The 45,002-nt window shown below is 62.4% G+C and carries 40 protein-coding genes and 3 tRNA genes; 28 read left to right on the top strand and 15 right to left on the bottom strand.

Translation table 11 applies throughout. From position 1 onward, the window contains the following. The 5 genes from RDN59_RS03340 to RDN59_RS03320 form a co-directional block, all read left to right on the top strand. A partial coding sequence (locus RDN59_RS03340; RefSeq protein WP_308606592.1) for a polyketide synthase occupies positions 1 to 5,964 on the top strand: 5,964 nt, incomplete at its 5' end. Between the two features lie 97 nt (positions 5,965 to 6,061). Beyond that, positions 6,062 to 7,057, top strand: coding sequence for a substrate-binding domain-containing protein (locus tag RDN59_RS03335; protein ID WP_308606591.1), 996 nt, complete (start codon positions 6,062 to 6,064; stop codon positions 7,055 to 7,057). Further along, positions 7,054 to 8,112: an ABC transporter permease gene (locus RDN59_RS03330; protein ID WP_308606590.1), complete on the top strand. Its 1,059-nt coding sequence runs from the start codon at positions 7,054 to 7,056 to the stop codon at positions 8,110 to 8,112. The genes RDN59_RS03335 and RDN59_RS03330 overlap by 4 nt, the downstream gene beginning before the upstream one ends. A gap of 2 nt (positions 8,113 to 8,114) precedes the next feature. Continuing rightward, positions 8,115 to 8,867: an ATP-binding cassette domain-containing protein gene (locus tag RDN59_RS03325; RefSeq protein ID WP_046647351.1), complete on the top strand. Its 753-nt coding sequence runs from the start codon at positions 8,115 to 8,117 to the stop codon at positions 8,865 to 8,867. A gap of 31 nt (positions 8,868 to 8,898) precedes the next feature. Beyond that, positions 8,899 to 9,330, top strand: coding sequence for a holo-ACP synthase (locus tag RDN59_RS03320; protein ID WP_308606589.1), 432 nt, complete (start codon positions 8,899 to 8,901; stop codon positions 9,328 to 9,330). Positions 9,331 to 9,343: 13 nt separating this feature from the next. Here the strand turns inward: RDN59_RS03320 and RDN59_RS03315 are convergent, their stop codons facing one another. Together RDN59_RS03315 and bcp are read right to left on the bottom strand one after the other, a co-directional pair. Continuing rightward, positions 9,344 to 9,982, bottom strand: a complete 639-nt coding sequence (locus RDN59_RS03315) for a TetR family transcriptional regulator (protein WP_308606588.1) — start codon at positions 9,980 to 9,982, stop codon at positions 9,344 to 9,346. 3 nt (positions 9,983 to 9,985) lie between these two features. Continuing rightward, positions 9,986 to 10,456: a thioredoxin-dependent thiol peroxidase gene (gene bcp, locus RDN59_RS03310; RefSeq protein WP_070509732.1), complete on the bottom strand. Its 471-nt coding sequence runs from the start codon at positions 10,454 to 10,456 to the stop codon at positions 9,986 to 9,988. 200 nt (positions 10,457 to 10,656) lie between these two features. Between bcp and RDN59_RS03305 the strand changes: the two genes are divergently transcribed. Beyond that, a complete protein-coding gene (locus tag RDN59_RS03305) occupies positions 10,657 to 10,935 on the top strand; it encodes a DUF3618 domain-containing protein (RefSeq protein ID WP_308606587.1) in 279 nt (92 codons plus the stop codon). Positions 10,936 to 11,037: 102 nt separating this feature from the next. Then, entirely contained in the window at positions 11,038 to 11,583 is a 546-nt protein-coding gene (locus RDN59_RS03300; RefSeq protein WP_308606586.1) for a 2'-5' RNA ligase, read from the top strand. 47 nt (positions 11,584 to 11,630) lie between these two features. Here RDN59_RS03300 and RDN59_RS03295 read toward each other — a convergent pair. Continuing rightward, positions 11,631 to 11,703: transfer RNA gene (locus RDN59_RS03295), tRNA-Lys, on the bottom strand. 287 nt (positions 11,704 to 11,990) lie between these two features. Between RDN59_RS03295 and RDN59_RS03290 the strand changes: the two genes are divergently transcribed. The 4 genes from RDN59_RS03290 (at position 11,991) to sucD (ending at position 16,183) form a co-directional block, all read left to right on the top strand. Continuing rightward, a complete protein-coding gene (locus RDN59_RS03290; RefSeq protein WP_308606585.1) occupies positions 11,991 to 13,220 on the top strand; it encodes an Ig-like domain-containing protein in 1,230 nt (409 codons plus the stop codon). Between the two features lie 55 nt (positions 13,221 to 13,275). Further along, entirely contained in the window at positions 13,276 to 13,920 is a 645-nt protein-coding gene (locus RDN59_RS03285) for a hypothetical protein (protein WP_308606584.1), read from the top strand. Positions 13,921 to 14,123: 203 nt separating this feature from the next. Further along, positions 14,124 to 15,296 carry an ADP-forming succinate--CoA ligase subunit beta gene (sucC, locus tag RDN59_RS03280; RefSeq protein WP_308606593.1) on the top strand — a complete coding sequence of 391 codons (1,173 nt, stop codon included), beginning with the start codon at positions 14,124 to 14,126 and terminating at the stop codon, positions 15,294 to 15,296. Between the two features lie 8 nt (positions 15,297 to 15,304). After that, positions 15,305 to 16,183, top strand: a complete 879-nt coding sequence (gene sucD, locus RDN59_RS03275) for a succinate--CoA ligase subunit alpha (RefSeq protein WP_308606583.1) — start codon at positions 15,305 to 15,307, stop codon at positions 16,181 to 16,183. A gap of 46 nt (positions 16,184 to 16,229) precedes the next feature. Here sucD and RDN59_RS03270 read toward each other — a convergent pair whose 3' ends face one another. The 4 genes from RDN59_RS03270 to orn form a co-directional block, all read right to left on the bottom strand. After that, on the bottom strand, positions 16,230 to 16,775 hold the full coding sequence (locus RDN59_RS03270; protein ID WP_308606582.1) for a DNA-3-methyladenine glycosylase: 546 nt from the start codon (positions 16,773 to 16,775) through the stop codon (positions 16,230 to 16,232). Positions 16,776 to 16,802: 27 nt separating this feature from the next. Then, positions 16,803 to 17,663: a siderophore-interacting protein gene (locus RDN59_RS03265; RefSeq protein WP_308606581.1), complete on the bottom strand. Its 861-nt coding sequence runs from the start codon at positions 17,661 to 17,663 to the stop codon at positions 16,803 to 16,805. Positions 17,664 to 17,885: 222 nt separating this feature from the next. After that, positions 17,886 to 17,958, bottom strand: a tRNA-His gene (locus RDN59_RS03260). A 49-nt stretch (positions 17,959 to 18,007) separates the two neighbouring features. Then, entirely contained in the window at positions 18,008 to 18,640 is a 633-nt protein-coding gene (orn, locus tag RDN59_RS03255; protein ID WP_308606580.1) for an oligoribonuclease, read from the bottom strand. 260 nt (positions 18,641 to 18,900) lie between these two features. Here orn and RDN59_RS03250 point away from each other — a divergent pair, with 260 nt between their 5' ends. Continuing rightward, positions 18,901 to 20,445 carry an alanine/glycine:cation symporter family protein gene (locus RDN59_RS03250; protein WP_308606579.1) on the top strand — a complete coding sequence of 515 codons (1,545 nt, stop codon included), beginning with the start codon at positions 18,901 to 18,903 and terminating at the stop codon, positions 20,443 to 20,445. 46 nt (positions 20,446 to 20,491) lie between these two features. Here RDN59_RS03250 and cmrA read toward each other — a convergent pair whose 3' ends face one another. Next, entirely contained in the window at positions 20,492 to 21,304 is an 813-nt protein-coding gene (gene cmrA / locus RDN59_RS03245) for a mycolate reductase (RefSeq protein WP_308606578.1), read from the bottom strand. Between the two features lie 129 nt (positions 21,305 to 21,433). Between cmrA and RDN59_RS03240 the strand changes: the two genes are divergently transcribed. Next, positions 21,434 to 21,619, top strand: coding sequence for a PspC domain-containing protein (locus RDN59_RS03240; RefSeq protein WP_308606577.1), 186 nt, complete (start codon positions 21,434 to 21,436; stop codon positions 21,617 to 21,619). Here RDN59_RS03240 and RDN59_RS03235 read toward each other — a convergent pair whose 3' ends face one another. The 3 genes from RDN59_RS03235 to RDN59_RS03225 all read right to left on the bottom strand — a co-directional run bounded on the left by RDN59_RS03235 (position 21,620) and on the right by RDN59_RS03225 (position 23,374). Next, positions 21,620 to 22,252: a hypothetical protein gene (locus RDN59_RS03235; protein WP_308606576.1), complete on the bottom strand. Its 633-nt coding sequence runs from the start codon at positions 22,250 to 22,252 to the stop codon at positions 21,620 to 21,622. 76 nt (positions 22,253 to 22,328) lie between these two features. Further along, positions 22,329 to 22,402: transfer RNA gene (locus RDN59_RS03230), tRNA-Arg, on the bottom strand. A 39-nt stretch (positions 22,403 to 22,441) separates the two neighbouring features. Next, positions 22,442 to 23,374: a LysR family transcriptional regulator gene (locus tag RDN59_RS03225; RefSeq protein WP_046647331.1), complete on the bottom strand. Its 933-nt coding sequence runs from the start codon at positions 23,372 to 23,374 to the stop codon at positions 22,442 to 22,444. Between the two features lie 76 nt (positions 23,375 to 23,450). Here RDN59_RS03225 and RDN59_RS03220 point away from each other — a divergent pair, with 76 nt between their 5' ends. The 5 genes from RDN59_RS03220 (at position 23,451) to RDN59_RS03200 (ending at position 29,242) form a co-directional block, all read left to right on the top strand. Then, complete coding sequence (locus tag RDN59_RS03220) at positions 23,451 to 25,523, top strand: cytochrome c oxidase assembly protein (protein ID WP_308606575.1); 2,073 nt, start codon at positions 23,451 to 23,453, stop codon at positions 25,521 to 25,523. A 208-nt stretch (positions 25,524 to 25,731) separates the two neighbouring features. Next, positions 25,732 to 26,322 (top strand): single-stranded DNA-binding protein, encoded by a 591-nt coding sequence (locus RDN59_RS03215; RefSeq protein ID WP_308606574.1) that lies wholly within the window; start codon positions 25,732 to 25,734, stop codon positions 26,320 to 26,322. 80 nt (positions 26,323 to 26,402) lie between these two features. Then, positions 26,403 to 28,073: an energy-dependent translational throttle protein EttA gene (gene ettA / locus RDN59_RS03210; protein WP_070516054.1), complete on the top strand. Its 1,671-nt coding sequence runs from the start codon at positions 26,403 to 26,405 to the stop codon at positions 28,071 to 28,073. Positions 28,074 to 28,122: 49 nt separating this feature from the next. After that, complete coding sequence (locus RDN59_RS03205; RefSeq protein WP_308606571.1) at positions 28,123 to 28,596, top strand: thioesterase family protein; 474 nt, start codon at positions 28,123 to 28,125, stop codon at positions 28,594 to 28,596. After that, the gene (locus tag RDN59_RS03200; protein WP_308606570.1) at positions 28,586 to 29,242 is read left to right on the top strand and encodes a hypothetical protein; all 657 of its coding nucleotides are present in this window, start codon (positions 28,586 to 28,588) and stop codon (positions 29,240 to 29,242) included. The genes RDN59_RS03205 and RDN59_RS03200 overlap by 11 nt, the downstream gene beginning before the upstream one ends. Here RDN59_RS03200 and chrA read toward each other — a convergent pair. Then, positions 29,239 to 30,405: a chromate efflux transporter gene (gene chrA / locus RDN59_RS03195; RefSeq protein WP_308606569.1), complete on the bottom strand. Its 1,167-nt coding sequence runs from the start codon at positions 30,403 to 30,405 to the stop codon at positions 29,239 to 29,241. The two genes, RDN59_RS03200 and chrA, sit on opposite strands and share 4 nt — an antisense overlap. A gap of 128 nt (positions 30,406 to 30,533) precedes the next feature. Between chrA and ald the strand changes: the two genes are divergently transcribed. Further along, entirely contained in the window at positions 30,534 to 31,616 is a 1,083-nt protein-coding gene (gene ald, locus RDN59_RS03190; protein ID WP_308606568.1) for an alanine dehydrogenase, read from the top strand. On the opposite strand, the gene RDN59_RS03185 is transcribed toward ald, so the two are convergent. Further along, complete coding sequence (locus RDN59_RS03185; protein ID WP_216380499.1) at positions 31,613 to 32,002, bottom strand: globin; 390 nt, start codon at positions 32,000 to 32,002, stop codon at positions 31,613 to 31,615. The genes ald and RDN59_RS03185 overlap by 4 nt on opposite strands. Positions 32,003 to 32,004: 2 nt before the next feature. Next, on the bottom strand, positions 32,005 to 33,006 hold the full coding sequence (locus RDN59_RS03180) for a mechanosensitive ion channel family protein (RefSeq protein WP_308606567.1): 1,002 nt from the start codon (positions 33,004 to 33,006) through the stop codon (positions 32,005 to 32,007). A 115-nt stretch (positions 33,007 to 33,121) separates the two neighbouring features. On the opposite strand from RDN59_RS03180, the gene RDN59_RS03175 reads away from it, so the two are divergent. Beyond that, complete coding sequence (locus RDN59_RS03175) at positions 33,122 to 34,282, top strand: cystathionine gamma-synthase (protein WP_308606566.1); 1,161 nt, start codon at positions 33,122 to 33,124, stop codon at positions 34,280 to 34,282. A gap of 13 nt (positions 34,283 to 34,295) precedes the next feature. Here RDN59_RS03175 and RDN59_RS03170 read toward each other — a convergent pair whose 3' ends face one another. Continuing rightward, complete coding sequence (locus RDN59_RS03170; protein ID WP_308606565.1) at positions 34,296 to 36,176, bottom strand: FAD/NAD(P)-binding protein; 1,881 nt, start codon at positions 36,174 to 36,176, stop codon at positions 34,296 to 34,298. A gap of 113 nt (positions 36,177 to 36,289) precedes the next feature. On the opposite strand from RDN59_RS03170, the gene RDN59_RS03165 reads away from it, so the two are divergent. The 8 genes from RDN59_RS03165 to RDN59_RS03130 form a co-directional block, all read left to right on the top strand. Further along, complete coding sequence (locus tag RDN59_RS03165; RefSeq protein WP_308606564.1) at positions 36,290 to 37,948, top strand: TIGR04028 family ABC transporter substrate-binding protein; 1,659 nt, start codon at positions 36,290 to 36,292, stop codon at positions 37,946 to 37,948. Then, complete coding sequence (locus RDN59_RS03160) at positions 37,949 to 38,959, top strand: ABC transporter permease (protein ID WP_308606563.1); 1,011 nt, start codon at positions 37,949 to 37,951, stop codon at positions 38,957 to 38,959. Then, entirely contained in the window at positions 38,956 to 39,810 is an 855-nt protein-coding gene (locus RDN59_RS03155; RefSeq protein WP_308606562.1) for an ABC transporter permease, read from the top strand. Before RDN59_RS03160 ends, RDN59_RS03155 begins: the two co-directional genes overlap by 4 nt. A 1-nt stretch (position 39,811) precedes the next feature. Continuing rightward, positions 39,812 to 41,446, top strand: coding sequence for an ABC transporter ATP-binding protein (locus RDN59_RS03150; RefSeq protein ID WP_308606561.1), 1,635 nt, complete (start codon positions 39,812 to 39,814; stop codon positions 41,444 to 41,446). Between the two features lie 30 nt (positions 41,447 to 41,476). Further along, positions 41,477 to 42,664: an alkylhydroperoxidase domain protein gene (locus RDN59_RS03145; RefSeq protein WP_308606560.1), complete on the top strand. Its 1,188-nt coding sequence runs from the start codon at positions 41,477 to 41,479 to the stop codon at positions 42,662 to 42,664. Between the two features lie 17 nt (positions 42,665 to 42,681). Next, a complete protein-coding gene (locus RDN59_RS03140; RefSeq protein WP_308606559.1) occupies positions 42,682 to 43,356 on the top strand; it encodes an SDR family oxidoreductase in 675 nt (224 codons plus the stop codon). A 56-nt stretch (positions 43,357 to 43,412) separates the two neighbouring features. After that, positions 43,413 to 44,159, top strand: coding sequence for a GntR family transcriptional regulator (locus tag RDN59_RS03135; RefSeq protein WP_308606558.1), 747 nt, complete (start codon positions 43,413 to 43,415; stop codon positions 44,157 to 44,159). 268 nt (positions 44,160 to 44,427) lie between these two features. Then, positions 44,428 to 45,002 (top strand): LGFP repeat-containing protein (locus RDN59_RS03130; protein WP_374044575.1); only part of this gene is annotated, 575 nt, incomplete at its 3' end.

The raw sequence follows: 45,002 nt of genomic DNA, 5'->3' as shown, positions 1-45,002 counted from the left end.
GAAGGCTTCCTTGACCTCGTCCACCTCGAGCACTCGCTGAGCCTCACGCCAGACACCTGGGAGCTGCTTCGCAGCAGCGCCGCCCCAGGCTCCGAGCCCTTGGCACTGAGCTACACCGCCGAGCTGGAGGAGGTACGCGATACGCCCTCGGGACGCCTCGTCGACGTGAGCGTTGCGGTCAACGTCGCCGTGCGCGGAGAAGAACATGAATTCGCGCAGTTGCACGAGCGTTTCCTTATCACCGGGCGGCGTGGTGACGCCCCGCTCGAGCTCGCGCGCACCGCAACTTATGGTGCACAAGAAAACGGGGCAGAGACAGCAGAGTCATTGGTCCGTGAGACTCCGCGCTCCTTCCGCCACCGCACCAGCATGGTGGCACCGGAATCCTTGCTGCCCTTCGCCGTGGTAACGGGGGATAGGAACCCCATCCACCTGTCCGCGAACGCAGCGGCATTGGCGGGGCATCGTGAAGGCCCCATCGTCCACGGCATGTGGACCTCGGCGCTGGCGCAGGCGACCGCGGCTTTTGACGGCGCCCGCGTCCTCGAGTGGTCCGCTACCTGGCTTGCACCCGTGCTGCCAGGCAGTGAGGTGGAGTTCGAGGTGGAACGGGTGGGCGTCGACAAGCGCGGCGGCTACGGCGAGGTCCGCAGCGTGACCGCCACCAGCCAGGGCGTGCCGGTGCTGCAAGCGCGAGCGACGATGAGCAGCCCCACCACCTTCTATGCCTTCCCCGGCCAGGGCATCCAATCCCCGGGGATGGGGATGAAGGACTATGCGGAATCCGCAGCGGCGCGCGCGGTGTGGGAGCGCGCGGACAAGCACACGCGGCAGAGCTTGGGCTTTTCCATCCTGGAGATCGTCCGCCACAACCCCGACACCGTGGTGGTGGATGGTGAGACCTTCACCCACCCAGACGGCGTGCTCTACCTGACGCAGTTCACGCAGGTGGCCATGGCGACGCTCGGCTGCGCACAGATTGCAGCGCTTAAAGAATCCGGGGTCCTTGAAAGTTGTGCCTTCTTCGCTGGCCACTCGGTGGGCGAGTACAACGCCCTGGCCGCCTATGCCGAGGTCCTGTCCTTGGAGGCGGTCCTGGACATCGTTTATGTCCGCGGGCTGACCATGCACCATCTGGTCGAGCGCGATTCCGCGGGCCAGTCCCTCTATGGTTTGGCGGCGCTGCGCCCGCACAAGATGGGGATGAGCGCGACCGAAGCCTTCGCCCATGTCGCTCGTGTGGCCGCGGAGACGGGCGAGTTCCTTGAAGTGGTCAACCACAATATTGCCGGGCGTCAATACGCGGTCGCCGGCACGAAGGCGGGCCTGGATGCGCTGAGCCGCGACGCCGAGCGCCGCGCTCCTGGGCAGCGTGCCGTCATCCCCATCCCGGGGATTGATGTGCCCTTCCACTCCTCCCGCTTAGTGGGCGGCGTGGCGGATTTCCGCACGCACCTCGACGCACTCATCCCTGAAGAGATCAACCTCGATGCGCTGGTGGGGCGCTATATCCCTAACCTCGTGGCGCGGCCCTTCGCACTGAGCCGCGAGTTCGTGGAGGCCATCGCAGAAGTGGTGGACTCGGAGCCCATCGAGGAGATCCTCGTGGACTTCGATGGTGCCATGGCATGCCCGGCGCGCCTGGGCCGCACCCTGCTCATCGAGCTTTTGGCCTGGCAGTTTGCCTCCCCGGTGCGCTGGATAGAGACCCAGGACCTGATCCTCGGGCAGCTCGGCGTGGAGCGTTTCATTGAGGTCGGCGTTGGCAGCGCGCCGACGCTGACCAACATGCTGGGCCAAACCCTGCGCCTGCCCCAGTACGCGGGCAGCACCGACATCGAGGTGCTCAACTATGAGCGCGACCGCGGGCGGGTCTTTGCCGACGACGCCGAGACGGCACCCGAGCCAGCAGCGCAGGTGGCTGGACAGCCGGAGACCGCCGAAGCGGAACCGGAAGTATCTGAGCCGCAGCAGTTAACGCACACCACACACCATGAAGAAACCGTGCACGCCCCGCGCGAGGAGGCGCCGGCTGTGGTGGCGGACCGCCCACTCAGCGTGCACCAGGCCCTGGAGATGCTTATTGCGTTGTGGACCAAGGTCCGGCCTGACCAGATGGCGGCGACCGATTCTATCGAAACCCTCGTGGAAGGCGTGTCCTCCCGCCGCAACCAGTTGCTCGTTGACCTCGGCGTGGAGTTCGGCATCAGCGCTATCGAGAATGCCGCGGATGCTGCCATCCCGCAGCTGGCGGAGAGCGTGGCTCAGCGCGCGCCGGGCTATGCAACCTTCGGGGAGGTCCTCAGAGAGCAGGTCGCGCAGACTCTCAACCGGCTCACGGGACCGGCGGGCAAGAAGCCGAGCTACGTGGCCGAGCGCGTGAGCAGTACCTGGGGATTGGGCCCGGGCTGGGTCGATCGCGCGATCGTGCAGCTGGTCCTGGGCACGCGCGAGGGCTCCTCGCTGCGCGGCGGGAACCTGGCCAGTTTGCCCATGACCGGCGCGGCCTCGGTTGCTGAGCTCGATGAACTGATCGACGCCGCGGTGCGCGCCGCCGGCGAGTGCGAAGGAGTCTCGCTGCAAAAGGCCGTATCGGCAACGCCACACGAGACCGTGGACCCGGAGGCGGTGCGCGCCTATACCGAGCGCCTTGAATCGGCGCTGGAGGACTCCGCCCGCGCCGCACTCGCCGCCCTCGGCCGTGAGGAGACCCCGATTGAGCAGGGGGACAGCGCAGCACACACGGAGCTGGAGCAACTCGTTGCCACGGAGCTGGGGCCGGACTGGCGGCAGCGCGTCGCCCCCGCTTTTGATGCGCGCAAGGCAGTGCTTCTCGACGACCGCTGGGCCAGCGCCCGCGAGGGCATCGCCCGCGCGGCCGCCGCCGGAGAAGCTGAGCCCGAGCTAGACGTGTTGGGCACCGGCGAGGAGGTTGCGCTCCTGGCTGAGCACTTCGGCTACGAAGATCTGGCCCGCGATGCCCGCACCCCGGCCGACGGGTTGCTCTTCGCTGATCAGGTGGCGGTGGTGACGGGTGGCTCACCGGGTTCGATTGCCGCCGAGCTCATTGGCGAGTTGCTCGCGGAGGGCGCAACCGTGATTGCGACGACCTCCCAGCTAAGCCACGAGCGCCTAGAGTTTTATAAGGAGCTCTACCGCAGGCGGGCTGTCGGCGCGGCAGCGCTGTGGGTCGTTCCGGCAAACCTCAATTCCTTCGCGGACGTGGATGCGCTCGTGGAATGGATTGCGGCGGAGCGCACCGCCACCGTAGGTGGCGAGTCCGTGCAACTGAAGCCGGCCTACGTGCCGGATCTCCTCTTGCCCTTCGCCGCGCCGCGTGTGGCGGGTACCCTCCAGGATGCCGGTGCGGGGGCGGAGTCCCAGATGCGCGTGCTGCTGTGGTCGGTAGAAAAGCTCATTGCGGCGCTTTCCGCCGTGGGCGCGGATACACACGTGGGCCATCGACTGCACGTGGTGCTTCCAGGCTCGCCCAACCGTGGACGCTTCGGCGGCGATGGTGCTTATGGCGAGGCCAAGGCTGGCCTCGATGCCTTGGTTAACCGTTGGTCTTCTGAGCAATCCAGCTGGGGTGCGCGGACCTCGCTGGTGCACGCCCACATTGGGTGGGTGCGTGGCACCGGCCTGATGGGCGGCAACGATCCATTAGTTGAGCAGGTGGAGGCCCGTGGCGTGCGGACCTTCTCAGCGAAGGAGATGGCGGTGCAGCTTCTCGACGCCACCGCTTCCCCCGACATCCGCGCCCAGGCAGCGTCCTCACCGCTGAGAGTTGACCTCACCGGTGGGCTGACCGAGATTGAGCTGGACCTTGCTGCACTTGCCAGCGCGGCGCGTGCCGACAACGCCGGGACCGGTTTTGGTGACACCCCCGATGCTGCTGACCATCCCGCAAGGGGCACTCTTGGAGCGCAAGCTCCGCGCACGGTAAAGGCCCTGCCGAACGTGCTGAGGCCTAAGGAGTGGACCAGCCCCGATTTCAGCGGGGCGACGCAGTCCCTGGAAGACATGGTGGTCATCGTCGGTGCCGGCGAGCTGGGCCCGCTGGGCTCCTCGCGTACCCGCTATGAGGTGGAGGTCGGCGGAGAGCTCTCCGCCGCCGGAGTGTTGGAGCTGGCGTGGAGCCGCGGACTCGTCAGTTGGGATGAGCACACGGCCGGCTGGCTGACAGCCGAAGGTGAGGAGTTAGCGGAGGAAGACGTCTACGAGCGTTTCCACGACGAGGTCCTCGCCGGAATTGGTGTGCGCCGCTTCCACGATGACTTCGGCCCGCACCTGCCCATGGTGGATAACCTCGCGCCCGAGCTGACCACCATCTACTTGGAGAAGCCGCTGAGCTTCACCGTGGGGGATGAAGCGACGGCGCGCAGTTTCGTCGACAGCTGCGAGGGTGCCACGTTGCGGCGCGTTACTGATCCGACCGGTGAGATCGAATGGCAGGTCACCCGGCCCGCCGGCTCCGCGGTGCGGGTACCGCGGCGCGTGGCTATGACGCGTTTTGTGGGCGGCCAGATTCCAGAGGGCTTCGACCCGCAGGTCTACGGCATCACCGCGGACATGGTGGATAACCTCGACCGCCTAGCCCTCTGGAACCTGGTGTGCACGGTGGAAGCTTTCCTGTCGGCGGGCTTTAGTCCGGCCGAGCTCTTAGCCCACGTCCACCCGGCGCGGGTGAGCTCCACCCAGGGCACCGGCATGGCAGGCCAGGAGGCGCTGCGTTCGCTGTACGTCGACAAACTTCTCGGCCAGCCGCGCCCCAATGACATCCTCCAGGAAGCGCTGCCCAACGTTATTGCCGCGCACGTGATGCAGTCCTATGTCGGCGGCTATGGCCAGATGGTGCACCCGGTGGCCGCCTGTGCCACGGCGGCGGTGTCGGTGGAGGAGGGCGTCGACAAGCTGCGCCTGTCAAAGGCCGATTTCGTGGTGGCCGGAGGCGTTGATGCCCTATCCATCGAGGGAATTACCGGCTTTGGTGACATGGCGGCCACGGCCGATAGCGCGGAGTTGGAAGCGAAGGGGATTGAGCATCGCTTCTTCTCCCGCGCCAACGACCGCCGCCGCGGCGGCTTCGTGGAGTCCGAAGGCGGCGGGACTATCCTGCTTGCGCGGGGAACCTTCGCGGCGGAGATGGGGTTGCCGGTTCTCGGCGTGGTGGGCTTTGCTGAGTCCTTCGCCGACGGCGCGCACACCTCCATCCCCGCGCCGGGCTTGGGCGCACTCTCCGCGGCGCGGGGTGGGCAGGACTCTCGCCTGGCCCGCTCGCTGGCGGCCCTCGGCGTGGGCGCGGACGATATTGCGGTGGTGTCCAAGCACGATACGTCCACCAACGCCAACGACCCCAACGAATCGGACCTGCACGAGCGCATCGCCGCCGCACTCGGCCGCAGCCCCGGCAACCCGCTGTATGTGGTTTCGCAAAAGAGCCTGACCGGGCACGCCAAGGGCGGTGCCGCCGCCTTCCAGCTGGTGGGGCTGTCCCAGGTGCTGCGCAGCGGAATTCTCCCGCCTAATCGTTCGCTTGATTGCGTCGATCCCGTGCTGCGCCGTCACTCGCACCTGCTGTGGCTGCGCCAGCCGTTGGACCTTCGCCGCACCCCGCCGAAGGCGGGCCTGGTGACCTCCCTGGGCTTCGGGCATGTTTCCGCCCTCATCGCGCTGATCCACCCGGGTGCTTTCTTTGCCGCATTGGCCCGGGAGCAGGGCGAGGGCGTGGCCGAAGCCTGGCGGGCAGCCGCTACCGATCGCGAGCGGCGTGGTCTGCGGCGCCTAGAAGATGCCATGCGAGGTGGAGCAGCGCTGTACGAGAGGCCGGTGAACCGCAACCTTGGCTCGGGCCCAGCCACCGAGGTGACCGAAAGAGAGGCCGCGGTGCTGCTGAGCGAATCCGCGCTGCTGCGTGACGGCATCCTCGAACCGGAGGGAGGAGACACAACGCAACGGGGGTAGCTTCCGTTGGCGTATCCCCAGCGTGCAGCCTCTGGAACGATAAAGAAGCAGGTCAGACGGGTTGGAGAAGTCCCTCAATCTGGGGCACCATGCAAGGGTGAATAAAGCTAAGAAGCCCCTATTAGGCCTTATTTCGGTGGTCGCCGCCACTCTGCTTGCCGCTTGCTCCGCCACCGGTGGTGCGCCCCGCCCCGAAGCGGACGGCGAGCTAGCCGGTGGCGTCGACACCGAACGCCTTGTCGTCGCCATGATTTCCCACGGCGCGCCGGGTGATACGTACTGGGATCTCGTGCGCAAGGGCGCGGAGGATGCCGCCCGCAAGGACAACATCGAGCTGCGCTACTCCTCCGACCCGGAAGCACCCAACCAAGCTAACTTGGTGCAATCCGCCATCGACTCCGGCGTGGACGGCATCGCCGTGACCATGCCCAACTCTGGGGCGATTGGCCCTGTGGCCAAGAAAGCTGCGGATTCCGGCATCCCCACCGTGGGGCTTAACGCCGGCATGGATGATTACCAGAAGTACGGCATGAGCGCCTTCTTCGGCCAGGAGGAAAAGGTGGCCGGCACCAAGGCCGGTGAGCGCCTCAAGGACGATGGCGCCAAGCACGTTCTGTGCGTCATCCACGAGCAAGGCAACTCTTCTCAGGAGTCGCGCTGCGCCGGCGTGAAGGACGGGCTGGACAACGGCAAGGTGGAGATCCTCTACGTCAACGGCAAGGATCTGACCGCCGCGCAGTCCACCATTAACGCAAAGCTGAGCCAGGATCCTTCCATCGATTGGATCATGGCGCTGCAGGCCTCCGTGGCGATGCGCTCCGCCGACGCGGTTGCCGATGCCTCCTCCCAGGCCAAGATCTCCACTTTCGACACCAACGCCGAGCTTGTCGACGCCATCGCGGACAACCGCATCCAGTGGGCCGTCGACCAGCAGCCCTACATGCAGGGCTACCTCGCCGTCGACTCGCTGTGGTTGGCACACCGCAACGGTTCCACGATGGGTGGCGGCCGCCCCGTGTACACCGGCCCCTCCTTCGTGGATTCCACCAACGTGGACATCATCTCCGAATCCGCTAAGGCAGGTCTGCGATGAGCGAAACCGCCACTGCATCAGACGAGGCTCTATCTAGCCCCACCGATACGCGCCTGACCCGCCGCAGCGGTTTCGCGCGGCTCATCCGCCGCCCAGAGTTGGCCAGCCTGCTCGGCGCTGTGGTCATCTTCGTCCTCTTCATGATTGTGGCGCCCGCCTTCCGCTCGGTGGAGGCCCTCTCCACGGTGCTCTACGCCAGTTCCACGCTGGGTATCGTGGCCCTGGCGGTGGGCCTGCTCATGATTGGTAACGAGTTTGATTTGTCCTCGGGCGTGGCGGTGACCTCCGCGGCGCTCGTGGCCACCATGCTCAACTACAACTTCCACCTCAACTCGTGGGTGGGCGTGGGCCTCTCCTTGTTGACCGCGCTGGCCATCGGTGCGCTCAATGGATTCCTTGTGGTGCGCACCAAGATTGACTCCTTCCTCATCACCCTGGCGGCCTTCCTTATGCTGCAGGGTCTCAACCTGGCGATTACCAAGCTGGTCACCGGCCAGGTAGCCACCCCCACCATTTCGGACATGGAAGGCTTCGGCTCTGCTCGCATCATTTTTGCCGGCACCATTCACATCGGCAGCTTGAGCATCCGCGCTACCGTCATCTGGTGGCTCCTCTTCGTCGCCATCGCCTCATGGGTGCTGTACAAGACGCGCTGGGGAAATTGGATCTTCGCCGTTGGTGGCGACGATGAAGCCGCCCGCGCCGTCGGCGTTCCCGTGCGTCGCGTCAAGGTGGCGTTGTTCATGCTCGTCGGATTTGCAGCGTGGTTCGTGGGCATGCACACCCTTTTTGCCTTTGATTCCATCCAGGCCGGCCAAGGCATTGGTAACGAGTTCCTCTACATCATCGCTGCGGTCATTGGAGGCTGCTCCATGACCGGCGGGCGCGGTACCGCGGTGGGCACCGCCATCGGCGCGCTTATTTTCGGCATGACCAACCAGGGCATCGTGTACGCTGGCTGGAACCCTGACTGGTTCAAGTTCTTCCTCGGCGCGATGCTGCTCTTTGCCGTGCTCACGAACACCTCGGTGGCCAACTTTACGAGGAAGCGATAACCATGATTGAGCTGCACGATATTTCCCAAACCTTCGGCAACTTCCACGCCCTGCGCGGTATCAACCTCAGCGTCAAGGAAGGCGCAGTGACCTGCGTTCTGGGAGACAACGGTGCGGGTAAGTCCACGCTGATCAAGATCCTCGCCGGCCTCAACCAGCCCACCGGCGGCACCATCACCGTCGATGGGGAAGAGGTGAACTTCGCCAGCCCGCGCGATTCCCTCGATGCTGGTATAGCTACCGTGTACCAGGATTTGGCGCTGGTGCCTTCGCTGTCGGTGTGGCGCAACTTTTTCTTGGGGCAGGAGCTCACCGGGGCGCTGGGGAGCTTGCGTGAAGAAGAAATGAAGCGGATTACGCATGACCAGCTGGCCGAGATGGGCATTGAGCTTGGCGACGTCTCCGTGGAACTCTCCGCTCTCTCCGGCGGCCAGCGCCAGGTGGTCGCCATTGCTCGCGCCATCTACTTCGGCGCGCGCTACATCATCTTGGACGAGCCGACCGCCGCGCTCGGCGTGAAGCAATCGGGCATGGTGCTGCGCTTTATCGACGCCGCCCGCGAACGCGGCATGGGTGTGGTGTTCATTACGCACAACCCGCAACACGCCTACCTCGTGGGAGATCACTTCATCGTGCTCACGGTGGGGCAGATGTCGCTGGATGCCTCCAAGGAGGAGGTCACGTTGCCGGAGCTGACCCAATGGATGGCCGGCGGCGATGAGCTGGAGGAGCTCAAACAAGAGCTAGCGCGTTAGAACGCGCTGTGGGGCAGCTAAGCTGGCCCGTATGACAGTGAGCGGCGTGAGCGTGGGCACCGACCTAGTACACATCCCTTCCTTTGCCCAGCAGCTGGAGCTTCCCGGAACGCGCTTTGCGCGGGTCTTTAGCGCTTCCGAGCTGCGCGTGGCGCAGGCCCGTGGACTGAGAGGTGCTGCCCGCGCGCAGCACCTCGCGGGGCGCTGGGCAGCGAAGGAGGCCTTCATCAAGGCGTGGTCCCAAGCACTCTACGGGCGCCCGCCGGTCATGACAGAGGAGGCCGTGGACTGGGCCGAGATTGAGGTCCGCCCCGATGCGTGGGGCCGCGTAGCACTGGAACTGCGGGGCGAGATTGCCTGTCTCACGCGGGAATCCCTGGGGGATTTTTCTACGGCGTTGTCGATCAGCCACGATGGTGACTACGCCACCGCCATCGTGTATCTTTCGCGGCACACGCCATAACTCACGCCATGACCTAGGCGCTGGTCGCGATGGCGAAGAGGTAGGCGATGAGCATGCGCTTAATTTCTTCCACCACGCCATCGAAGCTTTCCTCCGAGCGCATAGTGCTGTAATTCAGCAGCGAGACCACGGTGTGGACGAGGAAGGCCGCAATCTCCACGCGGGCGGTCTCATCCATGCCTTGGGCAAGTGGTTCGATGATCTCGGCGATGGGTTTGAGGAGAGACAGCTCCGTGTCAGCGGCCGTGGCGCGGGTGGCCGGCGTGGACTGTACGGCATGCCACACCGCGCGGCGCGAGCGGTCCTCGCGCCAGACGCGCGCCATACGGTCAATGAACTCCTCGAGAAAGTCCGGCCACTGCAGGGCCGGCACGCGCTGGGAGAATCGCTCAACCTCCGCCAGCATTTCGGCGGTGTCCTGGCGGTCGAGCTCGCAGATCAGCACGTACTTGTTGGCAAAATACTGATACAGCGTGCCAATCGGTACCTCCGCGCGGCGCGAGACCTCGTCGAAAGTAAAAGACTCGAAGCCATGGTCCACGAGCGTTTGACGCGCGCAGGACAAAATCCGGTCATACTTGGCCCGGCTGCGTGCCTGCGCTGGGCGACGCCTCGGGACCAGAATCTCCGGTGACTTCGAGCTGGATTCCACGGTTTAGTTGAGCCCCTTGAGCACGCGGGCGACGTGGCCGGTGGCCTTGACGTTGTACATGGCTTGGCCAATGGTGCCGTCTTCTTCGACGAGGAAGGTAGAGCGGATAACTCCTTGCACTACCTTGCCGTAATTCTTCTTCTCACCGAAAGCGCCGTACGCAGTCATGACTTCCTTGTCGGGGTCTGACAGCAGCGGGAAGTTCAGCTCATGGTCCTCCCGGAACTTAGCCAGGGCCTCGGGCTTGTCAGGGGAGATGCCCACCACGGCGATGTTCATGCCATTGAGTTGCTCTAGGCTATCGCGGAAGTCGCAGGCTTCCTTCGTGCAGCCAGGGGTATTGGCGCGCGGGTAGAAGTAGACCACCACGCGCTGGCCGGCATAGTCGCTGAGGCTTACGGTGTTGCCGGCATCATCGCTGAGGGAAAAAGCTGGGGCTTTGTCACCCACGGACAGTCGTTGTGCTTCAGTCATGGTTTCTACCTTACCGTGCTGCGGGACAGTGCCTTCCCACACAACTCTGCGTCCCCACGGTGTCCCGTAGGTGAATCCAACCTCGGGTGGACATGCGGGGGTGTCGCGAGTCAATGTAGAATGTCCACGTTAGAACCTCAACGGTTGGAAAGACACTAACCGCAACAACACCGAACGAAGCCAAAATTCAGGAGATTCACGTGGCACGCAACATTGATGATATCCAGCGCGACATCGAGCGCACCCGCCGTCAGCTGGCTAGCACCTTGGATGAGCTGGCTGATCGCAGCAGGCCGCAGAACCTCGTCGAGGACGCCAAGGGTGCGGCCACCCAGAAGCTGCAGGAGCGCAACGTACAGATGGCACTCGCCGGCGTGGGCGCTGCTGTCGTAGGCCTCATCGCTTTCTCCGTGTTCCGCTCCAAGCGCCGCAAGTCTGACATCAAGGAACTGCAGCGTCTGCTTGCTGAGCGTCGCTAAGCGCGCACTACACAGCGAGGTCCCGCCAGGAGATTGAAACCTGGGCGGGACCTTTTTATTTGGGATCTTAAAAGGCAACCGGCGGTTGGTTAGACTCAGGGCGTGAGTCGAAATTCCCCTGAGAACCTCTTGTTGTACTTGCGGCCGGAGGATGAGGCCGTAGTGCGCGGGGTGTTTACGGCGTTGGCGGAGGAAGGCTTTCCCGTCCAGCACCAGCGCCCGCACATCACAGTGACCTTCGCGCCGACAATGGACCCAGGCGTGGTGGAACTGGCGCGCGAGCTGCTGCCACCACTGATGCCGGCGGTCTTCCACCGCGTAGGCACGGTGGTGTTCGGCAGGAAAAGTAAACAGACCGTAGCGTGGCTTTTGGAAACCACGGATGACCTGGAGATCGCTGCGCGCCAGGTTAGCGCCGCAAACCCAGAAGGCCGCGGGCCGCGGTGGACCCCGCACCTGACCATGGGGTTGCGTCTGCCTAGAGCGCTCGTGCCTGACTATATGCGCGCACTCGATGAAATCGCCGGGCCGGAGCATAAAGAGTTTAGGGCTGACCATGCCGCGTGGTGGAGGCCTAAGACGCAGCGCCTCGACATCTTTGGCGGGTCTGTGCCGTCGGTCGCGAGCGCGAATCCGCCGAGCGATTAAGAAACAGGAAACCCTCACTCCGGATAACCCGGGTGGGGGTGATGTTGTGCGCCATCAGGGAATCGAACCCCGAACCCACTGATTAAGAGTCAGTTGCTCTGCCAATTGAGCTAATGGCGCTGGTGTTTACCTAGCTGGCTCTGATTTCCTCAGTGCCTGCCGTGCAACGAGATGTAACTTTAACACCCTCTTCCTGAAAAGGTAAAATCGCCAGGTGAATAAAGGTTTTTGGACTCCTTAGGTAGCGGCTATTTTTCTCTTCCTTGAAAGCGTGGGGTGCGGGAGTGGGAAAGGCCGGTAACGAAACGGTTAAGGGCGGTGGCGCTAACTAGTTGGAAGGCCGTGCGGGCGGTTAGGCTTAGTGCACTCTTGTCCTTGTTTGTTCTTTTTATGAGCTAGGGGTTTATGTGCACTCTCTATTCCCTTCTGCACGTCCCGCAGTGCTTCTCTCGAGTCTCATTGCGACTGCCTCCCTTCTGACCGCCTGCACCATTGGCGGGGCCGAGACTTCCAGCCCAGCCGATAGTCACTCTGAGGCAGATTCCCAAGCGAGTGCTTCGGCGGAGGCGTCGGCCTCGGCAGCCGCTAAAGCGAAGCAGCTGAAGTTTTCCGTCAAGGACGGTGCTAGCAATGTTGATCCATCCGAACCGGTGGAGGTGAGTTCCCCGGCTGGCCTGAAGTCGGTGACGATGACCAACGAGGCTGGCATTGAAGTGGAAGATGAGCTGTCCTCAGACTCGACCACGTGGAAGAGTGCTGAGGTACTGGGCTATAACCGCACCTACACCATCGATGCCACAGACAAGGATGGCACCCACAAGACCATCACCTTCACCACCCCGCAGGCCGCGGCGGTGTCTGAGGTGGCGTTGAGCCCGCTGCCGGACTCCGAAGTAGGGGTGGGCCAGGTTATCGGCGTGCGTTTCGGCAACTATGTCACCGACCGCAAGGCAGCCGAGAAGGCCATCACGGTCAAGACCGAGCCCGCCGTTGAGGGGGCGTTCTACTGGGTAAATAACCAGGAGGTGCGCTGGCGACCGCAGAACTACTGGGAGCCGGGCACGAAAGTGACTGTCGACGTCGACCTCTACGGCCGCAACCTTGGCGGTGGTGTCTACGGCGGCGAGGATGCCTCAACCAACTTTACTATCGGTGATCGCGTCATCACGCTGATCGATAACAACACGAAGATGATGTCGGTGTTCAAGAATGGGGAGGTGCTGCGCCGGATTCCGGTGTCGATGGGTAGGGATGGCCAGTGGGACACCCCGAATGGCGCCTATATTATCGGTGACCAGTACCCGTCCCTCACCATGGACTCGACTACCTTTGGCCTGGCTCTCGACGCCGGCGGTTACAAGACCGACGTTCAGTGGGCGACCCAGATGTCCTACTCCGGAATATATGTCCACGCAGCGCCCTGGGCTGTGGGTGCGATGGGCAGTTACAACCAGTCCCACGGCTGTATCAATGTAACTACTGAGGCTGCTCAGTGGTTCCAAAACACGGTCAAGCGCGGCGATATTGTGAGGGTTTCCAACACCGGCGGTGGCGTGCTAAGCCCGCTCGACGGCCTGGGAGATTGGAACATGGACTGGGAGACATGGTCTGCGGGGAACGCTACCGCTAACCAGTAGCCCGGCTGATTGCCGGGGTAGCCTTACGGAAAAACTACCAAGGAAAGGGCCCCGGATGAACTGGTATAAGCGAGCTGCGATAGTGCTACTAGCGCCGTTGGCGTTGGTGGCATGCTCCTCGGTAGGCGGTAGCACGCATGAGGAAAGCGAAAGTGCAAGCCCGCTCGTATCAAGCGTCAGCGCTGCCGCTCTGGCTGAGGAAGGTACGTGCGCCACTGAATTCGATGTCCCGGCGCTGTTGGAGGCGATGCCGGAGGAATTCGCTGGCTTGGCGCACGATCCCACCTATGACGCGGGTGAGCCCGATGGCTGGGGGCGCTTCTATCAGGCGAATGGGCTGCAATTTATGGTCAATGCCAACTATCTAGATGAGAGAGAAACCGATCCCTGCCCGCAGGACAATGAGCAGGCGGCTCGGGATGTGCGCTCGTTTATCGCCGAGGACTATCAGCGTCAGGAGCGAGAGAACGGCGAAGAGGTCAAACCTTTTGAGGACCTCGACTTCACTGAGGGCGGTCGCTACTTTGCCTGCGCAAAGCATCCGGAGGCGGACCTGCGGCAGTTCTTTTGTGTTACCACCGTGGGGAATGCGGAGGTGATTAACTACATGTTCCGGCACTCGATGGGTGATGCTAAGGACGTGGAAGACATGAAGGGCGCTTCGAAGGAGTTGGCCGCGATTATTGACAGCATTGCTTAGGGTCACCGCCGAGGGTGCCCCCGAAAGTGAAGTCAGTTAATTCATTATTGGCATACTGTGGCCCCGCAACGGGCGGCGTTGTGTCATGCCTGCGCACTTTGTGAAGCACTGCGCAGGTACGAATGTTAAGTGGTTTGCATCACGTCTTCGTTTTGGTGAATCTTGTGGAGAACTAGTTATTCACTGCAAAGATGGAGGCAGAAGTGGATCTCTACGAGTACCAAGCTCGAGACCTCTTTGAAGCTCATGGGGTTCCCACCCTTAAGGGCATTGTTGCGACCTCGGCCGTGCAGGCTGAGGAAGCATCCACGAAGCTGGGCACGCCGGTGGTTGTGGTCAAGGCACAAATCAAAACCGGTGGGCGCGGCAAAGCCGGGGGAGTCAAGCTAGCACACAGCCCTGCGGAAGCCGCGGAGAAGGCCAACGAGATCCTAGGCCTGAAAATCAAAGGCCATACCGTGCGCAAGGTGATGGTGGCAGAAGGCGCAGACATCGCTGAGGAATACTACTTCTCGATCCTTCTCGACCGCACCAAGCGCCGTTACCTGGCCATGCTCTCCAAAGAAGGTGGCGTGGAGATTGAAAAGCTGGCCGAGGAGCGCCCAGATGCCCTGATTAAGCGCAGCTTCTCCCCGCTCGACGGCATGACGGATACCCTCGCTAGGGACATGGCATATGAGGCGGGGTTTGATGAGGGGGACGTCGCCAAGCTCGTGCCCGTGTTCAAGAAGCTTTACACGGTCTATACCGAGGAAGACGCCACGCTGGTGGAAGTTAATCCGCTAGTCAAGACGTCAAGCGGCGAAATTATTGCGCTCGATGGCAAGGTCACGCTGGATGATAACGCGCAGTTCCGCCACCCCGAGCACCGCGACCTGCAAGACCACGGTGCGACCGACCCGCTGGAGCTCAAGGCACAGAAGATGGGGTTGAACTATGTCAAGCTCGATGGTTCGGTGGGTGTCATCGGCAACGGCGCTGGCTTGGTGATGTCAACGCTCGACGTCGTGGCCTACGCCGGCGAAGACCTTGCATCGCAGCCAAAGCCCGCGAACTTCCTGGATATCGGCGGTGGTGCCAATGCGGAAGTGATGGCTAACGGGCTTGAGGTGATTCTCAGTGACCCGCAAGTGAAATCTGTCTTCGTCAACGTCTTCGGCGGCATTACCGCGTGCGACGAGGTTGCCAAGGGCATCGTGCAGGCGTACAAGATTTTGGATTCTGAAGGCATTGAGCCCAAGCCGCTCGTGGTGCGCCTCGACGGCAACAATGCCGAGCTGGGACGCTCGATTCTTAATGACGCACGCCTGCCCAAACTGGAGCAGGTTGAAACCATGGATGCTGCTGCCCGCAGGGCTGCTGAGCTGGCGAACTAGGAGTAGATATGTCGATTTTTCTCAACAAAGACTCGCGGATCATTGTGCAGGGCATGACGGGCTCGGAAGGCATGAAGCACACGCGCCGCATGCTGGCGTCCGGCTCCAACATCGTAGGTGGCGTCAACCCGCGCAAGGCCGGCGAACGCGTGGATATTGAGGGGCGCGAGATCCCTGTGTTTGGCAGCGTGCGCGAGGCTATGCAGGCGACAGACGCCAACGTCACCGTCATCTTCGTGCCAGCAAAGTTCACCAAGAATGCGGCGGAGGAGGCGATCCGCGCTGGCATTGAGCTCGTCGTGATCATCACCGAGGGAATCCCAGTGAAGGACACGGCGGAGCTCTATGCGCTGGGACGAGAGTCCAAGACGCGCATCATCGGCCCCAATTGCCCGGGGCTGTACACACCGGGTGAATCTAATGCGGGCATTATCCCGGCGGAGACCGCTCCAAACCCGGGAAAGATTGGCTTGGTGTCGAAGTCGGGCACGTTGACGTACCAAATGATGTACGAACTCTCAGACATTGGCTTCAGCACGTGCGTGGGAATCGGTGGTGACCCGATCATCGGCACGACGCATATTTCTGCGATCGAGGCATTCCAGAATGACCCGGACACCGAGGCAATCATCATGATCGGTGAGATTGGCGGCGACGCAGAAGAGCACGCTGCGGCTTATATCAAGGACCATGTGACGAAGCCGGTCATTGCCTACATTGCTGGATTTACCGCACCAGAGGGTAAGACGATGGGCCACGCCGGTGCCATCGTCTCGGGCGGTTCCGGTACGGCAGAAGGAAAGAAGGCAGCACTGGAGGCCGCCGGTGTAAAGGTAGGAAAGACCCCGTCCCAAGCAGCAGAGTTGGTGCGAGCAGCCTTGGCATAGGTGGGTGAGGCATGGGGTGGTTCGCCCCATGCCCCTCACATAAGAACTAGCGGGGGAGACCGCGGCGTCGCGACACCGTCTTGTCAAAGGGGATCCAAAAGCGCAAGGCTGCGTCTTGGTTCTTGGAGATTCCAATGCGTGGGCCGCGGACCCACTCCGGCTCCATTTCGCGCTCGCTGAGGAGTACGGGCGTGCCGTTGTCCTCGATGCTGAAGCCAAGGGCCTTGCCCACATTGCCAGGGCCGCGGGCGAGGTTATAAAAATCGGTGTCGCCCCGGCGTTGGTAGGCGAGGTCTAAGCCGTCGATTACTTCGCCGGCCCGCAGCAGGCAGCCCTCGCCGGTACCTTCGGGTGCGCAAACGATATTGCCGTTTCGGTGGATGCCATAGGACACATAGACGTAGAGGTGGCCGGGTGGACCGAACATGGCGGCGTTGCGTGGAGTACGTCCGTTAAAGGTGTGCGAGGCCTCATCGCCTGAGCCGAGGTAGGCCTCCACCTCTGTGATGCGAATGGAGACGCCGTTGTGCGTCAGCACCATTCCCAGCAGTTGGGGAGCGACAATGTCTGCGGAGGCGGTGAAATCGATCATTGCCGCAGTCTAACGTGCGAGCGAGGTTTAGGCTTTGGCCTTGTCTTCTTCGGCTTCAATCTCTGCGTTGAATTCGCGCTTGGAGGCCTGCCACTGGTCCTCAGTCATGCCGATGCGCCAGTAGCCAGAGATAGAAACGTCTTCCTTGGGAATTCCAGATTCCACGAAAAGGAAGCGACGCAGCTCTTTGATCATTTCGGCGACACCGTGGATGAACCAGCTGGTTTTCTTCCCCGTGGGGATACCAGCTTCGCGCACCACGCGGGATAGCTCAGTACCAGGGGTGGCGCCATTGCGGACTACCCAGACGACCTCCACGCCCTCGCGGGTAGGGAGTTCAAACGTGCGGTCTTCGGCCGCGATCTCGATGTATGCAGTTGCAGTCGCGTCTTCGGGGAGGCGCTTCAAGCCGGCACCGATGGCCGGTGCCGCGGATTCATCGCCAGCGAACACAAAGTGCTCATATTCTGCGGTGGGTCCCCACGCACCACCTGGGCCGAGGAAACCGATCTTCTCTCCGACTTCGGCGACCCGTGCCCACGGGCCAGCCAGGCCAGAATCACCGTGGGTGACAAAGTCAACGTCGAAGTCCCCGGTTTCCGGGTTCAGGTTGATCAGGGTATAGGTGCGGAGAATCGGTTGTTTATCACGCGGCTGCTCTTCACGAATCTGCTGGACATCAAACGGCCAAGAGTAGTCAGTGCATTGTGGTACGAACAACAGCTTGATGTAGTGATCCGTAAACTCCAGCTCTTTGCCCACAAAAGCCGGGGAGTTCATGCTCAACCGAACCAAATCCGGAGAGACCTGGTGACGACCAGTCACGGTTGCTTCATGCGCCTTGCGGGGCTTGCGCTTCGGCGCCACTTCTTTAGTTTGGGCAGCCATTGTTATCACTGTCCTTCGGAATACTTGAGTTGCTGTGCGGATATAAGCCTACACATTATGTAATTAGGTAAGGCTAAAGTATCTAAGTCTAGGGTTGGTTGCGGGCTTTGCAGTGCAGGCCGCCGTGCGCGGCGTGGGGGGTGGGGAGTGGCTCTGAGTCCGAGGATTGGCGCAAAAAGTTAACCCCGCATCCTGCTCAAGCACAATGCGGGGTTTGTTCGGGGTGGCTGACGGGGCTCGAACCCGCGACACCCAGGATCACAACCTGGTGCTCTACCAGCTGAACTACAGCCACCATCGTTGCCCGAAAGCAACGAGATACAGGTTAACCCACGTCGTCGGTTTTACAAAAACGCCTGGTAATCGGTGGTTGTAGCGGCCTTCAGTTCCTCGGCTTCCGTGGAGGAGGGGCCGTCGTCGGTGCGGAAAACGCTGCGGCGGTAAAAATCGAGCTCGCGGATGGACTCGATAATGTCCTGCAGTGCCCGGTGTGCCATTCCCTTATCCGGCTGGTTGTAATAAGCCCGCGGGTGCCAGCGGCGGGCGAGCTCCTTAATGGTGGAAACATCAATCATTCGGTAGTGCAGCGCGGCATCCAGACGTGGCATGTAGGCGCGGATGAAGGCGCGGTCCGTGGCGATGGAATTTCCCGCCAAGGGTGCAGGGTGGTTCGGATCGCAGTGCTTCTCGATGAGTTTTAGTACTGCCTCCTCTGCTTCTTCGATCGTGAGCGTGGATTCCCGAATTTCCTTGTCCAGCCCGGAGTTTGCGTGCATTGTGGTGACGAAGTCGTCCATCTCCGCGAGCTGTTCCTCGGTGGCGTGCACGACGAGGTCGATGCCTTCGTCAAGGATGTTCAGCTCGGCGTCGGTTATCACGGCGGCAACTTCCACGATGACGTGGCGCTGTGGTTCCAGTCCGGTCATTTCCAGATCGATCCAGACAAGGCGGTCATTCTTAGCGGGGATATCACTCATGGGTTCCACCATAGTTTCTCCTTGGTAGCGGTTCGGTAGGTGCTGGGGTGGGGGTAAGTGGGGGTAGAGCGAAGGCTCGGGCGGTAAAAAGCTTCTTGAACGATGTGAACTGGGGTTTTGTGGCGATTGCCCGGGTTGCGAGAGGGAGCATTCTCAACTTTTTTATGATTTCGCTCACGAAAGCCTCAGTCGATGGGACATTATTAGGACAGCCTTTAACGTGATGGCACTCACATATAGCGAAGGACGGTAACCTGCCGATGTCAACCTTTCTCGATACCCTCAATGCTCTAATCTGGTCACCAGCACTGGTCTTCCTGTGTCTCGGCGCGGGAATCTATTTCACTTTGGCGACCAAGTTCCTGCAGGTACGCTGCATTCCGGACATGATTAAGCAGCTGAAGGATGGTGAGAGCTCTGATTCGGGTGTCTCGTCCTTCCAGTCGCTCATGATTTCCTTGGCCGGCCGTGTCGGTGTGGGCAACATCTCCGGCGTTGCTACGGCTATTGCGTTCGGCGGCCCAGGCGCTGTGTTCTGGATGTGGGCGGTGGCGCTGCTGGGTTCCGCAACGTCGTTCGTGGAATGTACCTTGGCGCAGGTCTACAAGGAGAAGGACCAGGACACCGGTGAGTACCGCGGCGGCCCGGCCTACTACATCGAGAAGGCCTACAAGCACACCAAGGCTGGCCCGTTCATGGTGGTCTACGGCATCGTCTTCGCCATTGCGATGATCCTGGCTACCAGCTACTTCCTGCCGGGAATTCAGGCCAACGGTGTGGCCGCCGCCGTGAAGAATGCGTGGGGCATCGAAGTTGGTTGGTCTGCGCTGGTTCTGGGCGGAATTCTGGCCATCATCATTATCGGTGGCGTCAAGCGCATCGCTAACTTCGCGTCCCTCGTGGTTCCGTTCATGGCGGCTGCCTACATTCTCTTTGCCATCATCATTCTGATCATGAACTTCAACCAGATCCCTGAGGTCTTCGGCATGATCTTTAAGTCCGCCTTCGGCGCCGAGCAGGCCTTCTCTGGCCTGTTGGGTTCGGCCATCATGTGGGGCGTGAAGCGAGGCATCTACTCTAACGAGGCAGGCCAGGGTACCGGTCCGCAGTCTGCTGCGGCCGCGGAGGTGTCCCACCCAGCTAAGCAGGGTTTCGTCCAGGCTTTCGCGGTGTACATCGATACCCTCTTCGTATGCTCCGCGACCGCCTTCATCATCATCTCTACCGACATGTACAAGGTCTTCGAGGGCGAATCTGAGGACGGTCCCGTGCGTTATGCCGGTTCTATCCCGGATGGTGTTGAGGTGGGTCCGGGCTTTGTCCAGCACGGCCTAGACACCCTGTTGGCAGGTTTCGGACCGAGCTTCATTGCCATCGCCATCGCGTTCTTTGCCTTCACCACCGTCTTGGCCTACTACTACATGGCAGAGGTCAACCTGACCTACTTCAACCGGTGGATCAGCAACAAGACCACCCGTCGCGCACTGGTTTGGCTCCTGCGCATTCTCCTCGTGGTGTCCGTGGTTATCGGTGCTATGACAACTCCAGGCGCTGCCTGGGCGCTGGGTGATATCGGTGTTGGCGCAACGGCCTGGCTCAACATCATTGCCATCCTTTTCCTGCAGGTCCCGGCTCTCAAGTGCCTCAAGGACTACAGCGCACAGAAGGCTGCTGGCAAGGATCCGCAGTTCGACCCAGAGGCGCTGGGCATCCAGAACGCCGATTTCTGGGTAGAACGCAAGTTTGCCCGGGAGGAGGCCGCACAGAAGGCCATCGCGCAGGACTCCCCGCTCCAAGGTAAGTAAAGCAAAGCCCGCGCTCCTTGAAACGGAGCGCGGGCTTTGGCGTGTTTTAGGCCATCTTGGAATAGAAGCTGCCGATGATCGGCGCAACGATTGGGGTCGGCACAATCTTGCCCAACGCGTTCATCACCTTGGAGAGCGGGCCGGGAACCACACGCCGCTGGTTGCGGGCCATGGCCTCGAGGGTTTCTTCGGAGCAGGACTCGTAGGTGGTCCACAAGAAGTCCGGGACGACCTTATCCACGATGGACTGCTCCTCCTCGGGGATAACGGCATCGCGCACCGGGCCAGGGGCCAGCAGGGTGCAGGTCACGCCCGAGCCCTTGAGCTCATAGTGCAGGGCCTCAGTAAAGGCATTGACACCTGCCTTGGTGAAAACATAGGTGGCGTTGTTCGGAATGGAGACGTTGCCTGCAGCCGAGCCCACGTTACAAATAGCGCCGCTGCGCCGCGGCAGCATCTGCTCCAGCGCAGCACGCGTCAGGCGGTGAACGGCCTTGCCGTTGAGATCGAACTGCCTGGTTTCATAATCCCAGTCCTGATCCATGAACTTGCCAAAGCTGGCGATGCCCGCCGAGTTGACGATGATGGAGACTTCCTTGCCCGCCATGAACTCGATAACGCGGTCAACGTCCGCCGCCTCGGAGAGATCCGCAGCCAGCGCAATGGCATCAACCTCGTGACGGGAGCGTAGGTCCGCAGCGATGGATTCGAGGACTTCTTCGCGGCGAGCAACGAGAATGACGTTGTAGCCGCGAGCAGCCAAATCTTTGGCCATCGCAGCGCCAATGCCCTGGCTGGCACCAGTTAGCAGCGCATACGACGAGCGGGTAGGGGCGGGCAGCCCAGGGGAGTGAGCCATGAAACAGCGTCCTTTCTCTCAGGGGTGGGAAGTCTCCACCCAGCGTAGAGCACTCAGGGTTTAAATCAGGGTAAACACTGATGTCTCCTCGGCCCCAACTCTGGATAATAGAAAGCGAAAGGAGACATCATGACCAACCAACGTTTAACTCGTTCCACTACTGACACGATGCTCGGCGGCGTCTGCGGCGGTATCGCGCAGACCTACAACCTCGATCCGACCCTGGTGCGCATTCTCTTCGTTGTTGCGACTCTGCTGGGCTTCTTGGGAATTCTGCTCTACCTCATCCTCTGGGTTGTTATTCCAGTGGAGTAGCTACTGCAGCGGGCCGAAAGCCATAAACCTCTTCCACGTTTCCCACTCCTCCTGCAGACGCGGCAAGGCGCTGGGCGGGGTGGCGGAGGCGTCGACAAGCACGGCGTCCTGCATACGCACGCCGTTGTCGAAGAAGAGCGCTGCGTGCCCGGAGGCGCCGTAGCGGAGCACCGGAACCAAATTGAGCCCGTCGAAGGACAGCGGGGCGTTGGGACGCACATCCAGCCCCGCGATTGCCGCGAGCGTGGGCGCTAGGTCGAGAGGGGAGACGAGCTCTGCGCACTCCCCGGACTCTGCTACGCCGGGCCATAGGAGGGACATCGCGGACTTCTCGCCCTGTAGGGAGCAGACCGCCACGACGCCCTCTAGGTCACCCAGCAGCTGGGGATCCGGCTGCTCGAGGAGGCGAAAGACCGGTGCGGACGCGGGGAGGGCGTCTTCTCGGACCTCGAAGCCGGCGGCCGCGAAAATCTCCGTGATGCGGGTGGTGGCGCCGCGCTGCGGGTACTGTCCCGTGAGCACCCCGCGGCGCGATTCCGCATAGCTTGGCGACGGCACCCAGGCGTTACTGAAGCGCAGTCCGCGCAGCGCGGATTCTGGGGTGTAGTCAAAAGTGGCGAGAGTAATGTCCATAGGAGTGTGCCCAAAAGGTTCCTAAAGGCCACTTTTTGACGTTATGGAAAACCTCAAAAAGTGGCTCTGAACTGCGTGCCCCCAGCAGGATTCGAACCCGCGACACATGGGGTAGAAACCCACTGCTCTAATCCACTGAGCTATGGAGGCGTACCGAGCCATCATAACGCACCGGAGAGCGAAGTCAGACTATCGGGCTACTGCCGGCGTTGATTCGGTGCTGGTGCTGAGGAGGGCGGAGACCAACGTGCGCGCTGCCGGACTCAAGGCGCGGTCCGTACGGTGGATGAGAAGCGCCTGCATAGTAGGCAGCGTTTCCGCAACGCGGCGGAAATGAACTCCGCTCTGGCCCAAGGCCTGCGCGGTGTGCGGCATGAGGCTGATGCCATAGTCGCCGGCAACGAGCGGCAAGCCTGTTTGCAGCGTGGAAATTTCCTGGACGCCCATAGGTTTGCTGAGCGGGGCCGCGGCCCATACCTGGTCCAACACTTCGGGCAGGCTGCTGAGCTCCGGACAGCGCGGCGGCAGGAGCCACGTTTCGGCGGCAAGATCGGAGAGCTGGACGGGGTCGGGTAGGTCCGCCAGACGCTGGGGGAGTGCGACGCGCAGGTCCATCTCGGCGGCGCAGTCAATGGTGAGCTGTGTGCCGTAGTCCTGTCGGAAGCGCTGTGGGTTGGTGGTGAGGATGATGCCGATCTCCACGGAGCCGTCCAGGACCTGCTTGAGCGTGGCGGTAGGTTCTGAGTCCTTTAAGGAAACACTTACCTCTGGCGCGCGTTGCCGCATGCGGCGCAGAACCGCCGGCATATACAGCCAATTGAACTCGGGCGCGGAGCACAGCGTGACTGACCCGGCGCTGCCCGACGCAATCTCGGCTAGGCGCACGGCAGCGGTGTTGAGGAGGGAATCGATCGAGGTCGCGACACCATAGAGGTAATCTCCGGCCTCCGTGGTTTGGACTCCGCCGCGCCCGCGGGAGAGCAGCTTCACGTTGAGATCTTTTTCGAGTTTGCGCACGGTAAGGCTCAGGGAAGGTTGCGTGAGCTGCAGCGATTCCGCGGCCTGCGTAAACGAACCGTGGTCCACGACGGTTCGAAAGTGGTGAAGCTGGCGTGAGTCCATAAGTGCAGACTACCCGAAAGCTGAGAGTTGTCTACCTTTTAGGTAAGAGAACATGTGTGGCGGTAGACTGCCCACCATGCACACAGAGAAGGAAAACACCAGCTCACAGTACTCGCCTGGGCTGGCGCACTCGGCGTCGGGAGCGCGGCCCTCCCGTTTGTTGAATCTTTCTTTCGTCGTCTTCGCCGGTCTCGTGGGCGGGATCATTTCCCTGTTCTTCCTTGCAGATTCGCTCGCCGCCCTCGGTATCCCCGACCCGGGGCGCATGACGACCTTTGGTCTGCCCTTCTTCCGTGCCGTCGCCTGGATGCTGATGGCGCTGTCCATCGGCTCATTCATGTCCAGCGCGTTCTTGATCTACCCGGCCGTGCCTGATAAGGACAATGAGCGTTTGATCAAGGCGCGTCTCACCGTCGACGGGCACATCGCTGCGCGGACCGGTGCCTGGGCCGCTGTGGGGGCCGCAGTGGTGTCTTTGCTCGAGGTTCCCCTTGTCATGTCGGATCTCACCGGTACCCCGTTGCGGCAGGTCCTTAACCCGGAGCTGATGGGCATGGCGGTGGGCCAGATTGCGGCGTCGCAAGTCTGGCTCCTCACCGCAGGGATCGCAGCGATCGTCGCCGTGACGGGGTTTGTTGCGCGGACGTGGGCGGGACAGGTCGGTACGTTCTTCTTGTCGCTGTTGCTCACGGTGCCCCTCGGGATGGAGGGGCACTCGGCCTCTGGCGGCGACCATGACTACGGCACGAACTCACTGCTCTTGCACCTGTTTTTCATCATGCTGTGGGTCGGTGGGCTCATGGGGCTCATCGCGCACGGCCGCCGTCTTGGTCCGGATATGGGCGTTGCCGTGCGCCGCTATTCCACGGTTGCCCTCCTAGCCATTCTGGGGCTGACTGCCACGGGCGTGGTCAACGCGCTGATTCGGGTTGAGCTGGGAGATCTCTTTACTACCCGCTATGGTCTGCTGGTATTGAGCAAAGCGGTGCTCACGGTGGTGTTGGCGGCTATTGGGTTTGTGCACCGTCGCGTCACCATCCCGCAGCTGACGAACGCCCCGCGCCTGTTCATCAGGGTGGCCGTGGTGGAGGTCCTCATCATGGCGGCCACCGTTGGAGTTGCCATCTCGATGGGGCGCACGCCGCCGCCACCGCCGCGCGACCCGAACCTTAATGCCATGCAGATTCTGGTGGGCTACGAGCTTTTCGACGCCCCCACGTTCACCAACGTGTGGACCATGTTCCGCTTCGACCTCATGTTTGGCTCGCTCGGCCTCGTGCTGGCCGGTTTCTATCTCTATGCGTTGTGGCGCCTGAAGCGGCGCGGGCTGACGTGGTCGGCGGGGCGCACGACTTGGTTCCTGTTGGGCTCGTTGGGCATGACCATCATCATGAGCAACGGTATCGGTCTGTACATGCCGGCGCTGTACTCCATGCACATGCTGGTGCACATGATTTTGTCCATGGCGATTCCGCTCTGCCTCGTGTTGGGTGCCCCAGTGACCTTGGTCATGGAGGCGTTTGAACCGGGCGAGCCGGGCAAGCCCACGCTTCACGACGCCGCCGTTGCCCTCACCAAATCCACCACGCTGCGCATCCTGACGCATCCGGCGGTCAACGTCCTGCAGTTTCTGGCCATTCTTTACGTGCTCTACCTCTTTCCGAGCTTCTACGAGGTTGCCATTTCGGAACATGCCGGGCACGTCATCATGAACTGGGTCTTCCTGATTTCCGGCTACATCTACTACTGGGAGGTTATTGGCCCGGATCCGTTGCCATGGCGCGCGCCCACTGGCGTTCGCCTGCTGATCCTGTTTGTGTCGATGCCTCTGCATCTGTTCGCCGGTGTCTACCTCATGCAGATGCAGGTTATTCTTGGCTTGGATTTCTATGAATCCTTGAGCCTGCCGTGGAACCCAGACTTTGTCACGGATCAGCGCACCGGTGGCGGTATTTCGTGGGGCTTTGGCCAGTTCCCGCTGGTGATCGTCTTTGGTTCACTATTCCTGGATTGGCTGCGAGAGGATCGCGCCACCGCTCGCCGCCACGATGCTAAGGCGGACGTTGACGGCGATGCCGACTTGGCAAGCTACAACGCCATGCTCAAGCAGATGAACGAAGGCGACGATTCCAGCTTCCGCCAGCACTAGCGTGAGTAGGTCCACCCTGGGGGTATAAAAAGGGTCTTTGAACTGTGTGGATGGATAACTTGTTGACGCTTTCAACAAGTTATCCACAGGTTGGCGGTGACGCCATTGCGGGTGCGGTGATTGGTGGCGATGATGCGAGGTAAGGGAGGCGTATTGCTTCCTCGCACTCAAGAAGATCACCAACCGCACATGGCAAAGGAATCACGCAATGTCTCAATACCCAATCTCACTTACTGGGCGTCTGACCCACGACCCGCACCTGACCAAGATTAGCGACACCATGTACAAGGCCCGCCTGCGCTTTGCTTCCTCGCGCAGCGTTCCGGAAAAGGACGAACAGGGCAAGACGGTGTGGCGGGAGCTGGACCTCAACTATATCGACGGCGAGGTGTGGGGCCAGTGCGCCATCAACGTCAAGAAGTCCCTATTTAAGGGCATGCCGGTCTTTGTTATGGGCTCCATCGTCACGGATCGATGGGAGGATCAGCACGGAGCGACGCGCTCCAGGACCTATATCAAGATTGCCCACGTGGGGCTCGACCTCAACCGCTTCTGCATCACCTCCACCAAAATTGGTACCTCTTACGGTGAGGAGGGCAGTGAAGCCCTCTGGCTGGGGGAGAATCCGCCGGTGCCGGACGTAGATTACACGGCACCACCCAGCACCACGGAGAATGAAGCAATGCCAGCTGCCCTGCAGCCGGGAGATACTCCGCAGGACACCGCGGCGGACCGTCAGCAAGCGCAGTCCGCGGCCGAGTCACACGTCGAACCGGAACCTGAGGACGCGATGGTCTAAGGACAGAGGACCACCACCGCCCATGTGATGTAGTCTTTGTACTGTTATTTACCAATCCTGACAGAAGCAAAGGGTGAAACATGGGCGAATTCATCTACACGATGAAAAACGTGCGTAAGGCCATCGGTGACAAGGTTATTTTGGATAACGTCACCATGGCTTTCTACCCGGGCGCCAAGATTGGCGTCGTGGGCCCCAACGGTGCAGGTAAGTCCTCGATCCTGAAGATCATGGCCGGCCTTGATCAGCCTTCCAACGGTGAGGCTTTCCTTGATCCGGGCAAGACGGTCGGCATCCTCCTCCAGGAGCCACCGCTCAATGAGGAGAAGACGGTCCGCGAAAACGTCGAAGAGGGCCTCGGGGAGATCTTCCAGAAGAAGCAGCGCTTCGAGGAGATCGCGGAAGAGATGGCCACCAATTACTCCGACGAACTCATGGAGGAAATGGGCAAGCTGCAGGAGGAGCTCGACGCCGCCGATGCCTGGGAGGTTGATTCCAAGATCGAGCAGGCTATGGAAGCACTGCGCTGCCCGCCGTCCGATGCCCCGGTAACCAACCTCTCCGGTGGTGAGCGCCGCCGCGTCGCGCTGGCCAAGCTGCTGCTGAGTGAGCCCGACCTGCTGCTGCTCGACGAGCCCACGAACCACCTGGACGCCGAGTCGGTCCAGTGGCTGGAGAAGCACCTCGAGTCTTACCCGGGTGCGGTCCTGGCCGTGACCCACGACCGTTACTTCCTCGACCACGTCGCGGGCTGGATCTGTGAGGTTGATCGCGGCAAGCTCTACCCCTACGAGGGCAACTACTCCACCTACCTGGAGAAGAAGGCTGAGCGTCTGGAAATTGCCGGCGCCAAAGACAAGAAGCTGCAGAAGCGCCTCAAGGACGAGCTCGCATGGGTTCGCTCCGGTGCGAAGGCCCGCCAGGCCAAGAACAAGGCCCGTCTCCAGCGCTACGAGGAGATGGCTGCGGAGGCCGAGAAGTACAAGAAGCTGGACTTCGAGGAGATCCAGATTCCGACCCCGCCGCGCCTGGGCAACAAGGTGGTAGAGGTCAAGAACCTGACCAAGGGCTTCGATGATCGCGTGCTCATCAAGGACTTGTCCTTCACCCTGCCGCGCAACGGCATTGTCGGCGTGATCGGCCCGAACGGTGTGGGTAAGTCCACGCTGTTCAAGACCATCGTGGGTCTGGAGCAGCCGGATTCCGGCAGCGTGGACGTTGGCGAGACCGTCAAGCTGTCCTATGTCGACCAGGGCCGCGAGAACATCGACCCCGAGGCCACCGTGTGGGAGGTTGTCTCCGACGGGCTGGATTACATTCACGTCGGTCAGAACGAAATGCCGTCCCGCGCGTACCTCTCCGCTTTCGGTTTCAAGGGAGCGGATCAGCAAAAGCCTTCCAAGGTTCTCTCCGGCGGTGAGCGCAACCGCTTGAACCTGGCCCTGACTCTTAAAGAGGGCGGCAACCTGATCCTCCTCGATGAGCCGACCAACGACCTTGACGTGGAAACCCTGGGCTCGCTGGAAAATGCGCTGGAGAAGTTCCCCGGCTGTGCCGTGGTCATTTCTCACGACCGCTGGTTCCTCGACCGCACCTGTACCCACATCCTGGCCTGGGAAGGCAACGTGGCAGAAGGTCAGTGGTTCTGGTTCGAGGGCAACTTCGGCGACTACGAGAAGAATAAGGTTGAGCGCCTCGGTGAGGAAGCAGCCCGTCCGTCTCGCGTTACCCACCGCAAGCTCAGCCGCTAGGGCCGTCTAGCCCTAGCGTCCAAAGGAAGAACTCCGAAAGGATCCTGGAATGTCCGCTCAAAAGGTTGTGTCGGAAAAGGCCACGGACAATGTCCATGCGCTCACCGTGAGTGTGCGCTGGTCGGACTTCGACATGTACGGCCACATGATGAACTCCAATTTCATCGAGCTGGCGCAGGAGGCGCGCTTGGCCTTTGCCATGCACAACTTCTACGCCCGCGGCGTCAACATGGTGGCATTCGTTCGCCACATCGACGCGGACTATGTCCGCCCCATTAAATGGGATGGACAGCACGGTACGGTCACGGTGGAAACCACGGTGGTGCGTCTTGGCACTACTTCCTTCACCACCCGCCAAAAGATCAAGGATGCCCAGGGCCAGGTGGCCTGCGTCATCGACTGCGTGCAGGTCGCCATCGACCCGGGTACACAGATGCCGCGCGAGGTCTCTGAAGAGGAGCGCAACATCATCCTGGAACACGCCGTCGTCGAGCTCGATGAGCAGCGCGATCATGGAGAGTGAAACTCTCCGGGTCTGTAGCGGTGGAGGAGGGCTGCGTGCCCTCCTCGCCCGCGCAACGGGGCTCGATGCCTCAGCCTCGGTGCGTCTGCGCCAGCATGACGCCAACCAGGTCGAGGTCTTTGTCACGACGCCCTTCGATGTCGTTGTGGCGCGGCGGTGCGGAGGCACCGTGGGCCGCGATGGGGCAGTGGTGTCCGCGCAAGCGCTTGCCGACGCCCTCCACACCGCCCCCGACCCTGCCCTTGCGGAGGACGGGGTGGAGCTTTCGCTGGGGCCTGCACGCGATCCATCGTGGCCAGGCGCGTTACCGCCGGCGCAGGGGTTTCGTGAAATCGATTCCTTGCCGGTCGACGTCGTTCGCGAGCTCGCCGATAAGGGCCGCCAGCTGGCCCGCCAGTTCTCCGGACCGATGGGCCCACCACAGAGCTTGTTGAATCAGACTGTGCTCACCGTAGAGAACTCGGAGGCACAGGTGGAGATTCCCATGCGGATGATCTTCGCCTGCACCAGCCTCGGCCTCATCCCGGGGTTTGCCGCATCACTCAAGATCCCCCGTCACTTGCGCGTGGCTGGCAAGGGGCGCTGGGTGCGCCTCGACGCGCCCTATGGCAGCGTCTACCACTCGACGCGTCTGTCCCTGTTCTAAAGCAGCACGAATCCCGCCAGTGCGGCGCCCACGGCGACCGTCCACGGCGGGGCTTTGCAGAAGAGGGCGATACCCGCGCCCACCGCAATGAGCGCCGAAGTCCACCCCGTAACTCCGTGGATGATGATGGGATCCCAGAGCGCCGCGATGAGCAGGCCGACCACGGCTGCGTTGATGGCTGAAAACGCGCCGCGCAGCCAACCAAGATGATTCCAGCGCGTCCACAGATGCAAAGCTGCGAGCGTGAGCAAGGCACCCGGCAGGAAAATAAGAACGGTCCCCAGGAGCGCTCCGACGATCCCGCCGTCGACCGCCCCAAGGTAAGACGCGAAGGTAAACAGCGGCCCCGGTACGCCCTGGGCTACCGAGTAGCCCGCGAGAAACTCCTGCTGGCTGAGCCAGCCTGCGCCGATAAATTGTTCCTCCAGTAGTGGCAGGACCACGTGCCCACCACCAAAAACTAAGGCTCCCGACTGGTAGAAGGCATTGGCGCGGGTGATGAGGTAGGCGTCGCTAAGCTGCGCCCCCACCGCCAGCCCGCCCAACAGGAGGAAGAACGCTGTTACGCAGCCCCACGCCAGGCGGGCAGGCACGGCGCGCAGGCCACTATCGGCCGCGGGCGTCGACGTCGTCGGCAGCCATTTTCTCAACACGGTGGCGCCCAGCACCCCGGCCACGGCGAGGACAGCTAGCTGCCACGCGGACCCGGCGACGAGCAGCACGGCGGCGCTGACGAGCGCAAGCGCCCACGCGATGGGGGTGAGCAGGAGCTTCTTCGCCATCCCGACGATGGCGTGTACCACGACACCGGCGGCGGCAGCGAGGAGTCCCCCTAGAATCCCGTGGAGCCACCCACTACTGGGCGCCACGATGAGACCAAACAGAGTGAGGATGAGCGCGGAGGGGAAGGTGAACAGGAACCATGAGTAGATGAGGCCCAATAGGCCCGCGCGCCCGTAGCCGAGTGCCATGCCGACCTTCGAGCTAGCCGGGCCGGGAAGAAATTGGGACATGGCCACGAGATCGGCATAGGCGGAATCGCTGAGCCACTTCCGGCGGCTGACAAACTCAGCGCGGAAATAACCCAGGTGGGCAGCCGGCCCGCCAAACGCAGTCCACCCGAGGGGGAGGAAGGAGCGCCGTACATCGCCTAGTGTGCTCATGCTCCGGATACTAATTCCTCAAGGATCACCCCGCTCGGTGAACGAGAGTGACGCGCGCGGGAGGTGATTTGCGTTACTCTGAAGGGGTCGAATTCAGTTTTCTTCAACAAAAGGAGATGGCTCTCACCATGCGTATTGCTGTACCCAAAGAAATCATGAACAACGAAAACCGCGTCGCCCTTACTCCCAGCGCCGTGGACATCCTGATCAAGGACGGTCACGAGGTCCTGGTGGAAACAGCGGCCGGGGAGGGGGCCTCTTTCCCGGACTCCGACTATGAAGCCGTCGGCGCGACCATTGTCCCCTCCGCTGCGGAGGCCTGGGCGGCGGATATGGTGGTCAAGGTCAAGGAGCCTCTCGAATCCGAGTACGGCTACCTGCGCGAAGACCTCCTGCTGTTTACCTACCTGCACCTGGCTGCGGACCGCCCGTTGACGGACGCCCTGATGAAGGCGGGTACGACGGCCGTGGCTTATGAAACCGTGACCGATTCTCGCGGCACCCTGCCACTGTTGACCCCGATGTCCCAGGTGGCTGGTCGTCTTGCAGTGATTGAGGGCGCGCACCACTTGCTCTCCACCGAAGGCGGGCGCGGTTTGCTGGTCGCCGGCGTACCAGGTACACGGCCGGCTCGCGTCGTCGTCATCGGTGGTGGTCAAGTGGGGGCTTCTGCGGTGGCGATGGCGCATGGTCTGCGCGGCGAGGTGACGGTACTGGACCTCGACCCGCACGTGCTGCAGCGCTTTGATGAGCAGTATCAAGGCAGCGTGCGCACCATCGTGTCGGATCCGGCGGCGCTCGAGGAAGAGTTGCTGGAGGCGGACCTAGTCGTCGGTGCGGTGTTGGTTCCGGGCGCTGCAGCCCCGAAGCTGGTGCGCGAAGACGTGGTTGAGCGGATGAAGAAGGGCGCTGTGCTTGTCGACGTCGCCATTGACCAAGGCGGCTGCTTCGAGAACTCCCGAAAGACCTCGCACGATGAGCCCACCTTTAAGGTGCATGATACTACCTTCTACTGCGTGGCCAACATGCCAGGCGCAGTAGCAAATACCTCCACCCGGGCGCTGGGCTCTGCCACCTTGCCCTATATGCGCGCGGTGGCTGCTGCCGGCTTCGATGGCGCGGTTGAGCGCTTCCCAGGCTTGGCCGATGGGCTTATGACCCGCGGGGGAGAGCTGGTCTCCCAGCCGGTGAAGGATGCCTTTGGGCTTTAAGGGGCGCGGTTGATGAGCATCGCTGCGACCCGCTCCATGTGGTCCCAGATCATGGCTCGATAGGCCGGCGGGATGGTCTCCTCGTCGATCTGCGCCAAGGAGTTGCCCATGAGCTCGAGCCAGCGATCATGGGCGGCCATGTCGATGGGGTAGGGTGCGTGGCGCATGCGCAGGCGCGGGTGGCCGCGTTGCTCGGAAAAGAGCTGTGGCCCACCCCAGTACTGCACAAGGAACCAGGTCAGGCGCTGTTCTGCTCCCTCCCAGTCTTGCTGTGGGTACATCGGGCCGATGAGATCATCCTCGCGCACCTGGGCGTAGAAACCGCCGACGAGTTTCTCAAAGGTCTCCATTCCGCCGACGGCGTCGTACACACTTGTTGGTTGCACGTTTAATCTTCCTTTCGCGTCAGGCCCGGTTCTTCCAGATCAAAGATAGCCATCCCCCGCGGGTAGGGCGTGGTAATTCCTTCCGCGTGCATGGCGGTGAGGATTTTCGCCTGCATGGCGCGCTGCACGTCCCATTGCTTGCCCGGTAGCGTCTTGACGGACACGCGGTAGGACATGTGGTCCACTTCCAGGCCAGACATGCCATTGACCGTGGGCGTGGCCAGGATGAAGTCCTTGATATCGGAGTCGCGGGCGGCCTCTTCTGCTGCGGTGGTGATGACGTCGACTGCTCGGGTGGGGTCGTTGCTCAGCGCGATGGGGACCTGGACGCGGGCTACGGAGTAGCGGTCGGAATGGTTGGCCACCTGCAGGATTTCGCCGTTGCGGACATACCATAGTGCGCCGTCGATATCGCGGACCGTGGTGATACGCAGGGAAATGGACTCGACATCGCCGAAGACCCCGTTACCGAGGTCGATGGTGTCGCCAATGCCGTACTGGTCCTCCATGAGCATGAAGATACCGGACAGGAAGTCCTTGACCAGCGCTTGCGCACCGAAACCTAGGGCGACGCCAACCACGCCAGCAGATGCTACAAGTGGGGCGACGTTGACGCCGAGCTCGTCCAAGATGGCCAGCACTGCCCAGACCCAGACAAAAATGGCGACCGCGGAGCGGCCGACGCCGGCAAGAGTCTGGATGCGGGAGGTACGCCGTGCCTCTTGCGTTTTCTCGAGCACCTTATCGGTCGTCCGGTGAGCTTTGCGAGGGGAGAGTGGCGAGCTGAGCTTACCCTTCTTGATGCTGTTATCGGCCAGCTTGGTGATGAGCCGGCGCAGCAGCCAGCTGCCGATGATGGCGACGATGAGGATGAGCGCGATGCCGATGGGTTTGTCGATGAGCCAGGACTGCATGTTTTCGGTTTGCCACCAGCGGGTGACCGTGTCGACAGCCCCGTCGGTTGGCTCGGCGGAGGCGCCTAAATATGCGGTAGGTCTGGTCACGAAGGTCCTTTCTGCTTTCGCTCATGACTGACGCCTACCGATAGTAGGGAAGGGAACTGAATATAAAAAGCTAGTCTTTCTCGCAACTGAACAGCTTGGTCTAGACTTGTGCGACATGACTGACAACCGCACTCTTGGCTTTTCCTCCCGTTCCATCCATGCCGGTTACCAGCCGGATCCCTACATGGGATCCATCAACGTACCGATCTATGCCTCCACCACGTACCAGCAGGATGGCCTCGCGCAGCTGCGCGGCGGCTACGAGTATGGTCGCGTGGCCAACCCCACCGTTCACTCCCTCGAGAAGACCCTCGCGGCGCTAGAGAACGCTGAATACGCTCGCTGTTTCGCCACGGGCATGGCGGCCGTAGATACCCTCATCCGCATCCTCGTGCGCCCGGGGGACCACGTGATTCTGGGCAACGATGCCTACGGCGGAATGTACCGTCTTCTGCACCATGACTACGGTGAGTGGGGTATCGAGCTGTCCATCGTCAACACCGCCGATACCGCGGCGGTGGAGGCGGCGCTGCAGGAGAACACCAAGCTGATTTGGTTGGAGACCCCGACCAACCCGGCGACAACAATCACGGATATCGCTGCGGTCACTAAGGCAGTCAAGGCGGCTGGCGACGCCCAGATCGTCGTCGACAACACCTTCGCCACGCCCTACTTGCAGAATCCTTTGGAGCTGGGCGCGGATCACGTCCTGCACTCCACCACGAAGTACCTGGGCGGCCACTCGGATGTGCTGGGTGGCGCGGTCGTGACCAACTCGGCAGAGATGGACGAGCGCCTGCTGTACTTCCAAGGCAACGTTGGTGCGGTGTCCTCGCCTTTCGACGCCTACCTCACCGCCCGCGGCATCAAGACCTTGGAGGTGCGCATGGATCGCCACTGTTCCAATGCACAGGCAGTGGCTGAATTTCTGGAGTCTCGCCCGGAGGTCAAGCAGGTGCTCTACCCGGGCCTGCCCTCGCACCCAGGCCACGAGCTGGCGAAAAAGCAGATGCGCGGCTTCGGCGGCATGATGTCCGTGCGCTTCCACAGCGAGGAGCATGCGCGCCAGATTTGCCTCAACACCAAGCTCATCTCGCTGGCGGAGTCCCTCGGCGGTGTGGAGTCTCTCATCGAGCATCCACAGAATATGACGCATATCTCCGCGGAAGGCTCCGAGCTCGTCCCGCCGGCAGATCTCGTGCGCATCTCCGTGGGCATCGAGTCCATTGATGACCTGCTCGCGGACCTCGAGCAGGCCCTCGAAGCCCTGGACTAAAACCGCCGCGTGATTAGAGGGAAGTGAGTAGGGAGCCGGCCGTGCGGTCGGTCTCCTGCAGCATGAGCGGATCGGTGCCCGGCATGGGGGAGATGGTGGTATCCGGCCACTGCGCATAGGTGGGGATACCGACGATGTGCAGGCGTGGATCCTCGGTGCCGCCCGGGTTGACCACGCGTCGGTCCCATGTCGTCTCCGGCGAGCCGGTGGCCCGCCCATGGTCGACGAAGGCGCGCACGCGCCCATTGAGAGATACCGCAAGTGGATCGCCTGCGCGGCGGACATCGGGGGAGTGCATCCAGGCGTCGATAAGCCAGGTGGAGGAAGCCTCACCGTGCGCGGTGCGCAGCGTGAACTTCTCACCGATCTCCAGCTGGGGGCGCTGGCCTAGGAAGGTGACGAGGCCGGCGTCGACAAGCGCGAGCAGCTGGCGGGTGCGGAAGAGCGGCGGGCCGGAGCCCACCATCTGCCCAAACGCCATGAACTCCTTGTAGGTGCTGGTGCGGGACTCCCACGTCATCCGGCCTTCCGAACCGGCGATGGAGGAGGGCTTGCGCGCGGCCGAGATGGCCCACAGTGCGGACTTCAGCGGGGAATCGGCGGCGGCGACTGCCTCGATGATGTCGCGCGCCAAGCCTTCGGCGATGTACTCGGTGATCTCGCCGCCGGTGAAACCGTCGAGCGGGTTCGCCCAATGCGCAAGATCCAAAGGCTGCGCGGAGGAGCCCTCGAGGGCTGCGGTGAGCTGATCCGCCATGCTTGCCAGGTCGTCGGCATCCACCGCGGTGGAATCGATCGTGGCGAGGATATCCTCGAGCGGGCGCTGCAGAGCATCCGGTGCCACCCGCGCCTGGTTTTCGTAGTACTCGGCGTAGGCATCGCGCAGGATGTGCGGCAGCAGCTGCGTGCCGAAGTCCAGCTCCACCTCCGGATCGAGCGCGGCGACTGCGGCACGGAAGCGGGTCAGCTCAGCCTTCGGCGGCAGCGCGTGGTACTCCGACTTCGGGATATAGGGGTAGCCGCGGCCGGAGGAGACGATGAAGTGCGGTTCCTCGCCGTTCGGCTCGTAGCGCAGCCCGGAGCGGGTGGAGGGGTCCTCGACGAACTCGCCGCCGCGGTCGATGGTGAGCAGCGCCATGACGTCAAAGAAGCCCATGCCCAAACCCCGGACCAGGACCTTCTCGCCCGCGGGAACTTCGGACACCGGCTGCTCGACGGGGTTGTCTGGCCGCACCCAGTGCAGGTCCGAGTGCGCAGCCTCCGCCAGGGCGCGTTCGGATTCGCTCAGGGCAGGCACTTGCCAGCCGTAGGCCAGGACGGTGGCGTCGGCGGTGATGGTGGTGCCGTCGGAAAGCGCAATGACATCGTGGCCCTCGGCCGCGTCGATGGACAACGCGCGGGCGCGGTGCTGGACGACGTCCACGCTCTCCGGCAGCTGCGCCAGCGCAATCTCAAAGACCCACTCCAGGTAGGCGCCGTAAAGCGCGCGGGAAGGGTTGGACTCGGGGCGGGTCTGCGCGAGCTCCTCGGCAAAAGAGGCGGCGAGCTCCTCGCGTGGCGGGTGGGAATCATAAAGCTCTAACTTGGCAGGTGCGATGTCGGGGCGCTCGCCGCGCAGAAGCTGAATCCACTCGTAGAGGATGGGGCCTTCAAGTACCGGCGCGGTGGTCGTGGAGCCGGGCTCGGTAAATAGCGTGACCGCGCCAGCCAACGTGTTCATGCACAGCGTGCAGGTCTGTTCGGTGTCCCAAATGCGGCCAGCGCCGAGCGGGGCATCGTCGATGATGTGGAGCCTCAGGGGTGACTGAAGGGGGGTCGCGCGCAGGTGGGCTGCAAGGCGCTCGACCAGCGAGATACCACGCGGGCCGGCCCCGACGATGGCGATGGCGGGCATATAAATCAACCTCAAACTTTTAGACTGTGCTGTCTAGTGGAATAATACCGCTCAGTATGTGTTGTGTTAAATCCAGAGACGCACTGCACACCGACTATCGACTTTCTGAAAGCATGACCGTGAAAACCTTACGCGCACTCGCCGCCACCTTGGCAGCAGCCCTTGCCCTAGCGGGCTGCTCTGCTGCGGACCGGCCGGAAGGTGAGGACAACGTCCTTACCTACCTCGAGCCGCAGTTCTTCCGCACGCTCTACCCGCCGGCAGCCGGCTTTTATCCCAACGGCGGCGTGGTCAACCAGCTGACCGATCGCCTCCTGTATCAAGACCCCGAGACCCTCGAGCTCTCGCCGTGGATCGCCACGGAGATGCCCGAGGTCAACGCGGATGCCACGGAGTACACGTTTACTATCCGCACCGACGTCACCTACTCCGATGGCTCTCCTTTGACCGCCGAGAACGTCGTGGCCAACTTCGATCTCTTCGGGCGTGGCGATAAATCCCGCACGCTGACCAGCTCCGAGCAGATTGCCAACTATGACCGCGGCGAGGTCGTGGACGAGGACACCGTGAAGTTCTACTTCACTCAGCCCTCCCCGGGTTTCCTCCAAGCCACCTCCGCCTATAACGCCGGCCTGCTCTCCGATTCCACGTTGGCTCTAGACAACGAGGGCTTCGGCCCCGGCAACGCGGTCAACGTCATTGGCTCCGGCCCCTTCGTGGTGGAATCGGAAGAAATCGGCACCGATCTTAAGCTCAAGGCCCGCGAGGACTATGACTGGGCCCCGCCGGCGGTCGAGCACCAGGGCCGCGCGGACATCGACGGCGTCCACTACATCCTCGCCGCCGAAGAGTCCGTGCGCACCGGCGCAATCCTTTCCGGTCAGGCCGATATCGCTCGCCAGATCTCCGCTCCGCAGGAGCCGTTGCTCAAGGAACAAGGCGTCGGCATCATCTCGCGCGGCACGAACTCCATGAACAACCAGTTCGCCTTCCGCTTCGACCATCCGTTGCTGAAAGACAAGCGCGTGCGCGAGGCCATCATTCACGGCGTGGACCGCGAGGAAATCCTCCGCGTGCTCTTCTCCGAGTCCTACCCGCTGGCCACCTCCTCGGTGGCCGAGACCGGCCTGGCGTATAAGGACCAGTCCGCCGCCTATACCTTTGACCCCGAGGAAGCCAAGCGCCTCCTTGACGAGGCCGGCTGGGAGCCCGGGCCGGACGGCATCCGCGTCAAGGACGGCCAGCGCCTCGTCCTGCGCACCAACACCGCCTTGCCGCAGCCGCGTTCCAAGGAAGTCATGACCATGGTGCAGGACCAGTTGGGTGAGCTGGGTATCGGCATCCAGGTCAACGCGGGTGATCAGGCCACGCAGAACGCCGATGCCAAGGACATCAACAAGGTGCAGATTTACCACTCGATGGTGGGCCGCGCCGACTACGACGTCATCACCTCGCTCTACGGCATCAACAACCGCGATGCCTTCCTCAACCAGGACGCGGAGGGCAATCCCATCGACGAGCACCTGCAGGAGCTTCTCGACGCCGTCCTCGACACCCCCGACAAGGACGGCCGCACCAAGGCCACGGAAGAGGTCCAGGACTACCTCACGGAGCAGGCCTATGTGCTCGCGCTCTTCGAGGAACCCGTGGTTTATGCCGTGCGACCGGGCATTTCGGGTTTTAGCCCGGAATCGGTGGCGCGCCCGTGGTTCTACGAGGTCAGCATCGACGCCGCGCCGCAGCGCGCAGCATCGAATGAGGAGGAGAAATAAATGACAACCCGCCAAATTCTCAGCCGCATTGGGCAGGCCCTCCTCGTGCTGCTCATTACCTACACCGTGGCCTTCCTGCTTCTGTCGGCGCTGCCGTCGGATGCCGTGCAGTCCCGCTTCGGCGACCCCGCTCTGGGCCTATCCCAGGCGGAGATTGACGCCATTCGGGAGGAGATGGGCGTCGACAAGCCGCTCTTCGTGCAGTATTTCACCTCCTTGGGTGGTTTCCTCACCGGGCACTTTGGTAACTCCACGCAGTCGGGCGCCCCGGTAGCCACGCTGATTGCCGACGCCCTTCCCCACACCCTCATCCTTGCCATCAGCGCCATCGGCTTGGCGCTCATCGTGGCTGTGCTCGTGGCCTTCCTCGCGACTCTGCCGGGACTCGGTGCCATCGGTTCTTTCTTCCGGGGGCTGCCTTCCTTCATGGTCTCTCTGCCGGGATTCTGGATTGCCATCCTGCTCATCCAGTTCTTCTCCTTCCAGCTGGGCTGGGTGCGGGTCATCGAACCCGGGTCCGTCGAAGGCCTCATCCTGCCCACCCTGACGCTGTCGGTGCCCATGGCCGCGCCGCTCATCCAGGTGCTGATCCGCTCCATCGATGAGACGCAGTCGCGGCCCTTCGTCCAAGCGGTACGTGCACGCGGTGCCTCGGAGTCCTGGATCTTCTGGCGCACCGTCTTGCGTAATTCGCTGCTGCCCACATTGACGATGGCAGGCCTGCTCTTCGGTGAGCTCGTCGGCGGTGCCGTGGTGACCGAGACCGTCTTCGGGCGCACCGGCTTGGGTTACATGGTGGCCCAAGCGGTGGCTAACCGCGATACCCCGGTGCTGCTGGCGGTGGTTCTCATCGCCGCTACCTCTTACATCATCATCAACCTCGTGGTGGACCTACTCTACCCGGTGCTGGATCCGCGCCTGCGCGCCAACGCTCCGGAGCGTGCAGCCCGTCGCAGCACAGATTCCGCCACTACCTCGGCCGCTACTTCGGAAAGGACGGTGCGCTCATGAGCTTGACGCACACCAAACCGCTGCGTTCTACACGGGCGCCGCGCCGCCACACCTCCAACCCGTGGCTCGCGCCGGGTTCCATCATCGCCATCGTGATCCTCGCGATTGCTTTTCTGGCCGCGCTCTTCCCAAGTCTGTTTACCTCGGCTGACCCCTATGCGGGCACCGATGTGGCCCTGTTGCCGCCGGGGGAGTCCGGCCACCTCATGGGCACGGATGCGGTGGGGCGCGACCTCTATGCGCGCATCGTCTACGGCGCCCGCCAGTCGCTCCTCGGCGCGCTCATCGCCGTGGCCGTCGGCCTGGTCGTCGGCACGCTGATCGGCCTTCTCGCCGGCTCCCTGCGAGGAGCGGTGGATACCGTCCTCATGCGCGTGGTTGACGTCCTGCTATCCATCCCGGGCATCCTGTTGTCGCTGTCCATCATCATCGTGCTGGGCTTTGGTTCCGTACAGGCGGCGGTGGCCGTCGGCGCGACGTCCGTGGCGACCTTCGCGCGACTAGCCCGCTCCCAGGTGATCTCCGTGGCCAGCTCGGACTACATCGAGGCCGCATACGGCGCCGGTGCGACCCACGCCACGGTGCTCTTCCGCCATATCCTTCCCAATTCACTCACGCCCGTCATCGCCCTGGCTACTCTGCAGTTCGGCACCGCGATCCTGCAGCTGTCCATCCTCGGATTCCTGGGTTACGGTGCCCCGCCGCCCACTCCGGAATGGGGCCTCATTATCGCCGAGGGCCGCGACTTCATGGCCACCGCCTGGTGGCTCATCATCCTGCCTGGCATCGCGCTGGTCGCCGTGGTGATGTCCGCCAACCGCCTGTCCCAGAACTTCCCCGTGGAGGCCTAACATGTCTGTTTCAAAGAATGCAGCGCAGCCCCTGCTGCACGTGCGGGACCTCACCGTGTCCTATTCCACCGCAGGTGGCGACGTTTCCGCCGTGCAAGGCATCAACCTCGAGGTGCACCCGGGGCAGATGACCGCCATCGTGGGCGAGTCCGGCTCCGGTAAGACCACCTCCGCCATGGCAGCCATTGGTTTGCTGCCCGCGAATGCCACCATCGACGCCGGAACCATCACCTTCGATGGTCGCGATATCACCTCGCTGCGCCGGCGCCAGTGGCGCGAGCTGCGCGGGCGGCGCATCGGGCTCATCCCGCAGGATCCGAATAACTCCCTCAACCCGGTGCAGACCATCGGCGCCTCGGTGGAGGAGGGGCTGCGCATTCACAAGGTGGGCAGCGCCGCCGAGCGTAAGGCTAAGGCACTGGAGCTGTTGGAGCGCGTCGGCATCGATGATCCTGAGCGCCGCTATCACCAGTACCCACACGAGCTGTCCGGCGGCATGAAGCAGCGCGTGCTCATTGCCGCTGCGGTGGCGCTGGAGCCCGACCTCATCATCGCCGATGAGCCTACCTCCGCGCTCGATGTCACCGTGCAGAAGATCATCCTTGATCTGCTTGATGACATGCGCGCTGAGCTCGGCATGGGCATCCTTTTTATTACCCACGACTTGGCGGTGGCCGGCGACCGCGCCGACCGCGTCGTGGTCATGGAATCCGGCCAGCTGCGCGAGGAAGGCCTGGCCGCCACGGTGCTGACGAACCCGCGGCACGACTACACCAAACGCCTGCTTGCCGACGCCCCCTCCCTCACCGTCGCCGACGCCGGCGCCGCGCCGGTTACTGAACGCACCGCGGGCGAACCCTTGGTGCGCGTGGACGGCCTGACCCAGCGCTTCGCTGATTTCACCGCGGTCGATGACATCTCCTTCACCGTGGCTAAGGGCTCGACCCACGCCATCGTGGGCGAGTCCGGCTCCGGCAAGACCACGACGGGGCGCAGCATCGCGATGTTCAACACTCCGACATCGGGCAGCATCACCGTGGGCGGGCGCGACATCGTGGGCCTGCGCGGCAAGGCCTTGCGCGAAGAGCGCAACAACATCCAGCTGGTTTACCAGAACCCCTACGGCTCCCTAGACCCCAAGCAGTCCATCGGCCAGACGGTGGCGGAGCCGCTGCGGAACTTGAAGGGGGCGCGCGCCAGCTCGGCCAAGGAAAAGGCCAAGGAGTTCTTGGACCTGGTAGCTCTCAACCCGGACTATTACGACCGCCGTCCGCGCGAGCTCTCCGGCGGCCAGCGCCAGCGCGTGGCCATCGCGCGCGCCATGATTGTGGAGCCGGAGCTGGTCATCCTCGACGAGGCCGTTTCCGCCCTCGACGTCACCGTGCAGGCCCAGATCCTGCGACTGCTGGCCCGGCTGCAGGAGGAACTTGGTCTGACTTACATCTTCATCTCGCACGACCTCGCGGTGGTCAACCAGATTTCGGACACCGTGTCGGTGCTCTCGAAGGGGCAGCAGGTGGAATCCGGGCCCACGGCCGAGGTCTTTAGCAACCCACAGTCACCGTTTACCCAAAAACTCATCGAGGCCATCCCCGGCTCGCGTTACCGCGCCGGCGACCTCAACCTGGGTCTGTAGCCTGGGGCGAACACAAGAAAGGATTAATTCATGGCAGACATCATTAATCTGTTGGCGGGCGTTGAGGGGGACGTCGCCAAGCTGCGCGAGCGCCGCCCCGAGGCCAAGGAGAACGCACAGGCCTCCTTCGCCGCGCTCCTCGAGCCTGCAGAGCCCGGTACGTTCAGCTATGCGGAGCGCTACGCCATCGCTACCTTCGTTGCGGGCATTTATCAGGCTCCGCGGGCGGTGGAGTTCTATTCTGACCTGCTGGCGGAGGAGTCGGAGGAACTCGCCGCAGAAATCGCCCGCGCGGTGGAGCGCGGCATCACCACCGGCCCATACTCCGATGGCGGCTTCACGCTTTTCGACGGTTCTGCGCGCCTCGCCGCCGCCCTCGACTTCGCCCACCTGCTGGCCTTCCACCCCAAGGACGCCTCCCCGGCCGCGATTGGCCACCTGCAGGCAGCCGGCTGGTCCAACGACGACATCGTGACGCTGGGACAGCTCGTGAGCTTCCTGTCCTTCCAGCTGCGCGTGGCCCACGGCTTGTCCGTTCTGGCCGGTGCCGCTCAGCCCGCACCCGTGACTGCGGCGCCGCGTCCTACCCAGACCCCGGATTGGGTGCCGGGGGAGGGGACGCTGGTGCCGGACGTCGTCAAGCCGCAGGGTTTTGTGGCGCACTCGCTGGGCTGGAAGCCGTGGGTGCCGCCGCAGCCAAAGGAGGAGTTCACGGACGCGCAACGTGACGCGCTGATTAAGCCCGAGCGCATCGACATGGAGTACTTCCGCCTGCTAGCCCGTGACCCGGCTGCGCTCAAGGCGCGTACGCTGACGGACCTGGACATCTTCTACAACACCGACGGCGGCGTCGGCCGCGCCGAGCGTGAGCTGGCCGCCACGGTGGTCTCACGCCTCAACGGCTGTGAGTACTGCGCGTCGGTGCACCAGCAGCGCGCGAAGGAGGAGGGCGGTGACGCCGCGGCGATTGACCGCCTGCTCGAGGAGGGCGTAGATGCTGACCTGGGCTCGGAGCAGTGGTCCGCCATCCGCGATGCCGCCCTGGCCCTGACTGAGTCTCCCTTTGCCTTCGACGCCTCCCACGTATCTGGCCTCCGCGAAGCCGGTTTCGATACGCTGGCCATCATCGATGTCATCAACTCCACCGCGTTCTTCAACTGGGCCAACCGCCTGATGCTGACGCTGGGGGAGCCGGATGTGCCGAAGCGTTTCCGCTAACTGAAGGAGGAACAAACATGCTGAAGACTGCCGTTGTCACCGGAGCAACCGGTGGGATGGGCGTGGAGATTATCAAGGACCTTGCCCGGGACCACCGCGTGTATGCCCTGGGGCGGCGCGCCGGGGAGCTGCCGGAGGCGGAGAATATCGTGCCGGTGGAAATCGATTTGCTGTCGCTTCTCGACGGTGCCGCGCTTCCCACCGAGCTCTCTGACCTGGAGCGCGTGGACGTGCTTGTGCACGCCGCAGCCCGGGCGGATAAGCGCTCGGTGGAGAGCGCTCGGCCGGAGGATTGGCACGCCCAGATGGACCTCAACGTGCATGTTCCAGCCGAGCTGACCCGCCTTCTGCTGCCTGCGCTGCGCGCGGCGGAAGGGCTTGCGGTGTTCATCAACTCCGGTGCGGGCATCCACTCCTATGGTGACAACGTCATTTACGCCGCCACGAAGCACGCGCTCTACGCGCTTGCCGACGGCCTGCGCCTCGGCGAGCTCGGCATCCGCGTGTCCACCGTCGCGCCGGGCCCGACGGATACCCCGATGCTGCAGGGCCTGCAGGACTACAACCCAGAGCACGTTATCGCCCCGGTCGAGGTAGCGAAGGCGATCCGTGCCACCGTCGATGCTGGCCCGACGACGCAGCTCACCGAGATTCGCGTGCGCCCGCGCATTGAGCTGAATCAGCGCAAGTAGGAGCCGCGTTTTCTCTCAAGATGCGAAAAACGCAGCGCACGGTACAGTTATGAGGCGTGTCCACCTCTCAACGTCGCCGCCCCGCCTATTTGGTGATCGCGGATTCGCTGCGGAGCAAGATTGAATCCGGCGAACTGAAACCGGGTGACCGCTTTCCTACCGAGCGGGAATTAGTCCAGGAATACAAGGTGGCGCGCATGACGGTGCGCCACGCGCTGGACATCGTCCAGATCGAGGGTCTCATTGATCGCAAGCGCGGGCGCACCGGTGGCACCTTCGTGCGTGCCACCCCGCCGACGCTGAGCCTGACGAGCGGTCGCAGCGCCCTCGACCAGCTGCGTGAGCATGGCCTCGATGTTGAGGTGCGGGTGTTGTCGCTGATGCTGATTGAAGCGCCTGGGCACCTCGCTTCCACCTTCGGGATTGAGGAAGGTGATTCCGTGTGGGAATGCCGCGCGGTGCAGTTGACTGAGGACTCGCCCATCATGGCCTCCACGCTCTTTATCCCGCAAGTCTTGGCCCCAGACCTCACGGAAGAGGACGTCCAAAAGCCGCTGACCGTGCTGTTGACGGAGCTTGACCTAGCACCCGTATTTAAGCGCGATTCCCTCGTGGCCGCCACCGCTCGCACGGAGGAACAGAAGGCCCTTGGCGTCGGACGCAACCAACCGGTCTTGCGTATTACACGAACCGTCAAGGCGGAGGGCGGCGTCGTGGCCGCCCAGTTGGAAGAGACCCTGCGCCCCGATGCGGTCACGGTGGAGGTCGTCCTTGGCGAGGATCCCACGCCGGCACTCGACTAGCCTTGCGGCACGTCCCGCGCCCTCTGCGCTTCATTTCCTGAGGGGAGCTTTTGGAGCTAGGATGTGCCCACTCTTATCGGGCCTGGCTCGCGGCAGGCGGATCACCAGAAGCATGACTCGCTGTCGAGAGGCTTACTTCCATGTCTTTGTCAATTAAGCCAAGCACTGCAGTCTCATCAAAAAAGCTACCTCAACAAGAGAGTTCCAGTAAACTAGGGAAAAGTTAAACAGGACTTCTTCACACTCTATTCTCTACTCAAGGGCCACCATGAAAGTTCTTTCGCGTAAATTTGTTGCCGTTATCTCCGCGAGCATTCTTATTAACAGTTTGCCGGGAATTGCCGCAGCTCAATCCTTGTCGGATGTCGATGATGTAGTGTCGCCTCAAACTATCGACGGGCCATTTGCGCAATGGGGGATTCCAACGCCTCCGGGAGCCGAAGGGTATGAGGTGAATCAAGCTACTGCGGAAGAACTTGATCCGCAAGGGCTAGAGGAATGGCAACCAACTATCAATCCCAACAGTGAAGTTATTCCTGGGCATATGCGCTCTGACCGTGAAGAGGTCATTGCCGGTGTGAATAAAGCAGAAGCTGATAAGGCAGAGGTTCGGGAAGCACAGCTTGCGGCGCCAGATGCTCGTACGATGGATGCGGGGTCGGGATGTGCGGTGTACTGGCCGATGAGCTTTGAAGTATGCGGTTTGATCAGGGAGAAATACGAGAGTATTGGAGGGCCGACTAGCTTTCTGCTTCTGCCAAAGTCAAACGAACTGACCAACCCTGACGGGGTGGGCAAGCGTTCCGAATTCGTCAATGGGTATATTTATTGGCACCCCAACAT

Origin of the sequence: uncultured Corynebacterium sp., assembly GCF_902489365.1 — a bacterium.
Taxonomy (GTDB): Bacteria; Actinomycetota; Actinomycetes; order Mycobacteriales; family Mycobacteriaceae; genus Corynebacterium.
Note: the sequence above shows the minus strand (reverse complement) of the source record. Positions and strands in the feature narration are given on the sequence as shown.

Excerpts from the sequence above, each read along its gene's own strand:
- RDN59_RS03330 (WP_308606590.1), top strand. The coding sequence starts at position 7,054 with ATGAGCGAAACCGCCACTGCATCAGACGAGGCTCTATCTAGCCCCACC.
- RDN59_RS03325 (WP_046647351.1), top strand. The coding sequence starts at position 8,115 with ATGATTGAGCTGCACGATATTTCCCAAACCTTCGGCAACTTCCACGCC.
- RDN59_RS03320 (WP_308606589.1), top strand. The coding sequence starts at position 8,899 with ATGACAGTGAGCGGCGTGAGCGTGGGCACCGACCTAGTACACATCCCT.
- bcp (WP_070509732.1), bottom strand. The coding sequence starts at position 10,456 with ATGACTGAAGCACAACGACTGTCCGTGGGTGACAAAGCCCCAGCTTTT.
- RDN59_RS03285 (WP_308606584.1), top strand. The coding sequence starts at position 13,276 with ATGAACTGGTATAAGCGAGCTGCGATAGTGCTACTAGCGCCGTTGGCG.
- sucD (WP_308606583.1), top strand. The coding sequence starts at position 15,305 with ATGTCGATTTTTCTCAACAAAGACTCGCGGATCATTGTGCAGGGCATG.
- RDN59_RS03270 (WP_308606582.1), bottom strand. The coding sequence starts at position 16,775 with ATGATCGATTTCACCGCCTCCGCAGACATTGTCGCTCCCCAACTGCTG.
- RDN59_RS03265 (WP_308606581.1), bottom strand. The coding sequence starts at position 17,663 with ATGGCTGCCCAAACTAAAGAAGTGGCGCCGAAGCGCAAGCCCCGCAAG.
- orn (WP_308606580.1), bottom strand. The coding sequence starts at position 18,640 with ATGAGTGATATCCCCGCTAAGAATGACCGCCTTGTCTGGATCGATCTG.
- RDN59_RS03250 (WP_308606579.1), top strand. The coding sequence starts at position 18,901 with ATGTCAACCTTTCTCGATACCCTCAATGCTCTAATCTGGTCACCAGCA.
- cmrA (WP_308606578.1), bottom strand. The coding sequence starts at position 21,304 with ATGGCTCACTCCCCTGGGCTGCCCGCCCCTACCCGCTCGTCGTATGCG.
- RDN59_RS03240 (WP_308606577.1), top strand. The coding sequence starts at position 21,434 with ATGACCAACCAACGTTTAACTCGTTCCACTACTGACACGATGCTCGGC.
- RDN59_RS03235 (WP_308606576.1), bottom strand. The coding sequence starts at position 22,252 with ATGGACATTACTCTCGCCACTTTTGACTACACCCCAGAATCCGCGCTG.
- RDN59_RS03225 (WP_046647331.1), bottom strand. The coding sequence starts at position 23,374 with ATGGACTCACGCCAGCTTCACCACTTTCGAACCGTCGTGGACCACGGT.
- RDN59_RS03220 (WP_308606575.1), top strand. The coding sequence starts at position 23,451 with ATGCACACAGAGAAGGAAAACACCAGCTCACAGTACTCGCCTGGGCTG.
- RDN59_RS03215 (WP_308606574.1), top strand. The coding sequence starts at position 25,732 with ATGTCTCAATACCCAATCTCACTTACTGGGCGTCTGACCCACGACCCG.
- ettA (WP_070516054.1), top strand. The coding sequence starts at position 26,403 with ATGGGCGAATTCATCTACACGATGAAAAACGTGCGTAAGGCCATCGGT.
- RDN59_RS03205 (WP_308606571.1), top strand. The coding sequence starts at position 28,123 with ATGTCCGCTCAAAAGGTTGTGTCGGAAAAGGCCACGGACAATGTCCAT.
- RDN59_RS03200 (WP_308606570.1), top strand. The coding sequence starts at position 28,586 with ATGGAGAGTGAAACTCTCCGGGTCTGTAGCGGTGGAGGAGGGCTGCGT.
- chrA (WP_308606569.1), bottom strand. The coding sequence starts at position 30,405 with ATGAGCACACTAGGCGATGTACGGCGCTCCTTCCTCCCCCTCGGGTGG.
- ald (WP_308606568.1), top strand. The coding sequence starts at position 30,534 with ATGCGTATTGCTGTACCCAAAGAAATCATGAACAACGAAAACCGCGTC.
- RDN59_RS03175 (WP_308606566.1), top strand. The coding sequence starts at position 33,122 with ATGACTGACAACCGCACTCTTGGCTTTTCCTCCCGTTCCATCCATGCC.
- RDN59_RS03170 (WP_308606565.1), bottom strand. The coding sequence starts at position 36,176 with ATGCCCGCCATCGCCATCGTCGGGGCCGGCCCGCGTGGTATCTCGCTG.
- RDN59_RS03165 (WP_308606564.1), top strand. The coding sequence starts at position 36,290 with ATGACCGTGAAAACCTTACGCGCACTCGCCGCCACCTTGGCAGCAGCC.
- RDN59_RS03160 (WP_308606563.1), top strand. The coding sequence starts at position 37,949 with ATGACAACCCGCCAAATTCTCAGCCGCATTGGGCAGGCCCTCCTCGTG.
- RDN59_RS03155 (WP_308606562.1), top strand. The coding sequence starts at position 38,956 with ATGAGCTTGACGCACACCAAACCGCTGCGTTCTACACGGGCGCCGCGC.
- RDN59_RS03150 (WP_308606561.1), top strand. The coding sequence starts at position 39,812 with ATGTCTGTTTCAAAGAATGCAGCGCAGCCCCTGCTGCACGTGCGGGAC.
- RDN59_RS03145 (WP_308606560.1), top strand. The coding sequence starts at position 41,477 with ATGGCAGACATCATTAATCTGTTGGCGGGCGTTGAGGGGGACGTCGCC.
- RDN59_RS03140 (WP_308606559.1), top strand. The coding sequence starts at position 42,682 with ATGCTGAAGACTGCCGTTGTCACCGGAGCAACCGGTGGGATGGGCGTG.